This is a genomic window from Streptomyces sp. NPDC018693 (assembly GCF_044391385.1).
Lineage (GTDB): Bacteria > Actinomycetota > Actinomycetes > Streptomycetales > Streptomycetaceae > Streptomyces.
Map to the genome: position 1 here is coordinate 410546 of NZ_JBIRZZ010000004.1, position 56497 is coordinate 467042.

Consider the following 56497-nt stretch of genomic DNA (forward strand, 5'->3'; position numbering starts at 1 on the left):
TAGGTGGTGTTGATGGGCAGGGCGCCCGGCACGGGGTGGATGACCAGCCGGTCGGCGGCCTCCGGTCTGTCGTCGGCGGCCGAGGCCGTCCCGGCGGCCGTGCCGATCAGGGTGTAGGCGGCAGCGGCGGCACCCGCGGCCTGGATGACGGTGCGCCGGGACATGCCGGTGCTCTGGGTGTCGTTCATGGAGAAATTCCTTAGCGGGAAGGGGATTTGACTAATGGTCACTTGAGACCGGTGGTGGACATCCCGGCGACGAAACCGCGCTGGGCGACGAGGAAGATCAGCAGGATCGGGACGACGTACATCACGGAACCGGCGGCGAGCAGGTTGTTCACGGGCAGGCCGCCCGGGGTGACGTAGGAGGTCATGATGGCGACGGAGAGCGTGGTGCGGTCGCTGGACAGCAGCAGCATCGGGGCGATGAAGTCGCCCCAGCTCCAGGTGAAGGCGATCACGAAGCTCGCGGCGAGGACCGGCCAGGACTGCGGCAGGAAGATCCGCCAGAAGATCCCGGTGTAGCCGCAGCCGTCGACGATCGCGGCCTCCTCCAGCTCCCGGGGCATCCCGGCGAAGAACTGCCGGAAGAGGAAGACCAGATAGGGCGCGCCCGCCAGACCCCACAGCACCCAGGGCCAGTAGGTGTCGACCATGCCGAGCTTGGCGAAGATGAGGTACGTCGGGAAGAGCGTGATCATCTGCGGCAGCATCATGGAGCCGAGCAACACCCCGAACAGAGCTTTCTTGCCAGGGGCGTTGAGCCGGGCGAAGCCGAAGCCGACCCAGGCGGAGCTGAGGGTGACGAGGGTGGCGTAGAGCAGAGAGATGATGAGGGAGTTGCGGGCGTGGCCGAGGAAGTCGATCTGGGTGAAGGCGTCGGCGAAGTTGTGCCACTGGGCCGTGTCGGGCAGCCAGTGCACCGGGGACGCGGCGAGTTCCGGGGTGGTCTTCAGGCCCGTGATGACGAGCCAGCCGAAGGGGCCGAGCATCAGGCCGGTGACGGTGACCAGGACGGTGTAGAGGACGAGGCGGGAGGTGCGCACCCGCACCCGGGCTCCGGAGTCGGGGGACTTGGGGGACGCGGTCGTGGCGGTCACTTCTTCGCCTCCGGGTCGACGTTGTAGAACACCACACCGGACGTGAACTTGAAGATCAGGCCGGTCACGATGAGGATCAGGACGAAGAGCACCCACAGGAGCGCGGAGGCGTAGCCGTAGCGGCCGAGCGCGAAGTACTCGGCGAACACATGCATCATGTACATGTAGTTGGTCTGCGGGATCGCGGTGACGCCGGCGGGGGTGGGGTTGGGTGCGATCAGCAGCGGCAGGATCGTCTGCACCGAGGCGATCATCCCGGTCACTGCCTGGAAGAGCAGGACCGGCGAGAGCAGCGGCACGGTGATGCTGCGGAAGGTCCGCCAGGCGCTCGCACCGTCGATCCGGGCCGCCTCATGGAGCTCGCGGGGCACGTCCTGGAGCCCGGCCAGGGAGATGATCATGACGTTGCCGGCGCCCCACAGCACCGCCATGAGGATCACATAGCGGGCGTACGGGTCGTCCAGCCAGGCGACGGCGTCGATGCCGAAGATGTTCAGCACGCCGTTGGTGGCACCCGAGTCGCGGTTGAAGAGCTGCTTGAAGATGAGGCCCGCGCCCACCGGCGGTACCACGGCCGGCAGATAGAGCAGGGTGCGCCACAGGCCGCGCGCCTTGAGCGGGCGGTTGACCAGGACCGCCAACGCGAGCCCCGCGATGATCGACAGCGGTACCGAGGTGAGGGCGAACACGCCCGCACGGCTCAGCGAGTCCCATGTCACCGGGTCGGACAGCAGCTCACGGTAGTTGTCGAACCCGACGAAGCTCCAGTTGGGGGAGATGCCGTCGAACGTGGTGAAGCTCAGCCACAGCGCGTACGCCATCGGCCCGACGGTCAGCAGCAGGAAGCCGACGATCCAGGGCGAGGTGAACAGATAGAACGCCCGTTGCCGGCGGGCCGTCATGGAGGTCCGGGGCAGGTCGCCGGAGCGGGCGGCACCGGTGGGAGCGGCGGATCGGGGCCGCTCCACGACTTCCGGGATCTGACCGACTGTCATCCCACCTGCTCCTTACCGCGCTTCAGCTGCTCATTGACCGACGAGTTGAGGCGTCCCGCGAGGGCGTCGACGGAGATCCGGCCCTTCATCGCGGCCGGCATGGCCTGGTTGAGGAGGGCTTCGAGCGCGTCCCACTTGACGTAGGGGGTGAACGGGGTCACCGAGAAGTGCTTCAACTCGGCCTCCTGCACCCTGAGGACGCGTTGTTGGTAGTCCTCCTTCTGCGGCATCAGCGGACGCAGCGACTTCAGGGGCGGGATTCCCCAGCCGCCCCCCGCCCGGGCCTTGGCCGGCCCCTCGCCGAAGAACCACTCGAAGACCCGCCAGGCGGCGTCCTTGTTCCGCGCCTTCTTCGGCATCCACATGCCCGTGCCGGCCTGGCAGGAGCTGAGCCGCGGGCCGCCCTCGAAGACGGGGGCGGGGGCGAGGCGGGACACCTCCGCGATCTTCGGCTCCGCGTTGATCATGCCGCCCAGCCAGTAGCCGCTGCCCGACATGGCCATCCGGTTCGCCATGTAGGTGGGGCCGTCCCAGGCATCGGGGTTGGGCTGGATGAGGCTCGGCCCGACCTTGGCCTTGGCGTAGTCGAGGTACCAGGTCAGGGCCCTGCGGGCCTCGGGGGTCGTGAAGTCGACCCGGCTGAAGTCCGCGGAGAAGAGGCTTCCGCCGGCGGCGGCGATCAGGTTCGTCAGGAGGATGACGATGTTCACGCCGTTGTAGCTGCCGCCGTAGACGGTGGTCTGGCCGTTCTTGCGCTGGACCAGCCGCTTGGCGTTCTCCAGCCACTCCTCGTAGGTGATCGGCTCGGTCTCGGAGGGGTGGTCCACGCCCGCCTTGTCGAAGTGCGAGGTGTTGTACCAGTACATGGAGTCCTGGGAGAAGTCCTTCACCATGCCGTAGCGAGGGCCCTTGCCCTGGGTCTTCCCGTCGAACCGCCACAGGTCGTTGGCCGGCTCCAGGTCCTCGGGCCTGAGGACGGTGGACTTGGCGAAGTACGGGTCCAGGTTCTCGGCCACGCCGCGGGCGACCAAGTACGGCGTGTCCAGGGCGCCGATACCGCGAACCAGGTCCGGCGGGTTGCCGTTGGTGAGCATCGCGATCAGCCGGGTGATGTCGTCCTGCACCACGGTGATCCTGATGCCGAGTTCCTTCTGGGCCTGCTGGATCAGCTCCGGGGAGACGTCGTCGAGCTTGACCATCATCGTGACGCTCTCGCCACCGCCGGACGCGGCACCGGCGACCTGCAGGGCGCAACCGCTCAGCGCCGCCGCGCCGGCCGCGGCGCCGCCCGCCGACAGGGCGAGGAACCGGCGGCGGCTCGGGTGAGCACCGGCCTGGGTGTGCATGAACTACCCACTCTCTTCACTGAGGTGACGGGCGCACGTAGGCCACAGGGATGACGGATGCGTTACGTGCGCATTTTCAGCAACCGGTTTCTACAGGCGGTGCTGGGAGCTTCATCCCGTAAGCACCGCACGTCAAGAGGCACGACGAACTTTCGAAAACTGCGATGCCCCTGGGCGGGGGGTGCACGAGCGCCTACGCTCCCGGTGATCACAGCAACCGGTTTCCGCAGAGTTGCCGCACCGCACCCGCCAGCTCCGCCTCTGTCGGGGTGGCTTGAACGGCCCCTTACGAGGAGCTCGAGATGTCACTCGCCTTCCGCGATCCGCCGCACGGCGGCGCCACCGACCCGACCGTGATCCGCCACCGCACGACCGGCGAGTGGTGGATGTACTACACACAGCGGCGGGCGGGCCTGCACCGCGCGGGCGTCGAGTGGGTGCACGGTACGGACATCGGCACCGTGCGCGGACGACCGCTGACCGTCGACCGCCCACAGCACACGGACGACCACCACCTGTCGACCGCCCACCACCCACCGTCGACCACAGGCCAACCCGCTCCTCGATCACGCCAGAAACCCCGGTAACCGATTTCGCCCCCACCCCCCATCAAGGCAGAAACCCGGCACGCAAGTTCGCCCCACCAACAGAACGCCCAACCGATTGACCGGCCCTTCCCCGCAGATCTACGGTAGAAGGCGCTTTCTGAAACTGTTTCCACCCTCACCCCGTGTGTCAGGAGAGTCATGCCCAGCCCCCAGCCACCGAGGGCCGTGTTCGCGATGGATCCGGTGCACCTCCCCCAGCTCTTCCCCCCGCCGCTGATGGCCCGGCTGCGGCAGACGACCGCCATCGACCCCGAGTTCGTCGTACGGGACTTCACCGACCCCGCCGCGAAGGAGGCGCTGGCCGAGGCCGAGGTGCTGATCACCGGCTGGGGCTGCCCCCACCTGGACGCCGACGTCCTGACCGCCGCGCCCCGGCTGCGCACCGTGCTGCACGCCGCGGGCTCGGTCCGCTCCCTCGTCGGCGAGGCGCTGTGGAAGCACGGCGTCGCCGTCTCCAGCGCGGTGACCGGCAACGCGCTGCCGGTCGCGGAGTACACCCTCGCCATGATCCTGCTCGCCGGGAAGGACACCTTCACCCACCGCGAACGCTTCCGCGTCACCCACGCCTACCCGACCACCGCCGAGACCGCCCTCACGGGCAACGTCGGCCGCCGCGTCGGCGTCATCGGCGCCTCCCGGGTGGGCCGACGGCTGCTCGAACTGCTGCGCCCCTTCGACTTCACGGTGCTGCTGCACGACCCCTACGTCGCCCCCGTCGAGGCCGTCGCACTCGGTGCCGAACTGGTGTCGCTGGAGGACCTCCTCACGCGGAGCGACATCGTCAGCCTGCACGCCCCCGACATCCCCGAGACGTACCGCATGCTCGACGGCGAGCGGCTGGCCCTCATCCGCGACGGCGGTGTCCTGATCAACACCTCGCGCGGCGCCCTGATCGATCCGGAGGCGCTCACCGCCGAGCTGGTCTCCGGCCGGCTGCACGCGGTCCTGGACGTCACCGAGCCCGAGCCGCTGCCCGCCGACTCCCCGCTCTACACGCTCCCCAACGTCTTCCTCACGCCCCACATCGCGGGCTCGCTCGGCAACGAGCTGGAGCGCCTTGGTCGAATCGTCGTGGAGGAGGCGGAACACCTGGCGACGGGCGCGCCGCTGGCCCATGAGGTGCGCCACGCGGACCTGGCCCGGGTGGCGTGACGGTGACGCGCCCGCGTGCAGGAAGCTGTCGGCCGTACACAGTCCGACGTGTGCCGTACTCGGTCCGCCGCGCGCCGCATACAGCCCACCGCAGGTTGCATACAGTCCACCGCCGCTCGTCCACAGCCCACGCCACCGCCCACAGCACGTCGTGCACCGCCCACAGGCCATCCCACCTGGAGGACTCATGGGATACGGTTTCCGCACTGGTGAGAGCCCGGAACCGGTTCGTCCGGATCGGGCCGCGACGGCGAAGGAGCCTCCACGGTGAGTGAGCGCAAGGCGGCCGGTGACACCGTCGGACGGGCGACCATCCGTGACGTCGCGGAGCGCGCCGGCGTCTCCGTCGCCAGCGTCTCGCGGGTGCTCTCCGGCAACTACCCGGTCTCCGAGGAGCTGCGCCGCCGGGTGATGAAGGTGGTGCGCGACCTGGACTACGTCACCAACGCGCACGCCCGCTCCCTGGCCGGCGGCGGCACACCGACGGTCGCGATCCTCATCAACAACATCACCGGGGCGGCGTTCGCCCATGTGGCCCGTGGTGTCGAGGGCGCGGCCACACTGCGTGGCTGGCTGTCGCTGGTGGGCACGACCGGCGACGACCCGGAACGCGAGCTGGCGCTGGTCAATCTGATGCGCCAGCAGGGCGTCGCCGCGGTGGTGCTGCTCGGCGGCGCCTACGACTACGACGAGTACCAGCTGCGCATGGCCCGCTTCGCCCGTTCCCTGGACTCGGTCGGCTCCCATCTGGTGCTGGTCGGCAGGCCGCCCCTGGAGGGTGACGTACCGGCCACCACGGTCGACTACGACAACGAGTCCGGCGCCTACGCCATGGCCAGCCATCTGCTGTCGGCCGGGCACCGCGAGATCCTGGTGCTGCCGGGACCGGCCGAGCTCACCACCGCCCAGGGCCGGTTGACGGGTGCCCGTCGGGCGTTCGAGACGTACGGGGTGCCGTTCGAGAGGGCCGTGGTGCGGCACGGTCCGTACGACGACGAGCACGGTTACCGGGCCGTCGAGGCGGCGCTGCGTGAGGGGGCGACCTTCACTGCGGTGCTCGCCGGGACCGATGTCGTCGCGGCGGGCGCCCTGCAGGCGTTGCGCGCGGCGGGCCTGAGGGTGCCCGAGGACGTGTCGATCGTCGGCTACGACGACATCCCCCTGGCCTCTCAGCTCACCCCCCAACTGACCACCGTGCACGTCCCGTACGAGGAGATGGGCCGGGTCGCGCTGCGTGCGGTGGCCGATCGGCGTGAGGCCGGTGCGGCGCGCCGCAGGGGCGGCGACGGTGAGCATCTGGTGCTGGGCACCCATGTCGTCGTACGCGACTCCGTCCGGCCGCCTGCCAAGCGACGCGGGTAGCGGTCCGGGTGGTGCCGGTGATGCGGTCTCCAGCGCTCTTCGAGCCGGTGCGCATGATCTCGTTACGAAACCGTTTTCCGGCTACTTGACCGCCCTCACCGCCCCCTCCCCGAGAGGTTCCGGGCGCACTCGTCGGTCACGCCGCTCCGCCCTCTGACCTGCGGTTACGTCCTCGTCGTAGGGCACGTGGCGGCGCCCTCCGCCGGTCACGCCGCGGACAAACCGTCGTCACAAATTTTCCGTCGACCTCTTGCCTGAACAGGCCGGTCGTCCTACCGTCTCAGCAACCGGTTTCTACCGCTTCCGCCTTGGCCGATCCCCCGCAACCGCGAGCCGACTCCCCGGCCGCCGTTTTCTGGCCAGCACCGAGCCGCCGTCCTCTCGTTCTGAGAACGCCTGATTTCGAAGGAACACGGTCAGATGAACTTCACCAACCCCCGGAGAAGATTCGCGTCCGCCGCCGTGGCGGGAATCGCACTGACGGGTCTGCTCTCCGCCTGCGGCGGGTCGGACTCCTCCGACTCCGACGCCGACTCCGGGTCCAAGTCCGCCGGTCCGGTAACCCTCGACTTCTGGGGCTGGGCCAACGGCCAGGAGGCCGTCGTCAAGGCGTTCAACGACACGCACAAGGACGTCCAGCTCAAGTACACGAAGGTCACCGACCAGCTGACCATGCAGAAGAACCTGGCCAACGCGGTCAAGGCGGGCAACGCGCCCTGTCTGCTGCAGAACACCGCCGAGTACGTGACCAGCTGGGTGTCGCAGGACGCGCTCGCCGACATCACCGAGTACGTCGAGGGCAGCAAGGACAAGTTCAATGCCGGCTCCTGGTCCGCCGGCACCGTCCAGGGCAAGGTCTACGGCGTGCCCACCGCCTCGGCGCCGGCCTTCACCATCTACCGCACCGACGTCTTCTCGAAGTACGGTCTGCAGCCGCCCGCGACCTGGGACGACTTCATCGCCGCGGGCAAGGAGCTGAAGAAGCACGGCGTCAAGATCACCAACTACGCCGGTGAGGACCCGAGCACCCTGGAGGTGCTGGCCATGCAGGCCGGTGCCCACTGGTACTCGATCGACGGCGACGCCTGGAAGGTGGACTTCCAGGACGAGGGCACCCTCAAGGCCGCCAAGGTGATCCAGGAGATCATCGACAACGACCTGAACTCCACCCTGTCCTTCGCCGACTACGCGGCCGTGCAGCGCAACTACGACAACGGCGGCACCGCCACCCGGCAGATCTCCACCTGGCAGATGTCCGGCATGGTGAACAACTTCACCAAGTCCTTCGGCCAGTGGGCGCTCTCCCCGTGGCCGACGTTCAAGGGCGAGGCCCCCAAGACCCCGGCCGGGACGAACCAGAGCGGCAACCTGACGCTGGTGTCCAAGGGGTGCAAGCACCAGAAGCAGGCCGCCGAGACCGCGCTGTGGATGTCCACCGACCCCACCGCGGTCCAGACCATGGCCAGCCCGGAGACCGGCAGCGGCGTGATGCCCGCGCTCACCGACTCCAGCGCCTACATCGACCAGGCGATCTCCGAGAAGCTGCTCGGCAAGAACTACGAGCCCGCCAAGAAGGTCGTGGCGGACAGCATGAACACCGTCACCGACGACTGGGTCTTCGGCCCGAACTGGACCGCGATGTTCACGGAGCTGCAGAGCGGCTGGGGCAAGGTCGTCAGCAAGGAGATGAAGGTCACCGACCTGCTGGCCCACATGCAGAAGTGGACGGTCGACGACCTGAAGTCCCGCGGCATCAGCGTCAAGGGCTGAGGCAGACTCGATGATTCGCTCCCAGCGCTGGAAGGGTGCCGCGTTCACGGTGCCCTTCCAGCTTGGCTTCGTGTTCCTCTACCTGCTGCCGATCGGCTACGCCGTCTACCAGTCGCTGTTCCTGGTGCAGCAGTCCGGTCTCGGCCTGGGCGGGGCGACGGAGGAGTTCGTCGGCCTGGACAACTACCAGCGCGGTCTGACCGACTCGGCGTTCATGGGGTCCATCCTGCGGGTGTTCCTCTTCGCCTGTGTGCAGATCCCGCTGATGCTCGGCATCAGCCTGGTGCTCGCCCTGCTCCTGGACGCGGTCACCGCACGGGCGGCCGGCCGGTTCCGGATCCTGCTGCTGGTGCCGTACATGATCCCCGGTGTGGTCGCCGCCATCATCTGGGTCAATGTGTACAGCCCGCTGGTGGGGCCGCTGACACCGATCGGCGAGTTCTTCGGGTTCGACTGGGACTTCTTCGCGCCGTCGATGGTCTGGCCGTCCATCGGCAATCTGCTCACCTGGCACGGCATCGGCTACAACATGGTGATCATCTACGCGGCCCTGCAGGGTGTGCCCCGTGAGCTGTTCGAGGCGGCGCGGCTGGACGGCGCGACCGAGCTGCGGATCGCGCTGAGCATCAAGATCCCGCATGTCCGCGGGGCGCTGGTGCTGACCGGTCTGCTGTCCATCATCCAGATGCTGCAGATCTTCAACGAGCCCGCGCTGTTCCGGAACGTCACCCCGCAGACGGTGACCGACAGCTTCACCCCGATCATGATCATCTACAACCAGGCGTTCAGCGCCAACAACTACCACTACGCCGCGGCCCTGTCGGTGCTGCTCGCCCTCATCCTCGGCGTCGCCTCCTTCCTCTTCTACCGACTCACTTCGAGGGAGGTCGACTGATGACGCTCACCGAGAACCAGTCCGAGAACCGAACCGGGAAGCCCGCGCCGCCGGCCGTCCGCCGACGCACCCGACCGGACCCGGCCGGCGGCTCACGCGGCGGACAGCGCTTCTTGCTGCTCGGGCTGGTCCTGGCCAGTGTCTACAGCCTGTTCCCGGTGTGGTGGCTGATCGTCGCCGCCACCAAGGACCGGGTCGCGCTGTACCAGACGAACGGCATGTGGTTCTCCGGCTGGCACCTGTGGGAGAACGTGGAGCAGGTTTTCACCTACGACGGCGGCATCTTCCTGCGCTGGACCGCCAACTCCTTCCTCTACGCGGGGGTCGGCTCGCTCGGCGGCACGCTCGTCGCCCTGGCCACCGGGTACGGACTGGCGCGCTTCGACTTCCCCGGGCGCGGGGTGGTGTTCGCGTGCGTGGTGGGTTCGTTCCTGATCCCGCTGGCCCTGCTGACGCTGCCGCTGTACCTGCTCTTCTCGGAGATCGGGCTGGTCGACACGCCCTGGGCGATGCTGATCCCCTGTCTGATCAACCCGTTCAGCGTGTACCTCGCGAAGGTGTACACAGAATCCACCATCCCGTACGAACTCCTGGAGGCGGCCCGTCTCGACGGCGCCGGCGAACTGCGGATCTTCTTCAGCATCGTGCTCCGGATGATGACGACGGGCGGCGCCACGGTCTTCCTGCTCGCTTTCGTCAACACCTGGAACGCCTTCTTCCTCCCGCTGACGGTGCTGCGCGGCCAGGAGAACTGGACCCTCAACCTGGGTCTGTACAACTGGACCGGCAAGAAGATGGAGTCCGGCGTCGACGTGACCAGCCTGGTGCTCACCGGTGCCCTGCTCTCCATCATCCCGATGGCGATCATGATGGTCGCGATGCGCCGCTACTGGCGCACCGGCGTCACGCTGGGGGCGCTGAAGTGAGTACCAGGGACAGCCGACTGCATACCGCCGGCACCGGACCGACGGCCGACCGCATACAGACGACGGCCGGCACCGGACCGACAGCCGACCGTACACAGACAACCGCCGACACCGGACCGACAGCCGACCGCCCACAGACAACCGTCGCCCACAACCCGGTCATCCGCGGCTTCGCCCCCGACCCGTCCCTGGTCCGTGTGGACGACTGGTACTACATGGCGACCAGCACCTTCGAGTGGTTCCCCACGATCCCGATCCACCGCTCACACGACCTCGCCCACTGGGAGTACGCGGGCCACGTCGACACCGCCGCCCCCGGCGGCTCGCTGGTCGGCGTCCCCGACTCGGGCGGCGTCTGGGCGCCGTCGCTGAGCTGGGACGGCGAACGCTTCTGGGTGGTCTACGCGATCGTACGGTCCGTCGGCACGCCGTACTTCGACCTGGACACCTACGTCTGTACGGCGCCCGACGCGGCCGGCCCGTGGACCGCCCCGCGCCGGATCGCGAGCCACGGCTTCGACCCCGCCCTCTACCACGAGGGCGGCCGGTTGTGGCTGCTCAACCTCCAGAACGACCACCGCCCGGGCGGCAACCGCTTCTCCGGCATCGTCCTGACCGAGCTGGACCGCGACTCGCTCGAGCCGATCGGCGACACCCGTCTGCTCCTGCAGCATCAACGGCTCATCGAGGGGCCGAAGTTGCTGAGGCGGGACGGCTGGTACCACCTCGTCCTCGCCGAGGGCGGCACCGGTTTCGAGCACGGCGTGCTGACCGCGCGCAGCCGCGACCTGACCGGGCCGTACGACCTCGACGACCGTCCGCTGCTCACCTCCCGGGACAACCCGGAGCTGCCGCTGCAGAAGGCGGGGCACGCGGAGTTGGTCCAGACCCCGGACGGCGAGTGGTTCCTCTCCCACCTGACCGCCCGCCCCCTGCACACGCCCGACGGCCCGCGCTGCACGCTCGGCCGGGAGACCGCGATCCAGGCGGTGACCTGGGACGCGGACGGCCGGCCGCGACTGCGGCAGGGCGGCTGGCATCCGGAGGTCGAGGTGGAGGTACCCACCGAGGCAACGGACGGGGTACCAGCGCGTCCCCGCCCGAAGCCCCGACAGCCGCAGACGCAGACCCCGTTGGGCTGGCCCTGGAGCACCCTGCGTGAGCCGCCCGCCCCCTCCTGGTCCGACACCGAGGCCCGCCCCGGCTGGATCCGGCTGCGCGGCCGCCAGGGACCCGAGTCCCGGTGGGCGCAGAGCCTTCTGGCCCAGCGCATCACGGAACACTGGGCGGTCATCCAAGTCACCGTCGACGCCCGCCCGTTCACCTTCACCCAGGCGGCCGGACTGATCCTGCGCTACGACGCCGAGGCGTATCTGAGTCTGGATCTGACATGGGCGGAGCCGGAGGGCGAGCGGCAGCGCGGACAGCAGTGGCAGGGGAGCGGCGGGCGGACCGTACTGAGCCTGATCGAGCGCGACGAACAGGGGCCGCGCCAGGCGGCCGTGGTCGAGGTCGACGCGAGCGTGCCGCTCACGCTCGGGGTGACGGTCGACGGGGCCGAGGCACGTTTCTGGTACGTCCGCGACGGCGCGCGCACCCCGGTCGGGCCGCCGTTGGACTTCAGCCGGCTCTCCGACGACCACGGTGACCGGTTGCGCTTCACCGGGGCGATGGCGGGTATCCATGCCCGGGATCTCGTCGACGCTTCCTTCTCGGCGGACTTCCGGGACTTCCGGCTGGTGTGCACGCCCGTCTGAGGCCGGCTCCGCCTGTTCGAGGTTTCGAAAGCTCAGGCGCTCAAGATCCTGCGATTCCCGGCGTCTTCCCGCCACGCTGACGCACACTTAGGATAGCAAGCGCTTTCTGCCGACCGGTCGGGCACGCCCGGCGGCGGAAACAGCGCTGGTCGAGCTTTCGCTGGCCCTCGGGCGGGCCGGAGAGGTGGTTTCCCGATGGGCCGCACGGGGAGTACGAGCGCGACGGCCGGACCGACCCTGGCGGTCGTCGCCCGCGAGGCCGGGGTGTCCGTACCGACCGCGTCCAAGGTGGTCAACGGCCGCGAGGACGTGGCCCCGGAGACCCGACGCCGGGTCACGGAGGCGCTGGACCGGCTCGGTTACGTCCGCCGGCCACGCTTCGACGCGTCGAAGCCGCCCCGCCTGGTGGACCTCGTCGTCCACTCACTGGACACCTCCTGGTCGGGCGCGGTGCTCCAGGGCGTGGAGGAGGCGGCGCACGACGCGGGCCTGGACGTGGTGGTCTCGGCGGGCCTCGCCCGCGCCAAGGCCGACCGGCCGCGACGCGGCTGGCTCGACAAAATCACCACCCGCGGCTCGGCCGGGGTGCTGTTCAACCTGGCGGAGCTGTCGGAGTCCCAGTACGCCTGGCTGGAGCAGCACCGCATCCCCTACGTGATGATCGACCCCGCGGTGGAACCCCCGGCCGGCGTGGTCTCCGTGGGCGCGGCCAACTGGCAGGGCGGGGTCACCGCGACCGAGCACCTGATCGCGCTCGGCCACGAGCGGATCGCCGTGATCGCCGGCCTGCGACGCCGGATGTGCAGCGGCGCCCGGATCGCCGGCTACCGCTCCGCGCTGGCCGCGGCGGGCCTGGCCCACCGCCCCGACCACATCCGCTACGGCGCCTTCGACGAGGGCGTCGCCCGCCTGCGCATGCGCGAACTGCTCGACCTGCCCGAACCGCCCACGGCCGTCTTCGTCTGCTCCGACCGGATGGCCCTCGGGGTGTACCAGGCCCTCGCCGAGCGTGGTCTGCGCGTCCCCCACGACGTCAGTGTGGTCGGCTTCGACGACCTGCCCGAGTCCCGCTGGGCGACCCCGCCCCTGACGACCGTACGGCAGCCGCTGTCCGAGATGGCGGCCACGGCCCTGCGGCTGCTGCTACGGATGATGGACGGGGAGCACCCGGAGGGCACCCGGACGGAACTGTCGACACGCCTGGTGGAACGGTCCAGCACGGCGCCGCCCCCTCCTCACGGCACCCCTGCCTGAGCGTGCGGTGACGAAATCCGGCCGTGCGGGTCGTATGCGGTCAGTTGGGCAGGCATCAGGAGAGAGCATCCGCCCCGAGGCCATCCCCACCATGGCCGGCCTGGTCATCGCGGCAGGCACGGGTCTGAGCCCCGGCCTGTGGCGCCGACAGTGCGGAGACTGGACCGAAGCGGAGATGAACGCCCTGGAGGCCACTGCCTTCCTGCGCGCGGAGCGCATCAACCGGCTCACCGACGACCACGACGTCGCCACCCGCGTGATCACCGAAGCGCTGTCCCGCGCGGAGCGGGGCTGACACCGCCGCCGGTGGCACACGCCGCCGCGGCCGGCTGTCCGCCGGCTCAGGCCCTGCCCGTCGCCCAATCGATCCCGCCCCGCAAGTGGGCGAGGAAGTCGGGGTCCTCGTACGCCTCCGAGGCGTGACCGAGGGCGGTGTAGAAGACGCGGCCCGCGCCCTGGGTCCTGCACCAGGCGAGCGGGTGGTCCTTGCCCATGCCGCCACCCTCGTACGACGTCTCGTCGGCGGCGAGGAGGACCCGGACCGCCTGGCGCGGGTTGCTGCGGAAGTCGTACCACTCGTCGGTGAAGGCCCAGGCGGTGGGCAGGTGACGGGTGGCGGGGTGGTCGTGGTCCTCGACCAGCGCCTTGCCCGGCTGGTACTCGGGGTGCCGGTCGAAGCGGGCGCCGAGCAGGTCGCCGTAGTAGGGCCAGTCGTACTCCGTGCAGGCCGCCGCGTGCACCCCGACGAAGGCGCCGCCCGCCTCCACATACCCCGCGAGCCGCTCCCGCCCGGCCGGGGTGAGTACCTCTCCGCTGGTGGAGAGGAAGACCACGGCCGCGTATCCGCCCAGGGGGGCTTCCAGCGCGGCCGGGTCCTCGGTGTGGTGGACGTCGTACTCCCCCAGCGTGCGCAGGGCGGCGACGCCGGCGGGGATGGAGTCGTGTCGGTAGGCGGTGGTACGGGTGTACACGAGCAGTGGTGCGGTCATACGACCGACCCTACGACCGCGCCCGCCCCGTCCCCCATGCCCAGCTCAGGGCGAAAATTTCGGCCCGGACGGGTCCGTTCCGCCAGCTGCTCCAGGGCGTCCGCAGGGTGATCCGCGTCACGCGCTGTCACAGCCGCCGTCGGCCCGGTGTCTTGAGGCCGGAGACACCTTGGGGACGGCGGAGGAGAGCACATCATGGACAGACGGACGACGGGCACACAGCGCACCCTCACGTTCCTCAAGGTCGGGCTCGCCGCGCAGACCCTGACCCTCTTCTTCCAGGCGGCCACCGCCGGAGTGCTCCTGACGTCGTCCCGTGGGTATCTGCTGCACGACATCGGTTCGAGGGTGATGTACGCCGCCGCCATGCTGTACCTGCTCGCCGCGGTCCTGGCGTGGCGCCCGGGCGGCGGATCGCCCCGCCCCGTCCTCTACGCCACCGGATTCCTCCTCCTCGCCTCCGCGCAGGTCGCGCTCGGCGTCGCCCACATACCCTCGCTCCATGTCCCGCTGGGCGTGGTGATGTTCGCGCTGAGCAGCCTGGCCCTGCTCCAGGCGCTCTCCCCGCGCTTGCTGCCCCGCCCTGCCGCCCGGTCGTAGTCGACGTACCCGAGAGGCCGGATCAACCACCCACGTTCACATCATTGTCGGGCGCCCCGTCCCCCACCGGCGGAAGATCACCCCGTTCCACCGGCTCACCGCCCTGCGCGGCCGGCGGCAGGAGGGTGTTGAGTTCTTCGGCGGTGGGGCGGTGGACGTTGTCGGCGGCGGTGCGCAGGGCGTCGCTGGGGGTGCCCCCCTCTCCGGTGATGCGGATGATGTGGCCCTGCTTCGGCAGGAGGTACGCGGTCCCTTCGCCGGTGCCTCGGGACCAGGTGTCGCCGGTGCGGGTGCAGGGGGTCCTGGTGGCGGAGGCGTCGGCGGCCGGCCAGGTGGGGCAGTTCTCGGCGGTGAGGGTGCCGCGGTCGACGGAGAGGTGGAGCTGGGCGCCGGTCTCGCGTGAGACGTACGTGGCGGAGAAGCCGTCGCCTCCGTAGACGCCCACGGACTGCTGGGCGAGGGTGTAGCCGGGCGCGTCGGTGGTGTAGACGTGCTCGGGGGCTATGCCCAACGCCGTGGCGCGCGCGCTCAGTTCGGCGGGATCGGCGGTCCGCGCTTCGGAGTTCGAGCCCGAGGCCCGGTCGTCGGACTTCTCGGTGCCGCAGGCGACGGTCAGCGCGGGGATCAGCAGAAGCGCCGGGAGGGCGCGTGCGGGACGGATCATGGGCCCCATCCTGCCGTACAAGTGTTCCAGGGGGAGCGACGGTGGGGAGCGTGCGCGCGCTACCGCGCCCGCATCCGGACCTGCCGCGATGAGCCCCTACTTGGCGACTCCAGACGCGCTGAGGGTCGCGTGCCGCAGGAGGCGGAGCTGTCCGATCTCGGCGACGTTCTTCATCAGTTCGGCGTTCACCCAGGCGAGCAGGTCGGCGACCGTGTGGGCGGGGTCGTCCGGCCAGGGGAAGGGCGCGGTGCGGTCGAGGTCGGCGTCGCAGAGGTCCGCGACGGCGGACGTCCACTCCTCACGCAGGTCACGCAGCCAGGCGACGGCCGGGGCGCCCGGACCCGGCCAGCGGATGTCGGCGCGCTCGCGCGGGGTACGGCCCCGCACATGGTCGGCGGCCACGCTCAGCCACCAGCCGAGGTGCCAGCTCACCCAGCCCAGGGTGGGCACGGGGACGGGGTCGGGCTCCGTGTCGGCCCAGTCGGGCACCCAGCCACCACCGTCGGCGTCCGGGTGGAGGGTCCAGCAGTGGGGTGCCGGCTCCCAGAGGAAGTCCTCCGGCTCCATGCGTTCCAGGTGGTACTCGAAGAGGGCCCAGGTCAGATCGAACTGCCGGCGCAGGAGGTCTTGGCGGGAGGTGCTCATGAGGACACGGTGCCATGGCCTGGTCCGAGGTACGGAAGCGTTTTCCGCTCCGGCCGTCCGCCCGCCGCCGCATGTCCGTTTCCTTCAAGACCGGCCGGGCGGCCGCCGCCTACGGTCGCCGTATGACTCCACGTTTCGATGCCGTCTGCCTGGTCGTCTCCGACATGGCCGCCTCCGTCGCCTTCTACCGTCGTCTCGGTTTCGCCTTTCCCGAGGGTGCCGAGGAAGGGCCGCACGCCGAAGCGGAACTGCCCGGTGGGGTACGGCTGTTGCTGGACACCGAGGAAAGTGTGCGGTCCTTCCTTCCGGGGTGGCGGGCGCCGTCCGGGGGCGGACGGGCCTCGCTCGCCTTGCGGTGCGACGGGCCCGAAGAGGTCGACCGGGTGTACGAGGAGCTGGTGGGCGCCGGTCATGAAGGTGAGCTCAAGCCCTGGGACGCCGTCTGGGGGCAGCGGTACGCCGTCGTGCAGGACCCGGACGGAAACGGGGTCGACCTGTTCGCGCCGTTGGCGCCGTGACCGGGGTCTGTGACCACCCCGCGTCAGCGTGGCGGCAGCAGGTCCCTCGGTGTCCGACCGGTCAACTGCCGCACCTCACGCGTGAGGTGGGCCTGGTCGGCGTAGCCGGAGCGGGTCGCGGTCTCGGCCAAGGGGACGCCTGCGTGGGCCAGGGTGAGGGCGCGTTGGAGGCGGAGAATGCGGGTGAGGGTCTTGGGACCGTAGCCGAAGGCGGTGCGGGAGCGGCGGTGCAAGTGGCGGGCGCTGTAGCCGAGTTCGTCGGCGATGCGGGCGACCGGGCGGCCTGCGGCGAGCGCGGTGACCAGGTGGCGCAGGGCAGGGTCGGGCGGGCCGGCGCGCTCCAGGGCCAGGGATTCCAGGGCGGACGCCGGGTGGGGGGCGGCCGCGACTCGGGCGTTCAGGCGGCGGACCTCGGCTGTCGGCCAGAGGTCGGCCAGGTCCACGCGGCGGTTGAGCAGTTCGTGCGCCGGCACCCCGAGGAAATCGGGGGCGGTACCCGGGAAGAAGCGGATGCCGGACCATGCCGCGGGCGGGCCGTCGGGGACGTACGCGCGGGTGTCCGGGCCGGCGACCCGGAGGCGGCCCTCGTGCCAGAGGAGGTCCATGCAGCCGTCGGGCAGCACGGGGTGCCGGTCGGCCACCGAGGGTTCGTTGACCCAGACCACCGCGCCGGGGAGTCGGGAGGGGCGCTCCTTGTACACACGCAGAGGTTATCTCCGTACCCGAGCGCACCCCGCCGCTCGCCGGCCGCACCCCGAGCACGTCACCCGGCGGGCAGGGTGAGTGTCAGCTTGCCCGTGGCGCGGCCGTCGAGGAGGTGCCGGACGGCTGCGGCGGTCTCGGCGAGCGGGTAGACACGGTCCATGACCGGGCTGAGTGTGCCCGCGTCGATGAGGGCGGTCAGGTCCCGCAGCCCGTCGGCGTGCTCGGAGGAGATGAAGGTGCCCAGGTGCTGGCCGATGAAGGGTGACAGCATCTGCGCGCGGAGCTGCCGGTCGGTGCCGCCGAGCCAGCGGCCGTTGGTCTCGCCGCCGGTGATGATCAGCCTGCCGCGGGGTGTGAGGGCGCGGCGCAGATCCCGCAGGCCGCGGTTGCCGGCGATGTCGATGATGGCGTCGTAGCGTCGCGGGCCGGCGAGGAAGTCCTCGCGGGTGTAGTCGATCACGCGGTCGGCGCCCAGCGCTCGTACGGCGTCGAGCTTGGCAGTGCTCGCGACGGCCGTGACCTGGGCACCGTAGGCGTGGGCGAGTTGGACGGCGAAGGTGCCCACGCCGCCGGCTGCTCCTGTGATCAGGACCTGCCGGCCTTCCTGGACCTTGCCCTGGTCGCGCACCGCCTGGAGTGCGGTGAGCGCGCTGACGGGCAGCGCCGCCGCCTCCTCGAAGGTGAGTCCGGTCGGCTTGGGAGCGATCCTGTCGGGACGGGCGGCGGCGTATTCGGCGAACGCGGCGGGTGCCGTGCCGTAGACCTCGTCGCCGCGCGCGAATCCTGTCACGTCGGTGCCGACCGCCTCGACGACACCGGCGAGGTTGCGGCCGGGGTTGGCGAGCTTGGGCCCGCGCAGCCCGCTCACGGGCCGGACGGCGTACGGCAGACCGGCCATCATGTGCCAGGTGCCCCGGTCCACGCTGGAGGCGCGCACCCGTACCAGTACCTCGCCCGACCCGATGCCGGGTCGGGCGACCCGCGCCGTGCGCAGCACGGCTTCCGGTTCGGCGCCGTAGCGTTCCTGCACGACGGCCGTCATCGTTCTGGTTCCCCCGGCCGCTGCGGTCCCTCTGTTGTTCCGCATCGTCACTTCTCCCGAATCGGGTCCAGCCACTGGTGTGCACTTACAGCGTAAGCACGTACTTACGGCGTAAGTACAGCACTTACGGCGTAAGCTCGTCAATGGCGGCAGACCACGAGAGGAAGCGACTGTCCACAGTGACCCGACGTACGACCCCTCAGCCGACCCGCGAGACGCTCACCCGGCAGCGGGTGCTGCGCGCTGCCGTCGAGCTCGCCGACACCGGCGGCCTGGAGACGCTCAGCATGCGCAAGCTCGGCGAGGCCGTCGGAGTCGAGGCGATGTCCCTGTACAACCACGTGGCCAACAAGGAGGACCTGCTCGACGGCATGGTCGACCTGGTCTTCGGCGAGGTCGAACTCCCCGCGCCGGGCGACGACTGGCGACAGGCGATGCGGCAGCGGGCCCTCTCCATGCGCCAGGTGCTGTCCCGCCACCGCTGGGCGATCGGGCTGATGGAGTCACGGTCCACTCCGGGCCCCGCCACCCTGCGTCACCACGACGCCGTTCTCGGCTGCCTGCGTCAGGGCGGGTTCTCCCTCACGCTGACCGCGCATGCCGTCTCGGTCCTGGACAGCTACATCTACGGGTTCGCCCTGCAGGAGAAGACCTTGCCCTTCGACACCCCGGAGCAGACCACCGAGCTGGCGGAGTCCATCGTGAGCGGTTTCGGCGACGGCGAGTACCCCTACCTGACCGAGATCGCGACCGCTCACGTGATGCGTCCCGGGTACGCCTACGGCGACGAGTTCGTCTTCGGACTGGACCTCATCCTCGACGGCCTCCGGCAAGCGGCGGGCTGACCGGCCGGCGGCGTGCCCGCGCGGCTACTTCTCCCCCCGCGCCTCGTCCTCGCCCTGCCCCTTCGGGGAGGTCTTGGCCGTCGTCCGCAACCGGCCCGTGACGTCCTCCGGTGGCAGGAAGCGGGACCAGCGCTCGGGGAACTCGGACGGCATGTCGGGGTCGTCGGGGTCCTCGTCCTCGTGGGAGCGGGCGGCGGCCATGCGGGCGACGTACTCGGCGGCCTCCTCCTGCCGCAGCCGCTCGTTGGCGGCACGGGCGGCGGCGGTCGCGGCGGCCGGCCAGACGCGGTCGATCGCGGCGTTGACGGCGGCCCCGACCAGCACGGCGAACGCGGACACACCGATCCACAGCAGGACGGCGACGGCGGCGGCCAGCGAGCCGTAGATCGTGGCGCCCTCGACGGTGTTGCGGAGGTAGATGCGGAGCAGGAAGCTGCCCAGCACCCACATGCCGAGGGCGACCAACGCGCCCGGCACGTCCTCGATCCACGGGGAGCGCACCGGTACGGAGACGTGGTAGAGGGTCGTGAGGAAGGCGACCGACAGCACGAGGACGACCGGCCAGTACAGGACCTGGACGAGGGTCGCCGACCACGGCACGATCCGCACCACGGCGTCCGGTCCGGCCACCATCAGCGGCAGCGCGACGGAGCCGATCAGCAGCGCGGCGATGAAGAGGAGGAAGGCGACCAGGCGGGTCTTGACGATGCCGCGGACGCCGTCGAGGCCGTACATGACGGTGATGGTGTCGATGAAGACGTTGACGGCGCGCGAGCCGGACCACAGGGCGAACAGGAACCCTATGGAGATGACGTCGGGCCGGCCGCCCTTCATCACGTCGTCGAGGATGGGTTGCGCGATCTGCTGGACGCCCTTGTCGGACAGGACCGTGCGGGACGCCTCCAGGAGGTTGTTCTCCAGGCTGGTGATGGTGTCGGTGCCGGTCCAGTCGTCGACGTAGCCGAGCAGTCCGATGAGGCTGAGCAGCAGGGGCGGCACCGACAGCAGGGTGAAGAACGCGGCCTCGGCGGCCAGGCCGAGGATGCGGTACTCGATACAGGAGTTGACGGTGTCCTTCAGAAGCAGCCAGGCGGTCCGCCGCTTGGAGACGTTGCGGTAGAGGGCACGCGCCCGGTGGAGACGCCCGGAGGGGCTCCCCGGTTGCTCGGGTGACTGACTTGCTGGCTGCACGCCATAAAGGTATCCGCCGTACGAGGGTGCGCTCATCCCCGGCGGGGACGGCGGCGAGGTAGGTTCGCGGTATGGCAGGCAGCACGCACACCGTGACCAACCAGCCCCCTCCCCTCGTCGGACACGACGTGTACGGTGCCGACCGCGCCCTGGTCGCGGCGGTCGAGCGGCATCTCGACCCGGCGCTGCTGGACGAGGCGCACGGCGAGCTGTCGGCGCTGGGCCGGGCCGCCGGGTCGGCGCAGCTCCAGGAGTGGGCGGTGCAGGCCGAGCAGTGTCCGCCGCGGCTGCGCACCCACGACCGCTACGGGCGGCGGGTCGACGAGGTGGAGTTCCATCCGGCCTGGCACCGGCTGCTCGGCAAGGGGGTCGGGGCGGGGCTGACGGCGGCCTGGGCGCGGCCCGGGGGGCAGGTGCGGCGGGCCGCCGGGTTCCTGGTGTGGACGCAGGTGGAGGCGGGGACCTGCTGTCCGCTGTCGATGACGCACGCGGCCGTGCCGGCCCTGCGCGCGGAGCCGGAGCTGGCCGCCGAGTGGGAGCCCCGGCTGACGTCGACGCTGTACGAGCGGCAGCTGCGGCCCGCCCGGCAGAAGGCCGGGGCGCTGTTCGGGATGGGTATGACGGAGAAGCAGGGCGGCAGCGACGTCCGGGCGAACACGACGACGGCGCGGCCGCTCGCTGAGGACGGGGCGTATGTGCTGACCGGGCACAAGTGGTTCTGCTCGGCGCCGATGTCGGACGGCTTCCTGGTGCTGGCCCGGGCCCCGGAGGGGCTGACCTGTTTTCTGGTGCCGCGGGTGCTGGACGACGGTACGCGCAACCCGTTCCTGCTGCAGCGGCTGAAGGACAAGCTGGGCAACCGGTCGAACGCCTCAGCGGAGGTGGAGTTCGACGGGACGTGGGCGCGCCGGGTCGGTGCGGAGGGGCGCGGGGTGCGGACCATCATCGGCATGGTCGCGGCCACCCGGCTGGACTGTGTGCTCGGCTCGGCGGGGTTGATGCGGCAGGCGGTCACCCAGGCCGTGCACCACTGCGCGTACCGGGAGGCGTTCGGCGGGAAGCTGCTCGACAAGCCGCTGATGCGTAACGTTCTGGCCGATCTGGCGCTGGAGTCGGAGGCGGCCACCACCCTGGCCATGCGGCTCGCGGCGGCCTGTGACGACGGGGGCGAGCAGGAGCGTGCGCTGCTGCGGATCGCGGTGCCGGCGGCGAAGTACTGGGTGACCAAGCGAAGTGCGCCGCTGGTGGTGGAGGCCGCGGAGTGTCTGGGCGGAAACGGTTATGTGGAGGAGTCGGGGCTGCCCCGGCTGGTGCGTGAGTCGCCGCTGAACTCGATCTGGGAGGGCGCCGGCAACGTCCAGGCGTTGGATGTGCTGCGGGCGCTGCGGCGTGAGCCCGAGGCGCTGGACGCGTATCTGCGGGAGGTCGGGCAGGCGCGCGGCGCCGATCACCGGCTGGACGCGGCGATCAAGGACCTGCTGACGGAACTGGCCGATCTGGACGGCGCCGAGGCGCGGGCGCGGCGGCTGGCGGAGCGGTTCGCGCTGGTCCTGCAGGGGGCGCTGCTGGTGCGGTTCGCGCCCCCGGAGGTCGCCGACGCGTTCTGCGCGGGCCGGCTGGGCGGGGATGCGGGGGCTGCCTTCGGGACCTTGCCGCACACCTTGGACCTGGCGTCGGTGGTGGACCGTGCGCGACCGGTGGACTGACCGGGGGCGACCCGCTGTGATCTGCGTGGACAGGGTGCGGGGGTGGTGCTGCGCCGACACGGCACCACCCCCGCGGGATTGGCCCTGCGAGGCCAGGAACGCCGCTCGGGACGGCGTGGGTCAAGTTTCAATCACCGCGGGCATGTTCACCAGGGTTGCAGAGGGTTGCAACTTGTTGTCGGTGTGACCGGACTGTGTCCCTCCGTCCGGCGGGGACGGCAGTATGTGACGCACCAGCGCGACCGGAAAGCGTCGGCCGAGCGGCTTGACATCCGGCTGCCCCTCTGCTTGACCACTGCTGTTCGACCGCTTCATCCTCCCCGGGAGGCCCTTGTGGCGAAGTCGCCCGTGAACATGGCGCACCTCGCGGCCGTCGACGCCGCGCGGGCGGCGCGGACGCTCAGCGAGGTCCGCGACGCCAGACTCGCCGGGCAGCGGACGCGTGTGGCGCCCCGCCCGGTGATCGAGCAGTCGTGGGAGCGCATGCTGCGCCAGGGCATCGACCCCGAGCACGGCCGCCGGTCGGGGCTGCTCAGCTCCGACGAGGTGCGCCGGCGCCGGGAGGCGTCACCGCTGAAGGACGTGCTCCCGGTGCTCCGCGAGGGCCTGCTGTCGGTGGCGGACGCGGCCCACCACATCATGGTGGTCGCCGACGACGACGGCCGGGTGCTGTGGCGGGAAGGCTGCACCCCGGTGCTGCGCCGGGCGGACGGGCTCGGTTTCGAGCTCGGCGCGGACTGGGGTGAGGACGCCGTGGGCACCAACGGCATCGGCACCCCGGCGGTGGTCCGCAAACCCGTCCAGGTGTTCGCCTCCGAGCACTTCGTGCGCTCGCAAACCACGTGGACCTGCGCGGGCGCCCCGATCACCGATCCGCGGGACGGCCGGCTGCTCGGGGTGGTCGATGTCAGCGGGCCGCTGGAGACGATGCACCCGGCCACGCTCGCCTGGGTCGACTCGGTGGCCAAGCTGGCCGAGGCCCGGCTGCGTGAGCGGCATCTGGGCGCGCTGGAGCGGCTGCGGGCGGTGGCGGCGCCGGTGCTGGCGCGGCTCGGCGGGCGGGCCGCGGTGGTGGACCGGGACGGCTGGACGGCCGCCGTCAGCGGGATGCCGTACACGAACCGGATCGCGCTGCCCAAGCCGCCGATGCCGGGCCGCCGGTGGCTGCCGGCGCTGGGGATGTGCTCGGTGGAGCCGATGGACGGGGGCTGGCTGATCCGGGCCGTCGACGAGCCGCCGGCGCCCGGCGCCACCCGGATCGTGCTGGATCTGACCCGGCCGCGCCGCTGGTCGGTGACGGTGTCGGGGACCGCCGGATCCTGGTCGCACGAACTGAGCCCGCGGCACGCGGAGTTGCTCTATCTTCTGGCGGTGCACGGGGACGGCCGCAGCGCGGCCGACCTGGCCGGGGAGGTGTTCGGCGACCCGGCCCGGACGGTGACGGTGCGGGCCGAGATGTCGCGGGTGCGGCGGTATCTCGGGGGTCTGCTGGAGCACAGGCCGTATCGTTTCAGCGAGGACACGGAGGTGGAGGTGCTGCTCCCCGACGATCCGCGCGACCTGCTGCCGCACTCGTCGGCGCCGACGGTGACCGGGAGCCGCGCGTCCGACTGACGGTCCCGGGGAGCTTTCTCCCGACAAGAGCTCCCTCCTGACAAGGGCTTCCTCTATCGCATTGCGAGCCCCGCCGGAACGTCTTCCGTATATCTGCGCAGTCTTCGTCCGAAGCACGTGTCACCTGCCGTAGCATCCCTTTACGGGCCACCCCACCTGTTCCTGAGTCAACGTACGGACCACCAGGCGCAGTTGGCTCGCCTCGGGAGGACGAATGAAGCATCGGGGCCGACACCGCCGGCAGAGGCGCGGCAGGGCGTTGCGCGCGTTCCTGGCCGGAACCGCTCTCGCGCTGACCGGCGCCGCCACCATGATCAGCGCGTCCCAGGCCACGGTGACGGACGATCCCGGGGCCCTCAAGCCGCTCTCCGCGGCCGCCGCCGACAAGGCGCGGCTGACGGAGGAGCCGGTGCCGTCCGCGGCTCTCGACCGGCTGGCCGCGGCCATGGGCCGCCCGGTCGGCGTCGGGGCCGTGCTGGCCGACACCGACCGCACCCTGCGCTCCGCCGACGACTGCGCGCCGGCCGAGCGTGCGGCGCTGCCCGCGGCGCCGACGGCCACCCGCGCGTACTGCTGGGACCCCGACGACACCCAGGGCTGGCAGCCGGGCGCGGTCACCACCTCCGGGGACGCCGACGACGACGGCCGCTGGGGCGCGAACCGGGTGATCCTCTCCGGCTGGTCGACCGCCGACCGCACCGCGGGCGCGGACCGGCTGGCCCGCATCGCCTTCGTCGACGCGGGCGACCCGGACCGGCTCGCCTACGCCTGGGTGCTGCTGGTCGTCCCCGTGGAGGGCGGCCAGGACTACCGGCCGCTCGGCTCGCATGTCTCGGGGATGGTCTGGTACCAGGACAAGCTGCTGGTCACCGCGGACGACGGGGACCGGGCGGCGTTGTACGTGTACGACCTGAACCGTGTCCAGCGCGCCACGGTGCTCGGCGCCGCGGTGGGCCGGGTGCCCGGCGGCTGGTCGGCGCACGGCGAGCGGTACGTTCTGCCCGCGGTCGCCGCCTACCGGCCGGCCGGCGGCACGGACGCCCCGTACGCCGCCTCCGTCTCGCTCGACCGCAGCACCACCCCGCACAGCCTGGTCGCCGGCGAGTGGACCCTCCCGGACGGTGACGAGCGGGCCCGGCTGTGGCGCTACTCCTTCAGCACCCTGACGGAGCGGTCCGGGCTGCTCGCCACGGACGCCGCGGGGCGCGCGGTGCCGACCGAGGCGTACGAGACGAAGGCGACCGGGGTGCGCGGGGTGCTGGCCCGCGGTGACGCCTGGTACGTGACGCGCGCGGCCGGTGCCAAGGAGCGGCACGGCACGCTGTGGCGGCAGGACGAGGAGGGGGCGCGGTCCCCGACGTGCGAGCCCGGCGGTTCGGACGGGCACCGCTGCTGGAGCGGGCGCACGGAGTCGCTGTCCTACTGGGAGGAGACCGGGGAGGTGTGGTCGCAGTCGGGCCGGATGCTGTTCGCGCTGGAGCTGGCGGCGATCGACAGATCGGCGGAATAGATGATTCCCTGGCCGGCATGGCAAACATCCCCGTGACCACCTGGTCCCTGGAGCAGACCGACCCGACCGACCTGCTGCCGGCCGCCGCACCCGACGGCGACGTCGTCATCACGCGTGCCGAGGTGCCCTCCCCCGAGTTCAGCCGGTTCCTGTACGCGTCCGTGGGCGGTGACGTCCGCTGGATCGACCGGCTGAGCTGGACGTACGAGCAGTGGCAGGAGCATCTGGCGCGTCCGGGGGTCGAGACCTGGGTGGCCTACGACCGGGGCACGCCCGCGGGGTACGTGGAGCTGACCCCCCGGGACGACGGGGTCGTGGAGATCGAGTACTTCGGGCTGATCCCGGCCTTCCGGGGCCGCCGCATCGGCGGGCATCTGCTGTCGTACGGCACCGCCCGCGCCTGGGACCTCGCGGACCGCTGGCCGGGACTGCCTCGGACCAAGCGGGTGTGGCTGCACACCTGCAGCCTGGACGGTGAGCACGCCATGGCGAACTACCAGCGGCGGGGCTTCCGGCTGTTCGACACCAAGGTGGAGGAGCAGCGGGAGGTGGCCGCTCCCGGCCCCTGGCCCGGCGCCCATCCTGCCTGACCATGGCGTCCACCCTGCTCGACCGCACCTACCCTGGCTGACCAGCACAGACAAGCCCCAGGTACGCCATGTGACCGACACCACCCTTGTCCCGCATGCCGGGACAAGGGTGTCCACATTTTGGACAAAGCTGGACTGTGTCCAGATCGCCGTGACACGCTTCCGTCATGCCTGGAACTGGAATTGCCTTGGTGAGTCGGCGGCACGTCGACCTCGGCCGCATGTCCAGCGCCATCTGTCCGGCGAGCTGACGCCCACAGCACCGCCGCACCCCCCGTCTTCGCCTCCCTGTGCGCGACGATGCGCACGGAACGCACCCGTGCGCCCGTATGCGCAGGTCAGAGCCGCTTTCCGACTGTTCACCAAGTCCTGACAGTCCCGACAGTCCCGAAGGACGTATTCACCATGGCCGCCACCCCGCAGAATCCTGCCGCCTCCGCGCCCCGCCGCAAGGTGAGCCGTCATCGCGGTGAGGGTCAGTGGGCAATGGGCCACTTCACCCCGCTCAACGGCAACGAGCAGTTCAAGAAGGACGACGACGGTCTCAATGTGCGGACACGCATTGAGACGATCTACTCCCAGCGCGGCTTCGACTCCATCGACCCCAACGACCTGCGCGGCCGGATGCGCTGGTGGGGCCTGTACACCCAGCGGCGCCCCGGCATCGACGGCGGCAAGACCGCCGTACTGGAGCCGGAGGAGCTGGACGACGAGTACTTCATGCTGCGCGTCCGCATCGACGGCGGCCGGCTCACCACCGAGCAGCTGCGGGTGATCGGCGAGATCTCGCAGGAGTTCGCGCGCGGCACCGCCGACATCACCGACCGGCAGAACGTCCAGTACCACTGGATCCGGATCGAGGACGTGCCCGAGATCTGGAACCGCCTGGAGGCGGTCGGCCTGTCCACCACCGAGGCGTGCGGTGACACGCCCCGCGTGATCATCGGCTCGCCGGTGGCCGGTATCGCCGAGGACGAGATCATCGACGGAACCCCGGCCATCGAGGAGATCCACCGCCGGATCATCGGCAACCAGGAGTTCTCCAACCTCCCCCGCAAGTTCAAGTCCGCGGTCTCCGGCTCGCCGCTGCTCGACGTGGCGCACGAGATCAACGACATCGCGTTCGTCGGCGTGAACCACCCCGAGCACGGCCCCGGCTTCGACCTCTGGGTCGGTGGCGGACTGTCCACCAACCCCAAGATCGGCGTCCGGCTCGGCGCCTGGGTGCCGCTGGACCAGGTGCCCGAGGTCTACGAGGGCGTCATCTCGATCTTCCGTGACTACGGCTACCGGCGGCTGCGCACCCGCGCCCGGCTGAAGTTCCTGGTCGCCGACTGGGGCGCGGAGAAGTTCCGTCAGGTCCTGGAGGACGAGTACCTGCGGCGCAAGCTGGTCGACGGCCCGGCGCCCGACCAGCCGGTCGCCCGCTGGCGCGACCACGTCGGTGTGCACCGGCAGAAGGACGGCCGGTTCTACGTCGGTTTCGCCCCGCGTGTCGGCCGCGTCGACGGCGCCACCCTCACCAAGATCGCCGAGCTGGCGGAGGCGCACGGCTCGGGCCGGGTCCGTACCACCGTCGAGCAGAAGATGATCATCCTCGATGTCGAGGAGGGCCAGGTCGACTCGCTCGTCGAGGGCCTTGAGGCGCTGGACCTCACCGCCAAGCCCTCCTCGTTCCGGCGCGGCACCATGGCCTGCACCGGCATCGAGTACTGCAAGCTCGCCATCGTCGAGACCAAGGCGCGCGGCGCCTCGCTGATCGACGAACTGGAGCGCCGCATCCCGGACTTCGACGAGCCGCTCACCATCAACATCAACGGCTGCCCGAACGCCTGCGCCCGTATCCAGGTCGCGGACATCGGTCTCAAGGGCCAGCTGGTCCTCGACGACAAGGGCGAGCAGGTCGAGGGCTACCAGGTGCACCTGGGCGGCGCGCTCGGCCTGGAGGCCGGCTTCGGCCGCAAGGTGCGCGGCCTGAAGGTGACGTCGGAGGAGCTGCCGGACTACATCGAGCGCGTGCTCAAGCGGTTCCAGGCCGAGCGCGAGGACGGCGAGCGGTTCGCCGCCTGGGTGGCCCGGGCCGGCGAGGAGTCGCTGTCGTGAGCGAGCGCGCGGCCCCCTTCTACTGCCCCTACTGCGGCGACGAGGACCTGCGACCCAGTGAACAGGGCCATGGCGCCTGGGAGTGCGCGGCCTGCAACCGCGCCTTCCAGCTGAAGTTCCTCGGGCTGCTCGCCCGGGGGCTGCGGCGAGCCGACAACGGAGTGGACCAGACATGACGACGGCTCAGAAAGAGCGTACCGACGACGAGTTGAAGGAGCTCGCCGAGCAGGCGGGCCGGGACCTGGAGGACGCCTCCGCGCTGGAGATCCTCCAGTGGGCGGTGGACACCTTCGGGACGTCCTTCTGTGTGACGTCCTCCATGGAGGACGCGGTGGTCGCCCACCTCGCCTCGCGCGTCCTGAAGGGCGTGGACGTGGTGTTCCTGGACACCGGCTACCACTTCCCCGAGACCATCGGCACCCGCGACGCGGTCGAGGCCGTGATGGACGTCAACGTCATCACCCTCACCCCACGCCGGACGGTCGCCGAACAGGACGCCGAGTACGGGCCGAAGCTGCACGACCGCGACCCCGACCTGTGCTGCTTCCTGCGCAAGGTCAAGCCCCTTCAGGAGGGCCTCGCCGGCTACCAGGCGTGGGCGACCGGGCTGCGCCGCGACGAGTCCCCGACCCGGGCGAACACCCCGGTCGTCGGCTGGGACGAGAAGCGGCGGAAGGTCAAGATCTCGCCGATCGCCCGCTGGACGCAGGACGACGTGGACGCGTACGTCGCCGAGCACGGTGTGCTGACCAACCCGCTGCTGATGGACGGCTACGCCTCCGTCGGCTGCGCCCCCTGCACCCGCCGGGTCCTTCAGGGCGAGGACGCGCGCGCCGGCCGCTGGGCGGGCCGGGCGAAGACCGAGTGCGGGCTGCACTGATGACGACCACTGACACTCATCTGGAGACTCACGTGACGAGCGGAGCCACCGTCTGGCTCACGGGTCTGCCGAGCGCCGGCAAGACCACCATCGCGTACGAGCTGGCCGGCCGGCTGCGCGCGGAGGGCCACCGCGTCGAGGTCCTCGACGGCGACGAGATCCGCGAGTTCATCTCGGCGGGCCTCGGCTTCAGCCGCGAGGACCGGCACACCAATGTGCAGCGCATCGGCTACCTCGCCGAACTGCTCGCCCGTAACGGCGTGAAGGCGCTCGTCCCGGTGATCGCGCCCTACGCGGACAGTCGTGACGCGGTGCGCAAGCGCCACCAGGAGGGCGGCACCGCCTACCTGGAGGTGCACGTGGCCACGCCGGTCGAGGTGTGCTCCGTACGCGATGTGAAGGGCCTGTACGCCAAGCAGGCGGCGGGCGAGCTCACCGGGCTCACCGGGGTCGACGACCCGTACGAGGAGCCCGAGACGCCCGATCTGCGCATCGAGTCGCAGAACCAGACCGTGCAGGAGTCCGCGGCGTCGCTCTTTGCGCTGCTCACCGAGAGGGGACTGGCATGACGACCGTCGCGACCGTCGACGAGGGCACGGACAGCCCGTACGCCCTGTCGCACCTGGACGCGCTGGAGTCCGAGGCGGTGCACATCTTCCGTGAGGTGGCGGGCGAGTTCGAGAAGCCGGTGATCCTGTTCTCCGGCGGCAAGGACTCCATCGTGATGCTGCACCTGGCGCTGAAGGCGTTCACGCCGGCGCCGGTGCCCTTCGCGCTGCTGCACGTCGACACCGGGCACAACTTCCCCGAGGTCATCGACTACCGCGACCGCGCGGTGGCGAAGCACGGGCTGCGGCTGCATGTCGCGTCCGTGCAGGACTACATCGACCGGGGGGTGCTCAAGGAGCGCCCCGACGGCACCCGCAACCCTCTGCAGACACTGCCGCTGACCGAGAAGATCCAGGCGGAGAAGTTCGACGCCGTCTTCGGCGGCGGGCGGCGCGACGAGGAGAAGGCGCGCGCCAAGGAGCGGGTGTTCTCGCTGCGCGACGAGTTCTCGCAGTGGGACCCGCGCAGACAGCGCCCCGAGCTGTGGAACCTCTACAACGGCCGGCACGCGCCCGGTGAGCACGTGCGCGTGTTCCCGCTCAGCAACTGGACCGAGCTGGACGTCTGGCAGTACATCGCCCGTGAGGGCATCGAACTGCCGGAGATCTACTTCGCGCACGAGCGTGACGTGTTCCGGCGCAACGGCATGTGGCTGACCGCCGGCGAGTGGGGCGGACCCCGCGAGAGCGAGGTCGTCGAGAAGCGGCTCATCCGCTACCGGACCGTCGGTGACATGTCCTGCACGGGTGCCGTCGACTCCGACGCGACCACGCTGGACGCCGTGATCGCCGAGATCGCCGCCTCCCGGCTCACCGAGCGCGGCGCCACCCGCGCCGACGACAAGCTCTCCGAGGCCGCGATGGAAGACCGCAAGCGCGAGGGGTACTTCTAGTCATGAGCACGATCACCGCCGAGGAGCTCTCGGCCACGACCCTGCTGCGGTTCGCCACCGCGGGCTCCGTCGACGACGGCAAGTCCACCCTGGTCGGCCGGCTGCTGCACGACTCCAAGTCGGTCCTCGCCGACCAGCTGGAGGCCGTGGAGCACGCCTCCCGCAACCGCGGCCAGGAGGCCCCCGACCTCGCACTGCTCACCGACGGCCTGCGCGCCGAGCGGGAGCAGGGCATCACCATCGACGTGGCCTACCGCTACTTCGCCACGCCCCGCCGCCGGTTCATCCTGGCCGACACCCCGGGGCATGTGCAGTACACGCGGAACATGGTCACCGGCGCGTCGACGGCCGAGCTGACGGTGATCCTGGTCGACGCCCGCAACGGTGTCGTCGAGCAGACCCGCCGGCACGCCGCGATCGCCGCGCTGCTGCGCGTCCCGCATGTCGTCCTGGCCGTCAACAAGATGGACCTCGTCGACTACCAGGAGTCCGTCTTCGCCGCGATCGCCGAGGAGTTCACGGCGTACGCGACCGAGCTGGGAGTCCCCGAGGTCACCGCGATCCCGATCTCGGCGCTGGAGGGCGACAACGTGGTGGAGCCGTCCTCCCACATGGACTGGTACGGCGGTCCGACCGTCCTGGAGCACCTGGAGACCGTCCCGGTCAGCCACGACCTGGCGCACTGCCACGCGCGGCTGCCCGTGCAGTACGTGATCCGGCCGCAGACCGCCGAGCACCCCGACTACCGGGGGTACGCGGGGCAGATCGCCGCGGGTACGCTCCGTGTCGGCGAGGACGTGACGATCCTGCCGTCGGGCCGGACCACGAAGATCACCGGGATCGATCTGCTGGGCAAGCCGGTCGACGTCGCCTGGACCACGCAGTCGGTGACGGTGCTGCTGGCGGACGACATCGACGTCTCGCGGGGCGATCTGATCGTGCCCAGCAAGGACGCGCCCGCGACCACCCAGGACGTCGAGGCCACGGTCTGCCATGTCGCCGACGCCCCGCTGACCGTCGGCCACCGGGTGCTGCTCAAGCACGGCACCCGCACGGTCAAGGCGATCGTCAAGGACATCCCGTCCCGGCTCACCCTCGACGACCTCTCCCTGCACCCGCACCCGGGGCGGCTCGTCGCCAACGACATCGGCCGGGTGAAGATCCGCACCGCCGAGCCGCTGCCGGTCGACTCCTACGCCGACTCCCGCCGCACCGGCTCGTTCATCCTGATCGACCCCGCCGACGGCACCACGCTCACCGCCGGCATGGTCGGCGAGTCCTTCGCCTCCCCCGAGCCCGTCAAGGACGCGGCCGAGGACGACGGTTGGGACTTCTGAGATGAGGTCGGGCGACTACTACTCGACGTTCGCGAAGGAGGGGGGCCGCGTCGGCAGCGGCGTCCTGGGAAGCGGGCAGGGCGGAGTGACGCGATGTGCGCGATGACGTACGACCGCTGCTCCCGCCATCGCCGAAAACGCCCCGCCGACCTCCCGGCCACGGCCTGAAGCCGTGACCGCCGGGCCACCGAGAGGAACCCCTCCCGTGCCTGCCACACCCGTCCTGCGCCGAACGCTCGCGGTCCTCGCCGTGCTCCCGCTGCTCGCCCTCGCCGCGTGCGGTTACGGCTCCCAGGCCGCCGACAGTTCCGCGCGGCAGCAGGTCGTCGCGGGGGCGGCGAGGATCGACGGACTCGACTCCGTGAAGATCGGCTACTTCGGCAACCTCACCCACGGGACGGCGCTGGTCGCGCACCACCAGGGCTTCTTCCAGAAGGCGCTCGGCGGCACCGAGGCCAAGTACCAGGTGTTCAACGCGGGTCCCTCCGAGATCGAGGCCCTCAACTCGGGCTCCATCGACATCGGCTGGATCGGTCCGTCCCCGGCGATCAACGGCTACACCCGGTCCGAGGGCAGGAACCTGCGGATCATCGGCGGTTCGGCGTCCGGCGGGGTGAAGCTGGTGGTGAACCCGGAGAAGATCAGGTCCGTCGCGGACGTCAGGGGCAGGAAGATCGCCACCCCGCAGCTCGGCAACACCCAGGACGTGGCGTTCCTCCACTGGATCGCCGAGCAGGGCTGGAACGTCGACCCGCAGAGCGGCAAGGGCGACGTGTCGGTGGTCCGCACCGACAACAAGATCACGCCCGACGCCTACAGGTCCGGTTCCATCGACGGCGCCTGGGTGCCCGAGCCGACCGCGTCGAAGCTGGTCGCCGAGGGCGCGAAGGTGCTGCTGGACGAGTCCGACCTGTGGCCCGACAAGAAGTTCGTGATCACGAACATCATCGTGTCGCAGAAGTTCCTCAAGGAGCACCCGAAGGCCGTCGAGGCGGTGCTGAAGGCGTCCGTCGAGACCAACCGGTGGATCAACGCCCACCCGGACGAGGCGAAGGCCGCGGCGAACGCGCAGATCGAGGCGGACGCGGGCAAGGCACTGCCGGCCGACGTCCTCGACCCGGCGTGGGAGTCCATCCTGTTCACCGACGATCCGCTGGCCGCGACGCTCAGGACCCAGGCGGGCCACGCCGTGCAGGCGGGTCTGCTGGAGGCCCCTGAGCTGGCCGGCATCTACGACCTCGCTCTTCTCAACCAGGTCCTGAACGCGGCGGGCGAGCCCGCCGTCGACGACGCCGGCCTCGGTGTCCGGTAAGCCCCCGATTCCCGAACGTTTCCAGGAGGTGACGACCATGGCCACCGCGACCATCCAGGCCGAGGGCGCCGCGGCAGTCGAGTACGCCGCCCGTATCGACCACGTCTCGAAGTCCTTCACCGGGCCCGCCGGGCAGCAGCTCGTCCTCGACGACATCTCCCTGGATGTCGCGCCGGGCGAGTTCGTCACCCTGCTGGGGGCCTCCGGCTGCGGCAAGTCGACGCTGCTCAACCTGGTGGCGGGCCTCGACAAGCCGTCCCTGGGGAACATCACGACCGACGGCCGGCCGGCGCTGATGTTCCAGGAGCACGCCCTGTTCCCGTGGCTGACCGCGGGCAAGAACATCGAACTCGCCCTGAAGCTCAGGGGGGTCGCGAAGGGCGAGCGGCGCGGCCGCGCCGAGGAGCTGCTGGAACTGGTCCGGCTGAAGGGCTCGTACGGCAAGCGGGTGCACGAGCTGTCCGGCGGAATGCGCCAGCGTGTTGCGATGGCCCGGGCGCTCGCCCAGGACAGCAACCTGCTGCTGATGGACGAGCCGTTCGCGGCGCTGGACGCGATCACCCGGGACGTGCTGCACGACGAGCTGACCCGGATCTGGGCGGAGACCGGACTGTCGGTGCTGTTCGTCACGCACAACGTGCGGGAGGCGGTGCGGCTGGCGCAGCGCGTGGTGCTGCTGTCCTCGCGGCCGGGCCGGGTGGCCCGCGAGTGGCGGGTGGACATCCCGCAGCCGCGCCGCATCGAGGACGCGCCGGTGGCCGAACTGTCCCGAGAGATCACCGAAGTACTGCGTGGGGAGATCCGCCGTCATGGCCAGCACTGAGACCACCGACCCGACGGCTGCCGGGAAGGACAGCGCCGAGCTGGGCGGTCTGGAGGCGGGCCTGGACGCCCTGGAGACGTCGGCGACGAGCAGCCGTACGCCGTTCCGGAAGACCTTCGTCGACAAGATCCTTCCGCCGGTCGTCGCCGTCGCGGTCGTCCTGGTGGTCTGGCAGGCGCTGATCTCCTTCCGGATCGTCGACGACCCGACCAAGCTGCCGTCGCCGGCCGACGTCGGCGCGGAGTTCCGCGAGGCGTGGCTGCAGGGCACGCTCCACGAGTACATCTGGACCAGCGTCTCGCGGGGTCTGCTGGGCTTCCTGCTGGCGCTGGCCATCGGCACCCCGCTGGGGCTGCTGGTGGCGCGGGTGAAGTTCGTGCGCGCGGCGATCGGGCCGATCCTGTCCGGTCTGCAGTCGCTGCCGTCGGTGGCGTGGGTGCCGCCGGCGGTGATCTGGCTGGGCCTGAACAACTCGATGATGTACGCGGTGATCCTGCTCGGCGCGGTGCCGTCCATCGCCAACGGCCTGGTGTCCGGCATCGACCAGGTGCCGCCGCTGTTCCTGCGGGCGGGCCGCACGATGGGCGCGACCGGGCTGAAGGGTGCCTGGCACATCGTCATGCCGGCCGCGCTGCCCGGCTACCTGGGCGGGCTGAAACAGGGCTGGGCGTTCTCCTGGCGGTCCTTGATGGCGGCGGAGATCATCGCCTCCTCCCCCGACCTCGGCATCGGCCTGGGCGCGCTGCTGGAGAACGGGCGCAACGCCAGCTCGATGGCGATGGTGTTCGAGGCGATCATCATGATCCTGTTCGTCGGTATCGCGATCGACCTGCTGATCTTCAGCCCGCTGGAGCGGTGGGTGCTGCGCAGCCGCGGTCTGCTGGCGAGGAGCTGAACGCCCATGCACGGACAGCCGGTCCTTCTCGTCATCGCGCACGGCAGCCGCGACCCGCGGCACGCCGCGACCGTGCACGCCCTGGTGGAGCGGGTCCGCGCGCAGCGGCCCGGCCTGCGCGTGGAGACCGGCTTCCTCGACTTCAACGTCCCTTCCGTGCAGGGCGTGCTGGAGTCGCTGGCGGCCGAGGGCGTCCAGGACGTCGTGGCACTCCCCCTGCTGCTGACGCGCGCGTTCCACGCCAAGGCGGACATCCCGGCGGTGCTGCGGGAGGCGCCGGTGCGGCTGCGGATCCGGCAGGCCGAGGTGCTCGGCCCGTCGCCGCTGCTGCTGTCCGCGCTCGAACGCCGCCTGTACGAGGCCGGGTTGAGCCCGGCCGACAAGTCCTCGACCGGGGTCGCACTGGCCTCGGCGGGGTCCACCGACCCGGAGGCGATCGCGGTGATCGCAGCAATCGCGCGGGAGTGGCGGCACACCGGTTGGTGCGCCGTGCGACCCGCGTTCGCCTCCGCGTCCCTGCCCCGCACCGAGGACGCCGTACGCGAGCTGCGCGACCTCGGCTGCGAGCGGGTCGCGGTCGCGCCGTACGTCCTGGCGCCCGGTTTTCTCCCGGACCGTATCGCGCGCGGCGCGGCCGACGCCGATGTCCTGGCCGACGTCCTGGGCCCCGCCCCGGAGGTCGCGCGGCTGCTGCTGCGCCGCTACGACTCGGCGTGCGTACCGCTGGCGGCGGCGGTGGGCGCCTGACGACACAGCGCGGTGGCGGGGGGAGCCGACGACCCTCATGTGAAGGTCAGGCTCCCGGTCCGTGTCCGCTTCAGTTCGAAGAAGTCGGGGTGTACGGCCAGCACCCGGAAGGCGTCGAAGAGTTCGGCCGCCCGCTCACCGCGCGGAACGGCCCGCAGCACCGGCCCGAACCACACGGTGCCGTCGACATGGATCGTCGGCGTGCCGACGTAGCCGCCCGACTCCGGTTCCACGCCCGCGTCGTGGCTGCGGCGCAGGACTGCGTCGTACGACGTGTCGTGCGCGGCGGCGATCAGGTCGGCGGACAGGCCGAGTTCGGCGAGGGACTCGGTGATCACCGCGTCGAAGTCCTTGATGCCCCGTTCGTGGATGCGAGTGCCGAACGCGGTGTAGAGATCGCGCAGCACCTTCTCGCCGTACCGCTCCGCCGCGGCCGCCGCCACCCGCGCCGGGCCGACCGACCTGTCGACCAGGTCGCGGTACCAGTCGGGGAGTTCGTTGCCGAGGTTGTGCAGGTACAGACTCATGGCGTGGAAGCGGAGGTCGAGCGGCCGGTGCCGTTCGACCTCCAGCAGCCAGCGTGAGGTGATCCAGGCGAAGGGGCAGGCGGCGTCGAACCAGAAGTCGACCCGAGCGGGCTCTGCGGTGTGCGTCATGCCGTCCACGTTAGGCCGGGATCGGGTCCGTCCCACGGCCCAATCATGGACTGTTTCAGTGGCCCACTCATGCTTGCGGTCGTGGGTCCCTGCCGCTCTGCGCCAGTGCTCGCTCGAACGTGGTGGCGTCCTCCCAGACCGCCGGGTCCGCCCAGGCCGCGACCGCGCGGTCCAGCTGGGCGGCGTACGCCTCGGCTGAAGAAACGCGACACCACGCCAGGGGCTCAGCCCGCTGCGTCGGCGAGCCGCACCAGCTCCGCCACCGGCATCTCCCCCGGCCGGCGCCGCTCGCGCGCGAACGCGTTGGCGAGCCGCTGCAGCAGTTCGTTCAGCGGGGTGGGTACGCCGTGCAGCCGGCCCAGCAGGACGATCTCGCCGTTGAGGTGGTCCGCCTCGATGGTGCCGGTGCCGCGGCTGAGCGACTGCCACGAGGAGCCGCCGCCGCGCGGCGCACCCTCCAGCGGCACCAGGGTCACCTTGTCGCCGCGGACCCGCCGCTGTTCCTCGGCGCTCGCGTACGGGATCCCGGCCGCGTCGAGGACCCGCTCGCCCTCGGCCCGCAGCCGGGCGTACAGCGCCCGCGCGTCGTCGCTGTCCACGGGTCCGGTCACCGCCTCCAGGGCGTTGCCGAGGTTGCTCAGCAGCTTGGCGTACTGCCAGCGCGCCACGTCCGCGACCACAGGCGCCTCGAAGGGTGCCTTCTCCAGGTCGGCGGCGATTCGGCGGGCGGTGTCGTCCACGCCGTGCGGATGGCGGCCGAGGTGGAGGACGCCGGTCAGGGGCGCGCCGGCGGCGGAGACGACTCCGGGTTCGACATGGGTGCAGGGCAGCCAGACGCAGACGGCGTAGACGTGCCGGAAGCGGCGCAGGGCGAGGCGCTGGCTCTCCACGCCGTTCTGCGCGCACACCAGCGGCAGCAGCTCGGCGGCCGTGCCGCCGCCGGCGACCGGCACGGGGGCCCACGCCCGCAGCGCCGCCTCGCTGTCCTGTGTCTTCACCGCCAGGACGATGACGTCGTCCCGGCGCAGCTCACCGAGGCCGTCCGGCCCCTCGACCACGGGCAGCCGGTACGTCAGCTCGCCCTCGGGGACCCTGAGGCGCAGCCCGCCGTCCCGCAGGGCCGCGTGGTGCGCGCCGCGCGCGACGAGCACGACCTCCTGCCCGGCCCCCGCCAGCCGCCCGCCGACGGTGCCGCCGACCGCTCCCGCTCCGATGATGATGTAACGCATGGGGGAACCCTCGCACAGCTTGACCTTGCCCCTGGGGCAGGCCCGAGGGTCGACGCCATGGACGACCACTACCTGAAGCAGACGCCGTACAGCGACCCGGGCGACCTCGACGTCACCGGTCTGCCCCGTGACCCACGTCGACTCGCCGACGCCGTACGAGGGCTGATGTTCCATCGGATGGAGGGGGACCGGCTCGGGCACACCGTCCCCGAGGAGCGGCTCCACCACGACGCCGAGTCCCGGTACGTCAGGGAGATCCTGCGGATCCTGAGTGAGCGCGGGGACGGTCCGCTGACCGAACCGCGGCCGTACGACGAGCGGTTCGTCGGGACGTGCCGGGACTTCTCGCTCCTGCTGTGCTCCCTGCTGCGGGCCACCGGAACGCCGGCCCGGCTGCGGGGCGGCTTCGGCACGTACTTCGTCGAGGGCTTCCACGACGATCACTGGGTGACGGAATATCAGCTGCCCGACGGGGGCCAGCGGTTGGCCGACGCGCAGGTGAACGCCGGTTTCTACGACGTGCCCTTCGACCCGCTGGACGTGCCGCGCGACCGGTTCGTGGTGGCGGGGCAGGCGTGGCGGGCGTGCCGGGCCGGGGAGGCGGATCCGGAGTCGTTCGGGGTGTGGGTGCGACCGGAGCTGCGGGGCATGCCGCTCGTCCTGCGCAGCGTCGTGCTGGACCTGGCGGCCTGCAACGGCACCGAGCCGCTGCCCTGGGACGGCTGGGGCCTGGCCGGTCTGAGCCAGGGCGCGCCGACCGAGGACGACATCGCCCTGATCGACGCCGTGGCCGCCGCGACCGACGAGGAGGCCGCGCGCCTCCATGCCGACCCGCGGCTCGCCGTACCCGGGGAGATCCTCTCCCTGGCGCCCTACCTCGGTCTGCGGAAGGTCACGCTTCCGCGGGGCTGAACGGCGTCGCCTGGTGGAAGTACAGCCGCCAGGTGCCGTCCTCCTCCGTGCGCCGCCACAGGGAGCTGCGGTGCGCGTGCCGGCCGTTGTACTCGGTGTCGAAGGTGAGGTGCACCAGGCCGGGTGCCAGCTCGACGCCGGTCATCCGGCGGGCGGTGATCGGGCGCTCGTCGTCGGCGGCGGCGTCGGCCATGGACGCGACGATCGAGGCGCGGTCCCAGCGCCGCCCGGAGGCGCCGAACTCCAGGAAGTCGGGGTGCAGCAGCTGCTCGGTCAGGTCGCGTGAGCGACGTACGGCCGGGTCGAGGAGCCGCAGCTCACTCTCGACCGCGGCCGCCACGGCCAGGGTGCGCTCAGTCATCGGTCATCTCCACGAGCTTGACGACGGTGTTCCAGTTGCGGGTGGTGGCGATCAGCCCCTGGGTCAGGCGGGGGCGGGAGAGGGCGTCGGCGAGTTGGGAGCGGCCGAGGCCCTCGGGGACGTACAGGTAGAGGGCGCGGTCGCCGAGCCGGTAGTCCTCGGGGGCGTACGCGGCCGGGTCGACCGAGGCGAAGCGGGCGGCGTCGACGGGCGCGGAGAAGTAGGTGACGTGCAGCTGTTTCGGTTCCAGGTCGGCGGCCGGGAACGGACAGGCGTCGGCGACCGTCTTCAGATACGCGTGGTCGCGGACGATCACGTCGACGGAGAAGCCGAAGTGTTCCTCGATCGCCTGTGCCAGCTCCGCGGCGAGGGAGTCCTCGTCGCCGTGGTCGGCGGTGAAGACGGCCTGGCCGCTCTGCAGATAGGTGCGGACCCCGACATGCCCGAGGTCCTCCATCAGGGTGCGCAGGGCGGCCATCGGCAGTTTCCTGTTGCCGCCCACGTTGATGCCGCGCAGGAGTGCCGCGTAGGTGGTCGTCATGTGATCACTCTAGGCGACCGTCCGGCCCTGATCGCGGTCCCCGAGTTCCCCCGATAGATGTAAGGGGCCGTTGTCCTACCCAGCGGTGAGACGGCGGACTCCGAGGGGAGGACCCGGGCGCCCACCGGTTCACCGGACAGTACGACGAGATGCTTTTATCCGCCCCATACCTTCGATTCAACAGTGGCGGCAGGGGGCCGCCACAGCAGACGAGGGGGCAAGCCCGTCATGGGGAACCAGGAAACGCGGGTGCGGGGTTTCGCCGCCCGGGCCGGCGGCTGGAGCGCGCGGCACCGATGGGCGGCCGTCGGCATCTGGGTGCTGTTCGTCGTCCTGGCGATGGGGCTCGGTTCGGCGGCGGGCCGGGTCGACGTCAAGGACAGCGACCAGCTCAAGGGCGAGACGCACACCGCCGCGAAGATCATCGAGGACGCCGGGATCGACGAGCCGGCCAGTGAGACGGTCCTCATCCAGGCCAAGGGGAAACTGAAGGCCACGGACGCCGAGTTCCGGCAGGCCGTCGACGCGGTCATGAAGGCCGTCGACGCGACCGGCCGGGTCGCCGACGTGACCTCGCCGTACGACGCGCAGACCATCTCCGAGGACGGGCGCAGCGCGCTGGTGCAGTTCGACATGCGCGGTGAGTCGGACACCGCCGGGGAGCGGGTCGAGCCGGTCCTGAAGGCGGTCGAGGGGGTGCAGAAGGAGTACGCCGACACGCTGCGGATCGAGGAGATCGGCGGCGCCAGCATGATGAAGACGTTCGACGACGCGTTCGGGGACGACTTCCAGAAGGCCGAGTACTCCGCGGTGCCGGTCGCCCTCGGCATTCTGCTCATCGCCTTCGGCGCCCTGGTGGCGGCGCTGCTGCCGGTCCTGCTGGCGATCACCGCGATCATGGCCACGATGGGTCTGATGGGCGTCGTCAGCCATGTGATGCCGATGAGCGACACCGCCAACTCGGTGATGCTGCTGGTCGGTCTGGCCGTCGGCGTCGACTACTGCCTGTTCTATCTGCGCCGCGAGCGTGAGGAGCGGGCGGCCGGCCGGGACGCGCAGACCGCTCTGCGGATCGCCGCGGCGACCAGTGGCCGCGCGATCGTCGTCTCGGGTGTCACGGTGTGTGTGGCGATGGCGGGCATGCTGTTCACCGGGCTCGCCGAGTTCGAGGCGATGGGCCTGGCGTCGCTGATGGTCGTCGCCGTCGCCATGGTCGGCTCGGTGACCGTGCTGCCGGCGCTGCTGTCGCTGCTGGGCGAGCGGGTGGAGAAGGGGCGCCTGCCGTTCCTGAAGCGGCGGGCCGGCAAGGGCGAGAGCGGCAGCCGGTTCTGGTCGGCCGTGCTGAAGGGCGTGCTCGCCCGGCCGGTCGCCTCGGTCGTCGTCGCGGCCGGCACGCTGCTGGCGATCGCCGCGCCCGCGCTCGGCATGAAGACCCAGAACCTCACGCTGGACCAGGAGTTCGGCGACTCGCTGCCCATCGTGCAGACGTACAACCGGGTCAACGAGGCGTTCCCCGGCGGCTCGGAGCCGGCCGAGGTGATCGTCAAGGCGAAGGACATCAACGCGCCGGAGGTGCGGTCCGCCCTCGCCGGCTTCCGTGAGCGGGCGGTCAGTTCGGGCGCCTCACGCGGCCCGGTCGAGATCAAGCTGCACGACGCGCAGAACATCGCCTTCGTCTATGTGCCGCTGGTCGGCGGCTCGGACCTGGACAAGGCGGGCGAGAGCCTGGAGAAGCTGCGCGACGAGGTGCGGCCGGCCACGCTCGGCAAGGTCGACGGTGTCGAGGCGCCGATCACCGGTCAGGTCGCCGGTTCGAAGGACTTCAACGACCAGCTGGTCGGCTCCGTCGTCCCGGTGTTCGTGTTCGTGGTCGTCTTCGCCTTCGTGCTGATGCTGCTGTCCTTCCGGTCGCTGACCGTCGCGCTCACCTCGATCGTGCTGAACCTGCTGTCGGTGGGCGCCGCGTACGGCATCCTCGTGGCGGTCTTCCAGCACGGCTGGGGCGCCTCGCTGGTGGGCGCGGAGGGTGTCGGCGCGATCGTCACCTGGCTGCCGCTGTTCCTCTTCGTGATCCTGTTCGGCCTGTCGATGGACTACCACGTGTTCGTGGTCTCGCGGATCCGCGAGGCGCGGCTGCGGGGCCGTACGACGAAGGACGCGATCGCCCATGGTGTGGTCACCACGGCCGGGGTGGTCACCAGCGCCGCCGTCATCATGGTCGCCGTGTTCGCGATCTTCGGCACGCTGTCGATGCAGTCGATGAAGCAGATGGGCGTCGGCCTCGCGGCCGCGGTGCTGATCGACGCGACCGTGATCCGGGGTGTGCTGCTCCCGGCGGTGATGGCGCTGCTGGGCGAGCGCAACTGGTACCTGCCGAAGTGGCTGCACCGGCTGCCGGACCTCACGCACGACGAGGCGCCGGAGGCCGTGACGGACGGGAGCGACCGGGCGCGGGACGACGAGGGTGAGCGGGTCGGCGTCTGAGGCGTCACCCGAAGAGGTTCAGGGCCCGTTGGCGACCGGGGAGCCAACGGGCCCTGGACCGTCCCTAGCGGCTGGGCAGTTCGCCCTCGATGAGGTCGGCGGCGCGGCGGGTGCCGCCCTCCTGGGCCATCTCCGCCCGGATGCCGTCCAGTCGGCGGGCGACCTCGGGGTCGTCCACGAGGGCGAGGGCCGCGGTGCGCAGGGCCTCGGCGGTGGCCTCCTCGGTGGGGAGGTGCCGGGCGACGCCGAGGGCCTCAAGCATGTCCGCGTTGCCGAACTGGTCCACGGCCTGCGGTACGGCGATCATCGGGGTGGCCGTGGCCAGCCCCTCCTGGCTGCCGCCGGCGCCGGCGTGCGTGACGAACAGGTCGGCCTCCCTGAGGACGGCGAGCTGCGGGACCCAGTCCCGTACCTCGGCGTTCGGCGGTACGTCGCCCAGCTCGGCGGGGTCGACATGCCGGCCGATCTGGAGCACCAGGTGCCAGCCGGGCAGGTCGCCGAACGCCTTCACGCACTCCCGGTAGAACTCCGGCTGCTTGGTGAAGGACGAGCCGAGCGAGACGAGCACCACCTTCTCGGCGTCGGCGGGCCGCTGCCAGGCGCCCTCCGCGGCGCGGTCGCCCTGGCAGGCGCCGACGAAGGTGTACACGCTGTCGTCGACACGGTCGGCGTTCGGCTGCAGCGCCCTCGGGATGAGGACGAGGGAGCGGTCGGGGCGGCCGACGAAGTCGTCGTGGTGCAGGGTGATGCCGTTCTCCGTCAGCCACCCGTGGAAGCGGTCGAAGTAGCGCCGGCCGCGCTCGGAGGTGCGGGCCTCGGCCCACAGCCCGGCGGCCACCTCCTCCTCGTAGCCCTCCCAGGCGACGAGGTTCGGCGAGAGGGAGATCGCCGGGACGCCCCAGCGGTGGGCGAGGACGCGGGCCGGATAGGCGGTGATGTCGTGCAGGACGAGGTCGGGTTCGTCGCCCTCGTACGCCTCGACGAGCTGGGGCAGCGCCTGGATCGCGTCCTCCATGAACGGCTCCACGTTGTCCAGGAGGGTGCTGCCCCACGCCTCCGGGTCGGCGTCGGGGCCGGGCAGCGTCGAGTACCACGGCTTCGGCTCCGCCCCGGTCCCGGCGACCTTCTCCGCGAACAGCGGCGGAATGGCGTACGTGACCCGGTGCCCGCGCGCCACCAGCTCGCGGATCACCTCCAGGCTGGGGTTCACGTGGCCGTGGGCGGCGATGGAGAACATGGCGATGTGAGCGGGACTGGTCATGCCGTCGACAGTAAACGAGACGATACGTCTCGTGCAATGTCGTTTTCTGACGTCGGGCCACAGACCCTTCTCACCTGGTCTCACCTGGGCGAATGCGAAACTGGCCGTCGCTGGACGGGCCGGGTGACGACGACAGGGAGGCGGGCGATGGACGAGGCGCGGGCGCGGGAGGTTCTGGCCGGGGCGGGGGTGTTGCCGGGGGCGGTCGGGGACGTGCGGCTGCTCGCCCTCGGGGAGAACGCGGTGTTCGCGGCCGGGGATCTGGTCGTGAAGGTGGGTCGGGACGCCGAGTTGCTGCAGCGGGCGCGGCGGGAGCTGGCGGTCGCGCGGTGGCTGGCCGAGGCGGGCGTGCCCGCGGTTCGCGCGGCCGGTGAGGAGCCGCTGCTGGTGGCGGGGCACCCGGTGACGGTGTGGCACCGGCTGCCCGATCCGGTACGGCCCGCCGAGCCACGGGATCTGGCCGGACTGCTGCGGGCGGTGCACGCCCTGCCCGCGCCGCCCTTCGGGCTGCCGCCGCGCGATCTGCTCGCCGGGGTGGAGCGCTGGCTGCGGCTCGCGGGTGAGGCGATCGACCGGGCGGACGCGGCGTATCTGCGGGAGCGCCGGGACGGCTTCGCGGCGGCGGCCGCCGCGCTCACGCCGCGCCTGCCGGCCGGGCCGATCCATGGCGACGCCCTGCCGCGCAATGTGCACATCGGGCCCGACGGGCCGGTCCTGGTCGACCTGGAGACGTTCTCCTGCGACCTGCGCGAGCACGACCTCGTGGTGATGGCCCTCTCCCACGACCGCTACGGGCTGCCGACCGAGGCGTACGAGTCCTTCACGAAGACGTACGGCTGGGACGTGCGGGAGTGGGAGGGCTGTGCGGTGCTGCGCGGCGCCCGGGAGACGGCCAGCTGCGCCTGGGTGGCCCAGCACGCGCCGAGCAGTCCGAAGGCGCGGGCCGAGTTCGAGCGCAGGGTGGCGTCACTGCGGGAGGGCGACGAGCGGGTGCGGTGGTATCCGTTCTGAGCGGTGCGCCGTAGCGGCCGAGGCGGCAGGTGGGCGGACCGGATGATCCTGACAGCCGCCGCCGACATCGCGGACCCCGCCCCCGCACCCCTTACACCACTTCGTCCGCCAACTCCCGCACCGGCCACACCCCGTCGACCACCGCTTCCGCGTTCCCCTTGCGGCGCAGGAAGTTCTGGAAGTCCGCCGCCCACTCGGCGTACCACTCGATCTGCCGACGGTGCAGCTCCGCCGGGCCGAGCGCGGCGACCTTGGGATGGCGGGCGGCTATCGCGCCGGCGAGGCGGGCCGCGGCGAGGGCGTCGGCGCAGGCGTCGTGGGCGGAGTCCAGGGCGATGCCGTATTCGGCGCAGACGGCTTCCAGGTTGCGCTTGCCGCGGCGGTAGCGGTCGGCCCAGCGGTCGATGGTGTACGGGTCGACGACGGGCGCGGGGTCGAGGCCGCCGAGGCGCTCACGCAGGGACGGCAGGCCGTGCCGGTGGAGCTCGGCGGAGAGCAGGGTGAGGTCGAAGGTGGCGTTGTACGCGACGACCGGTACGCCCGTCTTCCAGTAGCCCACGAGGACGTCGGCGACGGCGTCGGCGACCTCGTCGGCCGGGCGGCCCTCGGCGGCCGCGCGCTCGTTGCTGATGCCGTGCACCGCGACGGCGTCCGCCGGGATCTCCACTCCCGGATCTGCCAGCCACTCCCCGTGGCCGAGCACCTGCCCGTCCCTGACCTCGATCACGGCCGCCGTCACGATGCGCGCCTCACGCGGATCGGTGCCGGTCGTCTCCAGGTCGAAGCCGATCAGCAGCTCCCGGTGCCAGGCCATGGTGGCCCCCCTTCTTGGTGGTGCTTCCCCCAGTGGCCTCCACCTTCGCATGCGCCACTGACAATCAGAGGATCGCCTTCCGCTTGTACCCCCGATCGGAGGGACGTTCAGGACACCGGTCGCGAATCCACCCAACCCAGCTCGAACTCCTCGCGATATGCCGCGAAGAGCCCCCCTTCGTCCACCTCGTCCGACTTGACCACCCGGTTGCCGTTGCGCAGGACCAGCACGGGCGCCTCCATCCCGCGCATGCGCCGCAGATAGGACTGCACCACCCCGACGCCGTCCGAGCCGTCGCCGTCGACGAGATAAGCGGCGAAGCGGGGCGTCTCGTCGTACACCTGGATCTGGAAGGCACCCGGGTCGCGCAGCCGGGAGCGGACCCGGCGCATGTGCAGGATGTTCATCTCCACCGCCCGGCTCAGCTCGCCCCGCTTGATGCCGAGCTCGCGCTCACGCCGCTTGACGGCACTGGAGGCGGGGTTGAGGAACAGCAGCCGCACCCGGCAGCCGGCGTCGGCGAGGCGGACCAGGCGGCGGCCGGAGAAGTTCTGCACGAGCAGGTTGAGGCCGATGCCGATGGCGTCGATGCGGCGGGCCCCGTCGAAGATGTCCTCGGCGGGGAACTGCCGCAGCAGCCGCACCCGGTCGGGGTGGACGGCGACCACGTCCGCGTACCGGTCCCCGACGAGGTCCTCCACGGCGTCGACCGGCATCCGGCGCGCGGACGGCACGTCACCGCCGGTGCCGAGCATCTCCAGCAGCCGCGCGGAGGCCCGCTCGGCCTGGTTCAGCACGGCCTCGGACAGCGCCCGGTTGCGGGAGACCACATTGCGGGTGACCTCCAGTTCGTCCAGGGCGAGTTCGAGGTCACGGCGGTCGTCGAAGTACGGCTGGAAGCAGGGCCAGTGCTGCACCATCAGTTCGCGCAGCTGAGGCAGGGTCAGGAAGGAGATGACATTGTCGTCGGCAGGGTCGAGCAAGTAGCCCTTGCGGCGGCTGACTTCACGGACGGCGACGGCGCGCTGCACCCACTCCTGTCCGGCGGGTCCGGCCGCGGCGACCACCCAGTCGTCGCTGTGGACGGGTTCGTAGACCGGTCGCAGAACAGCCGCCACGACGGCACGCAGCCGCTGTTCGACGAGGTTGAGCCAGATGTAGGCCCGGCCGGCCCGCTGTGCGCGGGTGCGCACCTCTCGCCATGCCTGGGCGTCCCAGTCCAACTCCGGTCCGATGGCCCCCGTCTCCATCGGCCGGGCCAGGGACACCGTCCCGGGCGGGACGTCTGCGGAGCCCCCCTCGTGACCCTCGTCACCAGGGGGCAGCTCCAGCCCTCCCGAGCCCACCCAAGCACCGCCTTCCGCTCCCCCGAGCCGTCCCCGTCTCAACGATCAAGGAAGGGTACTCCGCGAGCGGTGGGCGGTGCAGCCGGATGCACAGGGTCGTTGCTCAACTACTCGAGATCCACCTGGCCGTTCTGTCCGGCGAGGGCGGGAGGAGTGAGCGGATTCATAGCGGTGAGGTCACGCGGGGCGATGGCGAAGCCCTGCCAGTGGACCGGCATGGGCTGCTGGTCCTCGTCGCGCGCGATGTGGTGGAAGCCGACGTTCACCCAGACCACGGGGTGGGTCAGGGTCTGCCCGTCGACCCACTTGTCGACGGAGTTGCCGTGTCCCGGCCCGCAGTTGAGGGGGTTGTTGTTGGCGTACTGCTCGCACTTGTCGTACTGGGTGAAGTAGACGTCGTGCCGGGTGAAGGGACGCCCCGGGTACTTGGCGGAGACGCCGGGGACGATCTCGTACGAGCGCGGGTGGCCGTCCTTGTTCTTGCCGGCCGCGCTGACCACGCGCCACCAGCGCATGTTCTTGGCGTCACCGGCGAGTTCCTTGGTGACGGGGGTGCGGGTGGTCTTCGCGGTGGGCCCCTGCTCACCGGAGGCGGGCGGGCTGACCACCGAGTCGTACTGCTCGACCTTCGTCCGGGAGGAGCCGTCGAGGCCGAAGTCGAGCCGCCAGAAGACGTTGTGGCTGTGGCTGGTGGCGTAGGACTTGGCGCCCTTGCCGATGGGCCAGCCGCGGCCGTCGCCGGCGTCGTAGTCGAAGGGCGAGAGGCTGCCGGTGGCGCCGACGTTCATGTTGACCATGCCGTCGTCGGAGAAGCGCCACTCGGTGATGTACTCGTACCAGCCGACCTTGTTGACGGTGTAGACGAGCAGGTCCTTGCCCTGCGCCTGGTACGCCCTGTCGCCGGTGTCGGCCTGCATGCGGTACGCGTGGCCGCGGGTACGGGTCGTGGTGCACAGGCCCTTGACGTTCGGGTGGTCGGGGTCGAACGCCTCGGGGACCTTCACCGTTCTGATGGTGCCGCCGGGGCACTCGGCGGGGGCCAGGTTCACCAGGCCGGAGCCGAAGTTGTAGTCGGTGATGTCGTTGTACTCGTTCGAGCCGTCGTCGTACGGCACGTGGATCTGGGCCAGTTTGGCGCTGTTGAGGACCTTGATCGGGCGGACGCCGGGCGGCTGGTAGGTGACGTTGTGCAGGATCAGCCCGGACTTCGCCTCGTAGCGCCAGCACATCCGCCAGGTGGTGCCGGAGGTGAGTTTCTGCTCGATGCGGTACTGGGTGCCGCAGCCCCAGACGATCGGGTTGGGCGCCGCCTTCGGCTGGGCGCCGGCCGGTCCCGCACCGGCCGTCAGCGCGGCCAGCGACAGGGCCACGGCCGCTCCCCGGCGGGCGCGGCTGATGGTGTTCACGCGCATGAGGACATGACTCCTTGGCAGGAGAGGGGTCGGAAAAGTGGATGGATGGCGGAGTGGGTCATCCCGTGAGCCGGACGACCTTGCGGGCGCTGAGGTCGATCACCAGGGACCGGGCGTCGATCCAGGGACCGTTCTTCACCTTCGGCAGCAGGCGCGCGCAGCGGTGCTCGCCGCACTTGTCGAGCGCGGCCGGCTGGGCGCCGGGCACGCCCCGGTAGACCATGCTGGCGAGCAGCAGCTGGTCCGGTGAGGTGAGAGCGGTGCCGGTCGCGTCCTTGTAGTCCGCCTTCAGGCCCGCGCCGAGCGGGTCGGCGATCAGCAGCCGGGCCGCCTCGGTCTGCTCCTCGCGGCTCAGCGGCGGCTGGACGCCCTTCTGGGTCGCGGTCGACTCGACCTTGCCGGTGTCGAGGTTGACCGTCTTGGTGACGAGCGTGTCGCTCTTGTAGTCGTAGAAGCTCACGTCCGCGCGGCGCGGCGCGTCCGGGTCGTCGACCTCTCCTGCCTCGGGCGCGGCCAGCTCGACTCCGAGGCTCTGCGGGCCGCGGTCCCCCTCGACGTCCTCACCGCCGACGAGCAGCCGCCGGTCGAGCGCTATCCGCTCGACCCGCTCCGACTCGCCGTCGGTCAGCGGGTCGCCGCCGTCACCCCGCGCGCCCTCGTCGGGTGCCGGTGCGACGACGCCCGGCGCGACCGCCGCGCCCTGCTCCCCTCCGGCCGCCTGTGGCGCGGCGCTGCCCGCGCCGCGTTTGTCCCCCGGCTCGTCGTCCGCCCCCGCCGTGCCCGGGAGGGTGATCCCGACCATCAGAGCCGTACCGGCCACCGCAATGGCCGTACCCGCCACCACCTTTCCCAGGTGGCGGCGCACCGTTTTGCGCACCATGTCCCCCTACTCCCCCTTAGTCCCCGGGAGTATGTGTCTGCCCCACTGGTTCGGCACATGCCGTACGACGGCCTGCGCACTGGTCGCTCGGTAAGAGGGGTGACAGCCGGGGGTGGTTCCCTCACTTTCGGGGAGACTCGGGGTCAAGGCGCCCCCGGTGGCGCGGGACACCTGAAAGAGTCGTATCCATGCAGGTCTGGCCAGGAGAGGCGTATCCCCTCGGCGCCACGTACGACGGCGCCGGCACGAACTTCGCGGTCTTCACGGAGGCCGCGGACCGAGTAGAGCTGTGTCTGCTGCACGACGACGGCTCGGAGACGGCGGTGGAACTGCGCGAGAGCGACGCGTTCGTCCGGCACGCGTACCTGCCGGGCATCATGCCCGGGCAGCGCTACGGCTACCGGGTGCACGGCCCCTACGACCCCGGCCGCGGGCTGCGCTGCAACTCGGCGAAGCTGCTCCTCGACCCGTACGCGAAGGCGATCAGCGGCTCCGTCCGGTGGGGCGAGGAGGTCTACGGCTACCACTTCGACGCCCCCGACCGGCGCAACGACCTCGACTCGGCGCCGCACACCATGACCTCGGTCGTGGTCAACCCGTACTTCGACTGGGGTGACGACCGGCCGCCACGCATCGACTACCACCACACGGTGATCTACGAGGCGCATGTGAAGGGCCTGACGATGCGCCATCCGGGGCTCCCGGAGGAACTGCGCGGCACGTACGCGGCCCTCGCCCACCCGGCGATCATCGAACATCTGACGGAGCTCGGGGTGACGGCTCTGGAGCTGATGCCCGTACACCAGTTCGTCAATGATCATCGGCTCGTGGACATGGGGCTGAGCAACTACTGGGGCTACAACACCATCGGGTTCTTCGCCCCGCACAACGCGTACGCCTCCTGGGGCGACCGCGGGCAGCAGGTGCTGGAGTTCAAGTCGGCGGTGCGGGCGCTGCACGAGGCGGGCATCGAGGTCATCCTCGACGTGGTCTACAACCACACCGCCGAGGGCAACCACCTGGGCCCGACGCTGTCCTTCCGGGGCATCGACAACCCGCGCTACTACCGGCTCACCGACGACCGGCGCTACTACATGGACACCACGGGCACCGGGAACTCCCTGCTCATGCGGTCCCCGCACGTCCTGCAGATGATCATGGACTCGCTGCGGTACTGGGTCCTGGAGATGCATGTCGACGGCTTCCGCTTCGACCTCGCGGCGACCCTGGCGCGGCAGTTCCACGAGGTGGACCGGCTGTCGTCGTTCTTCGACCTGGTGCAGCAGGACCCGGTCGTCTCCCAGGTGAAGCTGATCGCCGAACCGTGGGACGTCGGCGAGGGCGGCTACCAGGTGGGCAACTTCCCGCCCCTGTGGACCGAATGGAACGGCAAGTACCGCGACACCGTGCGCGACCTGTGGCGGGGCGAGCCGCGCACCCTCGCGGAGTTCGCGTCGCGGCTGACCGGGTCCTCCGACCTCTACCAGGACGACGGGCGGCGCCCGCTGGCCTCCATCAACTTCGTGACCTGCCACGACGGGTTCACGCTGCACGACCTGGTCTCCTACAACGAGAAGCACAACCACGCGAACGGGGAGGACAACCGGGACGGGGAGAGCCACAACCGGTCGTGGAACTGCGGGGCCGAGGGCGAGACCGACGATCCCGGCGTGCTGTCGCTGCGCGCCCGTCAGATGCGGAACTTCGTCGCCACCCTGATGCTGTCCCAGGGGGTGCCGATGATCAGCCACGGGGATGAGTTCGGGCGCACCCAGAAGGGCAACAACAACGCGTACTGCCAGGACAGCGAGCTGGCGTGGGTGGAGTGGCCGGAGGGCGGCAGCGAGCTGCTGGACTTCACGCGCGCGCTGGTGTGGCTGCGCAAGGAGCATCCCGTCCTGCGGCGGCGGCGGTTCTTCCACGGGCGGCCCGTGGAGGGGACCCATGACGATCTGTCCGACATCGCCTGGTTCACCCCGCAGGGGCGGGAGATGACCCAGCGGGACTGGGACTCGGCTCCGGCGTCGGCGCTGACGGTGTTCCTCAACGGCAACGCGATCTCCGAGCCGGGGGCTCGGGGGGAGCGGGTGGTCGACGACTCGTTTCTGCTGATGTTCAACGCGTCGCCGAGGGAGTTGGACTTCGTGGTGCCGGTGGATCATGGGCGGCTTTGGCATGTCGTGGTGGACACGGAGGCTCCGCGGGTGCTGGAGGAGGGCGTGAAGGTGGAGGCCGGGGACCGGTTGACGTTGGTCGATCGGAGTCTGGTGGTGTTGCGGAGGCCGGCGTAGCACCGCCGTCGGGGGTGCGGGGTGTCGGCCGACTGCGGGCCGTTTGCGGCTGGCCGCGCCCCTGCGGTGGCTGCCGGGTAGGTAGGTTGGTATGAACCGTGCGATTTCGCTCTCTGCCCTGCCCACTTCCACCTATCGGCTTCAGCTTCAGCCCGCCTTCCCGTTCGCCGCCGCTGTCGCCGCCGTGCCGTACATCGCCTCGCTCGGGGTCTCGCACCTGCATCTCTCCCCGGTCCTGGAGGCCGTGCCAGGGTCTCTTCACGGGTACGACGTCGTCGATCACGCGCGCGTGCGGGAGGAGCTGGGGGGTGAGGCGGGGCTGCGGGAGCTGGGGCGGGTGGCGCGGGAGCACGGGGTCGGGGTCGTCGTGGACATCGTGCCGAATCACATGGCGATGGCACCGCGGCACAATCGCGCCCTGTGGGAGGTGCTGCGGGAGGGGCCTCGGTCGCTGCACGCGCGGTGGTTCGACATCGACTGGGAGGTGCAGGGCGGGCAGGTGCTGCTGCCGCTGCTCGGGGGGCCGCTCGGGGACGAGATGGGGCGGCTGAAGGTCGACGGGGACGTGCTGCGCTACTACGACCATGTGCTGCCCTTGCGCGAGGGCACCGAGGAGCTGCCGCTGCCGCAGCTGCTGGACGCCCAGTGGTACCGCCCGGTGTGGTGGCGGCTGGCGCGTACGGAGCTGAACTACCGGCGTTTCTTCAGCATCTCGGAGCTGATCGGGGTGCGGGTGGAGGATCCGGCGGTCTTCGAGGCCACGCACAGCACGATCCTGCGGCTGCTGCACGAGGGTGTGATCGACGGGCTGCGCGTCGATCACCCGGACGGACTCGCCGATCCCGACGGCTATCTGGCGCGGCTGCACGAGGCGAGCGGGGGCCGCTGGACGGTCGTGGAGAAGATCCTGTCGGAGCGGGAGCGGCTGCCGGCCTCCTGGCCCGTCGCGGGGACCACCGGCTACGACGCCCTGCGGCATGTCGACGGGCTGTTCGCCGACCCGGCGGGTGCCGAGGAGCTGCTCGGGCTCTACCGGCGCTTCGCGGCCCCGCAGACGGACCGGGGCGGCGACTGGGCGGCGACCGCTCGGCGGGCCGCGTACGCGGTGCTGACGCACGAGCTGGCCACCGAGCTGGACCGGCTCACCCGGGCGGCCGTACGGGTGTGTGCCGCGTCGCCGGACGCCTCCCTGCGGGACCGGGCGCCCTGGGCGCTGCGCACGGCGCTGGAGGAGCTGCTGGTGCGGCTGGAGGTGTACCGGCCGTACGCCTCGGGTGACGCGGCCGAGGTCGTCACCGAGGAGGCCGCCGAGGAGGCCCGGGGGGCCTACGTGGTGCCCGAGGAGGCGGGCGCGGTCGATGTCGTACGGGATCTGGTGGTCGGGCGGCGCGGCGGGGAGGGTCCGGAGGTGCGGGAGTTCCGGACGCGGTTCGCGCAGACGGCGTCCGCGTTGCGCGCGAAGTCGGTGGAGGACACGGCGTTCTACCGGTACGTGCCGCTGCTGTCGGCGACCGAGGTGGGCGGGAATCCGAGCGCGCCGGCCGTCCGCGCGGACGACTTCCACGCGTACTGCGCGCGCGTGCAGCGCGACTGGCCGGGCACCGGGACCGTGGTCTCCACGCACGACACCAAGCGCAGCGCCGATGTGCGCGCGGCGCTCGCGGTGCTCACCGAGTGCCCCGGGCGGTGGGCCGGTGTCCTGGCCGATGTGACCCGCCCGGAGGACGTGGCGGCGGACGGTCAGCTGGCCTGGGCCGCCTGGCAGACGGTGTTCGGGCTGGGCCCGGCGGCGCCGGAGCGGGTGCGGCAGGCGCTGCTGAAGCATGTGCGTGAGGCCGGCCTCTACACCAGCTGGACGGAGCAGGAGCCGCCGTACGAGGACGCGGTGGCCGCCTTCGTCACGGCGGGGCCGTGCGGGGTGCCCGGTGAGCGTGTGGCCGCCCTGCGCGCCGATCTGGAGCCGCACATCCGGGCCAACGTCCTGGGCACGGCGCTGGTGCATCTGACCATGCCGGGCGTGCCGGACGTCTACCAGGGCACGGAGCACGAGTACCGGGCGCTGGTGGACCCCGACAACCGGCGGCCGGTGTCCTTCCCGGCAGGGGGCCTGGGGGAGCCCGACGACGCGAAGGCCGCGGTGACCGTGGCCGCGCTCCGGCTGCGCCGACGGCGACCGGAGGTCTTCGGTGCCTCGGCGACGTACGCGCCGCTGCCCGCCGAGGGTCCGGCGGCGGACCACTGCCTGGCCTTCGCGCGCTCCGGTGCGGTGATCACGGCGGTGACCCGGCTGTCGCTGCGGCTCGCCGAGGCGGGCGGCTGGCGGGACACCTCGCTGGCGCTGCCGCCGGGCCGGTGGGTCGACGTACTGGCGCCCGAGCGGGAGTTCACGGGACACGCGCCCGTGGGGGAGCTTTTCGCGCGGCTGCCGGTGGTGCTGCTGGAGCGGGCGGGGTGACCGGCCGGAGGGCGGGCCTCACACCGGCCTGACACCGGCCGGACGGCGGATCCGGGCCCTCACACCGGCCGGAACCGGTCCGTGGCCGCCAGCACGGCCTCGGTCGTGGCGTCCCCGGACAGTCCGTGCCCCTCCTCGCCGATCAGCACGAGTTCCGCGTCCGGCCACACCTGGGCCAGCCGCCAGGCGATGTCCGGCGGGCCGCTGATGTCCATCCGGCCGTGGATCATCACCCCCGGGATGCCGGCGAGCTTCCCGGCGTCGCGCAGCAGCGCGCCGTCCTCCAGGAAGGCGGCGTGCCGCCAGTAGTGCGTGACGAGGCGGGCGAAGCGGAGCCGGAAGCGCGGGTCCTCGAAGCGGGGGTCGGGCCGGTGGCCCGGGTGGGTGGAGACGTGCACGTCCTCCCAGCGGCACCACTCCCGCGCGGCCCGCTCCCGGACCTCCGGATCGGGGTCGGCGAGCATCCGGGCGTAGGCGTCGACCAGGCTGCCGTCGCGCTCCGGCTCCGGTACGGCGTCGCGGAACCGGGCCCACTCCTCGGGGAAGATCCGCCCCATGTCCCGGGTGACCCACTCCACCTCACGGCGGGTGGTGCTGGTGACGCTGAACAGCACCAGCTCGGACACGCGCGCGGGGTGCTGCTCGGCGTACGCGAGCGCGAGGGTCACACCCCAGGAGCCGCCCATGACGAGCCACTCCTCGATGCCGAGGCGCCGGCGCAGCAGCTCGATGTCGGCGATCAGATGCGCGGTGGTGTTGGCGGCGAGCGAGGTCCGCGGGTCGGCGGCGTCCGGGGTGCTCCGGCCGCATCCGCGCTGGTCGAGGAGCACGACGCGGTACGCCGCCGGATCGAACAGCCGGCGCCAGAACGGGCCCGCTCCGGACCCCGGCCCGCCGTGCAGGACGAGTGCGGGCTTGCCCGTGGGGTTCCCGCACGTCTCCCAGTACACGCGGTTGCCGTCACCGACGTCGAGCATGCCGTGCTCGTACGGCTCGATGGCGGGATGGAGCTCGGCCATGGGGACGCACCCTCCTGAAACCCTCGGACCCGACAGCACTTCACGTTAGAGCGCCACGGCGAAGATCCCCCGCCGAAGCCCGGACGGCGTCCGCGCCCAGTGCCCCCGCCCCGGCCACCGCCGCCGCACGCCTCCGGCCCCCCCTGGAGCCTCCCCCAGCCTGTTCTTGACACCGCTCGGCGGCCGTGGGGTACCGCGGAGAGCGAGCCGGGCCGGATGGTTGACGGGGGTGAGTGTCCTGCCGGAGCCGCGCTATCCCACGCTGGCCGAACTTACCTCTTCCGCAGAGGCGTTGGCCGCATCCAGGCCAGGTCTGTGCGCGCTGCGGCAGGTGGGCCGATCGCGGGCGGGACGACCTCTGCTTCTGCTGTCGGTCGGGCATGCCCGGCGGGGGGTGCTGGTGGTCGCGGGCGCCCACGCCAACGAGCCGACCGGCGGCCCGACACTGCTCGCCCTGGCCGAACGGGTACTGCGGGAACGGCGGTTGCGCGACGGCACGTCCTGGCACTTCCTGCTGTGCGCGGACCCGGACGGGGCGAGCCTGCATGTGACGCCGGCGCCGCGCAGCCTGCTGGAGTACCACCTGGGCTTCTACCGCCCGGCCGGCCCGGAGCAGCCCGAGTGGTCGCCGGCCCTGCTGCCCCCGGACCGGCTGCCGCCGGAGACCCGCGCGCTGATCCGGGTCATCGACGAACTGCGGCCCTACCTCCAGGTGACCCTGCACGGCACCGAACTGGGCGGCAGCTGGGTGCAGTTGACCAGGGACGTGCCGGGGCTCGCGGAGCCGTTCGCCAAGTCGGCGGCGGAGCTGCACATCCCGGTGGAGACGGGCGCCTCGGACGCGGCCGGCTGGCCGGCCAGCGGGCCCGGGGTGCGGGTGATGCCCGGCCCGGGGGCGGGCGCGGCGTACCCGAGCATGCCGGACGACGCCCGGCACAGCACCTGGTACCACGTCCACCGCTACGGCGGTCTCACCGCGGTCGTCGAGGTGCCGATGTGGGCGAGCGACCTCGTGGACGACACGGCACCGCACCCCGCCCCGGCCGCCGCGATCCGCCGCCTCGCCCGCCGGCTGCTGCGGGACGGCCGGGAGGTGGAGCGGGCCCTCACGGACGCCCTGCCCCGACTGGAGGGCGCCGACGGGCCGCTGCTGCGGGCCGCCCGCTGGGCGCTGGACCTCCTCCCCGGGCTGGCCGACGACTGGACCAACACCCCGCCCGCCGACACGACGATGGCGTACGTCGGCAGCGTGGACGCCTTCGGCCGCCGGCTGCCGCTGCGCGCGGCCGCGATGCTCCTGCGCGTCCTGCGCGAACGCGACGACGACGCCGCACCCCGCATGGAACACCTCGTCACCACCTGGAGCGACGCCTTCGCCGCACGCTTCCACGCCCGCTGGGTCCCCCTGGAACACCAGATAGAGCACCAGACCCGGACGGTGCTCGCGGCGGCCCTGCAGGCCCGTGAGGTGAAGGGGGCGCCGTACGGTCGATGAGCGAGGTGGCGGCACGCGCGCGCGTGAGGGGCCGTTTCCCCGTTTTCTGGACACCCGCGTTGCGCTGACCGACAATCACCTGCGTGACGTCGTCTTTCGAGTTCAACACGTACCCCGCGCGGCTGTCCGACGCGGAGCGCGACAAAGCGCTGCAGGTGCTCCGGGACGGCGTCGCCATGGGCCGTCTGTCGCACGACACGTTCATCCGGCGGATGGAACTGGCGCTCGCCGCCCGGCGGTCCGACGAACTCGCCGCGCTGACCGCCGACCTGCCCAAGGAGAACCGCTTCGCGCGCGTGGTCTTCGGGACGGTGGAGGCCGTCTCGGGCTTCACCGTACGGCTGCGCAGCGCGTGGCGGGCCGAGCGGCTGCCCAAGCTGCTGCTGCCGCATCCCGCCGGCGGGCATCCCCTGCGCATCGGGCGCGACCCCGCCAACGGGCTGCGGCTGAGCCATGAGTCCGTCTCGCGTGTGCACGCCGAACTGAGCCTGCAGGGCGGCCTGTGGGTGCTGCGCGACCTGGGTTCGACCAACGGCACGACCGTCAACGGGCGCCGGGTGATCGGCGCGGCCGTCGTCCGTGAGGGCGACCAGGTGGCCTTCGGCCGGATGGCGTTCCGGCTGTCGGCGAGCTGACGCCCCCTCAACCCCGCGTGTCCGAAAACCACCCTCCTCCGCGGTGTTGACGTACCCCCCTGCCATGACCCACTGTGATGACCCCCTGTGCGCGCACCGCGACACCGGGTGAAGCACGTGCAGTACCGGCACCGCACTTGGGAGGTGTGTCCTGTCGCCTCTCCTGCGCTATCCGACCGTCGACGAACTCGCCGCGCGGGCCGCCGCGCTCGTCGCCCGCCACCCCCGGGACGCGCGGCTGCGCCGCGTCGGCACGTCCCGGGCGGGCACCCCGATGTGGCTGCTTTCCGTCGGTCACGGCGACCGCCAGGCGC

The 56497-nt window shown here is 71.3% G+C and carries 53 protein-coding genes and 2 pseudogenes (2 of these 55 cut by a window edge); 35 read left to right on the forward strand and 20 right to left on the reverse strand.

Annotated elements, in window-relative coordinates; genetic code table 11:
* The 4 genes in view from ACH5AC_RS13775 to ACH5AC_RS13790 are tightly spaced (at most 38 nt apart) and all read right to left on the reverse strand, a layout consistent with a single transcriptional unit that may run on beyond the window.
* Positions 1-188 carry the 5' end (the start) of a putative Ig domain-containing protein gene (locus ACH5AC_RS13775; protein ID WP_398861949.1) on the reverse strand. 1594 nt of this gene lie to the left of the window's left edge, so only the first 188 of its 1782 coding nucleotides appear in the window; its start codon is at positions 186-188; its stop codon lies off the left edge, out of view.
* Between the two features lie 38 nt (positions 189-226).
* Positions 227-1099: a carbohydrate ABC transporter permease gene (locus tag ACH5AC_RS13780; RefSeq protein WP_398861950.1), complete on the reverse strand. Its 873-nt coding sequence runs from the start codon at positions 1097-1099 to the stop codon at positions 227-229.
* Complete coding sequence (locus ACH5AC_RS13785) at positions 1096-2094, reverse strand: carbohydrate ABC transporter permease (RefSeq protein WP_398861951.1); 999 nt, start codon at positions 2092-2094, stop codon at positions 1096-1098. Before ACH5AC_RS13785 ends, ACH5AC_RS13780 begins: the two co-directional genes overlap by 4 nt.
* Entirely contained in the window at positions 2091-3440 is a 1350-nt protein-coding gene (locus ACH5AC_RS13790) for an extracellular solute-binding protein (RefSeq protein ID WP_398861952.1), read from the reverse strand. The genes ACH5AC_RS13785 and ACH5AC_RS13790 overlap by 4 nt, the downstream gene beginning before the upstream one ends.
* Positions 3441-3742: 302 nt before the next feature.
* On the opposite strand from ACH5AC_RS13790, the gene ACH5AC_RS13795 reads away from it, so the two are divergent.
* The 9 genes and pseudogenes from ACH5AC_RS13795 to ACH5AC_RS13835 form a co-directional block, all read left to right on the forward strand.
* Complete coding sequence (locus ACH5AC_RS13795) at positions 3743-4027, forward strand: hypothetical protein (protein WP_398861953.1); 285 nt, start codon at positions 3743-3745, stop codon at positions 4025-4027.
* Positions 4028-4186: 159 nt separating this feature from the next.
* On the forward strand, positions 4187-5200 hold the full coding sequence (locus ACH5AC_RS13800; RefSeq protein ID WP_398861954.1) for a hydroxyacid dehydrogenase: 1014 nt from the start codon (positions 4187-4189) through the stop codon (positions 5198-5200).
* A gap of 267 nt (positions 5201-5467) precedes the next feature.
* Positions 5468-6562: a LacI family DNA-binding transcriptional regulator gene (locus ACH5AC_RS13805; protein ID WP_398861955.1), complete on the forward strand. Its 1095-nt coding sequence runs from the start codon at positions 5468-5470 to the stop codon at positions 6560-6562.
* Positions 6563-6982: 420 nt separating this feature from the next.
* Positions 6983-8332, forward strand: a complete 1350-nt coding sequence (locus tag ACH5AC_RS13810) for an ABC transporter substrate-binding protein (protein WP_398861956.1) — start codon at positions 6983-6985, stop codon at positions 8330-8332.
* A gap of 10 nt (positions 8333-8342) precedes the next feature.
* Positions 8343-9227: a carbohydrate ABC transporter permease gene (locus ACH5AC_RS13815; protein WP_398861957.1), complete on the forward strand. Its 885-nt coding sequence runs from the start codon at positions 8343-8345 to the stop codon at positions 9225-9227.
* Complete coding sequence (locus ACH5AC_RS13820) at positions 9227-10153, forward strand: carbohydrate ABC transporter permease (protein WP_398861958.1); 927 nt, start codon at positions 9227-9229, stop codon at positions 10151-10153. The genes ACH5AC_RS13815 and ACH5AC_RS13820 overlap by 1 nt, the downstream gene beginning before the upstream one ends.
* A gap of 161 nt (positions 10154-10314) precedes the next feature.
* Complete coding sequence (locus ACH5AC_RS13825; RefSeq protein WP_398862216.1) at positions 10315-11910, forward strand: family 43 glycosylhydrolase; 1596 nt, start codon at positions 10315-10317, stop codon at positions 11908-11910.
* 195 nt (positions 11911-12105) lie between these two features.
* On the forward strand, positions 12106-13164 hold the full coding sequence (locus ACH5AC_RS13830) for a LacI family DNA-binding transcriptional regulator (RefSeq protein WP_398861959.1): 1059 nt from the start codon (positions 12106-12108) through the stop codon (positions 13162-13164).
* Positions 13165-13228: 64 nt separating this feature from the next.
* Positions 13229-13459, forward strand: a pseudogene (locus tag ACH5AC_RS13835) (hypothetical protein); the annotation flags it as partial.
* Between the two features lie 46 nt (positions 13460-13505).
* On the opposite strand, the gene ACH5AC_RS13840 reads toward ACH5AC_RS13835, so the two are convergent.
* Positions 13506-14153, reverse strand: a complete 648-nt coding sequence (locus tag ACH5AC_RS13840; protein WP_398861960.1) for a ThuA domain-containing protein — start codon at positions 14151-14153, stop codon at positions 13506-13508.
* Positions 14154-14348: 195 nt separating this feature from the next.
* Between ACH5AC_RS13840 and ACH5AC_RS13845 the strand changes: the two genes are divergently transcribed.
* Complete coding sequence (locus ACH5AC_RS13845) at positions 14349-14753, forward strand: hypothetical protein (protein ID WP_398861961.1); 405 nt, start codon at positions 14349-14351, stop codon at positions 14751-14753.
* 22 nt (positions 14754-14775) lie between these two features.
* Here the strand turns inward: ACH5AC_RS13845 and ACH5AC_RS13850 are convergent, their stop codons facing one another.
* Together ACH5AC_RS13850 and ACH5AC_RS13855 are read right to left on the reverse strand one after the other, a co-directional pair.
* Positions 14776-15417, reverse strand: coding sequence for a hypothetical protein (locus ACH5AC_RS13850; protein ID WP_398861962.1), 642 nt, complete (start codon positions 15415-15417; stop codon positions 14776-14778).
* A 96-nt stretch (positions 15418-15513) separates the two neighbouring features.
* Positions 15514-16062, reverse strand: a complete 549-nt coding sequence (locus ACH5AC_RS13855; RefSeq protein WP_398861963.1) for a DinB family protein — start codon at positions 16060-16062, stop codon at positions 15514-15516.
* A 122-nt stretch (positions 16063-16184) separates the two neighbouring features.
* On the opposite strand from ACH5AC_RS13855, the gene ACH5AC_RS13860 reads away from it, so the two are divergent.
* A complete protein-coding gene (locus ACH5AC_RS13860; protein WP_398861964.1) occupies positions 16185-16580 on the forward strand; it encodes a VOC family protein in 396 nt (131 codons plus the stop codon).
* A 23-nt stretch (positions 16581-16603) separates the two neighbouring features.
* On the opposite strand, the gene ACH5AC_RS13865 is transcribed toward ACH5AC_RS13860, so the two are convergent.
* A complete protein-coding gene (locus tag ACH5AC_RS13865; RefSeq protein WP_398861965.1) occupies positions 16604-17281 on the reverse strand; it encodes a helix-turn-helix domain-containing protein in 678 nt (225 codons plus the stop codon).
* Between the two features lie 62 nt (positions 17282-17343).
* Positions 17344-18327, reverse strand: a complete 984-nt coding sequence (locus ACH5AC_RS13870; RefSeq protein ID WP_398861966.1) for an NAD(P)-dependent alcohol dehydrogenase — start codon at positions 18325-18327, stop codon at positions 17344-17346.
* Positions 18328-18506: 179 nt separating this feature from the next.
* Between ACH5AC_RS13870 and ACH5AC_RS13875 the strand changes: the two genes are divergently transcribed.
* Positions 18507-19172 (forward strand): TetR/AcrR family transcriptional regulator, encoded by a 666-nt coding sequence (locus tag ACH5AC_RS13875; protein ID WP_398861967.1) that lies wholly within the window; start codon positions 18507-18509, stop codon positions 19170-19172.
* Positions 19173-19196: 24 nt separating this feature from the next.
* Here ACH5AC_RS13875 and ACH5AC_RS13880 read toward each other — a convergent pair whose 3' ends face one another.
* Positions 19197-20363, reverse strand: coding sequence for a YihY/virulence factor BrkB family protein (locus tag ACH5AC_RS13880; RefSeq protein WP_398861968.1), 1167 nt, complete (start codon positions 20361-20363; stop codon positions 19197-19199).
* Positions 20364-20434: 71 nt separating this feature from the next.
* Here ACH5AC_RS13880 and ACH5AC_RS13885 point away from each other — a divergent pair, with 71 nt between their 5' ends.
* The 15 genes from ACH5AC_RS13885 to ACH5AC_RS13955 all read left to right on the forward strand — a co-directional run bounded on the left by ACH5AC_RS13885 (position 20435) and on the right by ACH5AC_RS13955 (position 35381).
* On the forward strand, positions 20435-22069 hold the full coding sequence (locus ACH5AC_RS13885; RefSeq protein WP_398861969.1) for an acyl-CoA dehydrogenase family protein: 1635 nt from the start codon (positions 20435-20437) through the stop codon (positions 22067-22069).
* 354 nt (positions 22070-22423) lie between these two features.
* Positions 22424-23683: a GAF domain-containing protein gene (locus ACH5AC_RS13890; protein ID WP_398862218.1), complete on the forward strand. Its 1260-nt coding sequence runs from the start codon at positions 22424-22426 to the stop codon at positions 23681-23683.
* Positions 23684-23897: 214 nt separating this feature from the next.
* On the forward strand, positions 23898-25193 hold the full coding sequence (locus tag ACH5AC_RS13895; RefSeq protein WP_398861970.1) for a hypothetical protein: 1296 nt from the start codon (positions 23898-23900) through the stop codon (positions 25191-25193).
* A 17-nt stretch (positions 25194-25210) separates the two neighbouring features.
* A complete protein-coding gene (locus tag ACH5AC_RS13900) occupies positions 25211-25783 on the forward strand; it encodes a GNAT family N-acetyltransferase (RefSeq protein ID WP_398861971.1) in 573 nt (190 codons plus the stop codon).
* A 167-nt stretch (positions 25784-25950) separates the two neighbouring features.
* Entirely contained in the window at positions 25951-26034 is an 84-nt protein-coding gene (locus ACH5AC_RS13905) for a putative leader peptide (RefSeq protein ID WP_310739661.1), read from the forward strand.
* A gap of 154 nt (positions 26035-26188) precedes the next feature.
* Positions 26189-27886 carry a nitrite/sulfite reductase gene (locus ACH5AC_RS13910; protein ID WP_398861972.1) on the forward strand — a complete coding sequence of 566 codons (1698 nt, stop codon included), beginning with the start codon at positions 26189-26191 and terminating at the stop codon, positions 27884-27886.
* A complete protein-coding gene (locus tag ACH5AC_RS13915; protein WP_398861973.1) occupies positions 27883-28062 on the forward strand; it encodes a hypothetical protein in 180 nt (59 codons plus the stop codon). Before ACH5AC_RS13910 ends, ACH5AC_RS13915 begins: the two co-directional genes overlap by 4 nt.
* The gene (locus tag ACH5AC_RS13920) at positions 28059-28766 is read left to right on the forward strand and encodes a phosphoadenylyl-sulfate reductase (protein WP_398861974.1); all 708 of its coding nucleotides are present in this window, start codon (positions 28059-28061) and stop codon (positions 28764-28766) included. The genes ACH5AC_RS13915 and ACH5AC_RS13920 overlap by 4 nt, the downstream gene beginning before the upstream one ends.
* Before the next feature lie 32 nt (positions 28767-28798).
* Entirely contained in the window at positions 28799-29335 is a 537-nt protein-coding gene (cysC, locus tag ACH5AC_RS13925; protein ID WP_398861975.1) for an adenylyl-sulfate kinase, read from the forward strand.
* Positions 29332-30267 (forward strand): sulfate adenylyltransferase subunit CysD, encoded by a 936-nt coding sequence (cysD, locus tag ACH5AC_RS13930; protein WP_398861976.1) that lies wholly within the window; start codon positions 29332-29334, stop codon positions 30265-30267. The genes cysC and cysD overlap by 4 nt, the downstream gene beginning before the upstream one ends.
* Before the next feature lie 2 nt (positions 30268-30269).
* The gene (locus tag ACH5AC_RS13935) at positions 30270-31604 is read left to right on the forward strand and encodes a sulfate adenylyltransferase subunit 1 (protein ID WP_398861977.1); all 1335 of its coding nucleotides are present in this window, start codon (positions 30270-30272) and stop codon (positions 31602-31604) included.
* Between the two features lie 205 nt (positions 31605-31809).
* Positions 31810-32916 carry an ABC transporter substrate-binding protein gene (locus tag ACH5AC_RS13940; RefSeq protein WP_398861978.1) on the forward strand — a complete coding sequence of 369 codons (1107 nt, stop codon included), beginning with the start codon at positions 31810-31812 and terminating at the stop codon, positions 32914-32916.
* A 37-nt stretch (positions 32917-32953) separates the two neighbouring features.
* Complete coding sequence (locus tag ACH5AC_RS13945) at positions 32954-33739, forward strand: ABC transporter ATP-binding protein (RefSeq protein WP_398861979.1); 786 nt, start codon at positions 32954-32956, stop codon at positions 33737-33739.
* The gene (locus ACH5AC_RS13950; RefSeq protein WP_398861980.1) at positions 33726-34634 is read left to right on the forward strand and encodes an ABC transporter permease; all 909 of its coding nucleotides are present in this window, start codon (positions 33726-33728) and stop codon (positions 34632-34634) included. Before ACH5AC_RS13945 ends, ACH5AC_RS13950 begins: the two co-directional genes overlap by 14 nt.
* Positions 34635-34640: 6 nt before the next feature.
* Positions 34641-35381 carry a sirohydrochlorin chelatase gene (locus tag ACH5AC_RS13955; protein WP_398861981.1) on the forward strand — a complete coding sequence of 247 codons (741 nt, stop codon included), beginning with the start codon at positions 34641-34643 and terminating at the stop codon, positions 35379-35381.
* Positions 35382-35416: 35 nt separating this feature from the next.
* Here the strand turns inward: ACH5AC_RS13955 and ACH5AC_RS13960 are convergent, their stop codons facing one another.
* The gene (locus tag ACH5AC_RS13960; protein ID WP_398861982.1) at positions 35417-36037 is read right to left on the reverse strand and encodes a DsbA family protein; all 621 of its coding nucleotides are present in this window, start codon (positions 36035-36037) and stop codon (positions 35417-35419) included.
* A 224-nt stretch (positions 36038-36261) separates the two neighbouring features.
* On the reverse strand, positions 36262-37266 hold the full coding sequence (locus ACH5AC_RS13965) for a ketopantoate reductase family protein (RefSeq protein WP_398861983.1): 1005 nt from the start codon (positions 37264-37266) through the stop codon (positions 36262-36264).
* Between the two features lie 57 nt (positions 37267-37323).
* On the opposite strand from ACH5AC_RS13965, the gene ACH5AC_RS13970 reads away from it, so the two are divergent.
* Complete coding sequence (locus tag ACH5AC_RS13970) at positions 37324-38178, forward strand: transglutaminase-like domain-containing protein (protein WP_398861984.1); 855 nt, start codon at positions 37324-37326, stop codon at positions 38176-38178.
* Here ACH5AC_RS13970 and ACH5AC_RS13975 read toward each other — a convergent pair.
* On the reverse strand, positions 38159-38539 hold the full coding sequence (locus ACH5AC_RS13975) for a DUF4440 domain-containing protein (protein ID WP_398861985.1): 381 nt from the start codon (positions 38537-38539) through the stop codon (positions 38159-38161). The two genes, ACH5AC_RS13970 and ACH5AC_RS13975, sit on opposite strands and share 20 nt — an antisense overlap.
* Positions 38532-39080: a DUF1697 domain-containing protein gene (locus ACH5AC_RS13980; RefSeq protein ID WP_398861986.1), complete on the reverse strand. Its 549-nt coding sequence runs from the start codon at positions 39078-39080 to the stop codon at positions 38532-38534. Before ACH5AC_RS13980 ends, ACH5AC_RS13975 begins: the two co-directional genes overlap by 8 nt.
* A 228-nt stretch (positions 39081-39308) precedes the next feature.
* Between ACH5AC_RS13980 and ACH5AC_RS13985 the strand changes: the two genes are divergently transcribed.
* Positions 39309-41564, forward strand: coding sequence for an MMPL family transporter (locus tag ACH5AC_RS13985; protein WP_398861987.1), 2256 nt, complete (start codon positions 39309-39311; stop codon positions 41562-41564).
* Between the two features lie 64 nt (positions 41565-41628).
* Here the strand turns inward: ACH5AC_RS13985 and mgt are convergent.
* Positions 41629-42886 (reverse strand): annotated as a pseudogene (gene mgt / locus ACH5AC_RS13990) (macrolide-inactivating glycosyltransferase).
* An 86-nt stretch (positions 42887-42972) separates the two neighbouring features.
* On the opposite strand from mgt, the gene ACH5AC_RS13995 reads away from it, so the two are divergent.
* Positions 42973-43836 carry a phosphotransferase enzyme family protein gene (locus ACH5AC_RS13995; protein WP_398861988.1) on the forward strand — a complete coding sequence of 288 codons (864 nt, stop codon included), beginning with the start codon at positions 42973-42975 and terminating at the stop codon, positions 43834-43836.
* Between the two features lie 91 nt (positions 43837-43927).
* On the opposite strand, the gene ACH5AC_RS14000 is transcribed toward ACH5AC_RS13995, so the two are convergent.
* The 4 genes from ACH5AC_RS14000 to ACH5AC_RS14015 all read right to left on the reverse strand — a co-directional run bounded on the left by ACH5AC_RS14000 (position 43928) and on the right by ACH5AC_RS14015 (position 48285).
* Positions 43928-44650, reverse strand: coding sequence for a 3'-5' exonuclease (locus ACH5AC_RS14000; RefSeq protein WP_398861989.1), 723 nt, complete (start codon positions 44648-44650; stop codon positions 43928-43930).
* Between the two features lie 107 nt (positions 44651-44757).
* On the reverse strand, positions 44758-45996 hold the full coding sequence (locus ACH5AC_RS14005; RefSeq protein WP_398861990.1) for an SAV2148 family HEPN domain-containing protein: 1239 nt from the start codon (positions 45994-45996) through the stop codon (positions 44758-44760).
* 107 nt (positions 45997-46103) lie between these two features.
* The gene (locus tag ACH5AC_RS14010; RefSeq protein WP_398861991.1) at positions 46104-47408 is read right to left on the reverse strand and encodes a copper amine oxidase; all 1305 of its coding nucleotides are present in this window, start codon (positions 47406-47408) and stop codon (positions 46104-46106) included.
* A gap of 58 nt (positions 47409-47466) precedes the next feature.
* The gene (locus ACH5AC_RS14015) at positions 47467-48285 is read right to left on the reverse strand and encodes a Tat pathway signal sequence domain protein (protein ID WP_398862219.1); all 819 of its coding nucleotides are present in this window, start codon (positions 48283-48285) and stop codon (positions 47467-47469) included.
* A gap of 191 nt (positions 48286-48476) precedes the next feature.
* Between ACH5AC_RS14015 and glgX the strand changes: the two genes are divergently transcribed.
* Positions 48477-50579: a glycogen debranching protein GlgX gene (gene glgX / locus ACH5AC_RS14020; RefSeq protein WP_398861992.1), complete on the forward strand. Its 2103-nt coding sequence runs from the start codon at positions 48477-48479 to the stop codon at positions 50577-50579.
* Positions 50580-50670: 91 nt separating this feature from the next.
* Positions 50671-53034, forward strand: coding sequence for a malto-oligosyltrehalose synthase (treY, locus tag ACH5AC_RS14025; RefSeq protein WP_398861993.1), 2364 nt, complete (start codon positions 50671-50673; stop codon positions 53032-53034).
* Between the two features lie 59 nt (positions 53035-53093).
* On the opposite strand, the gene pip is transcribed toward treY, so the two are convergent.
* On the reverse strand, positions 53094-54053 hold the full coding sequence (gene pip, locus ACH5AC_RS14030) for a prolyl aminopeptidase (RefSeq protein ID WP_398861994.1): 960 nt from the start codon (positions 54051-54053) through the stop codon (positions 53094-53096).
* 229 nt (positions 54054-54282) lie between these two features.
* On the opposite strand from pip, the gene ACH5AC_RS14035 reads away from it, so the two are divergent.
* The 3 genes from ACH5AC_RS14035 to ACH5AC_RS14045 all read left to right on the forward strand — a co-directional run.
* The gene (locus ACH5AC_RS14035) at positions 54283-55548 is read left to right on the forward strand and encodes a M14 family zinc carboxypeptidase (RefSeq protein ID WP_398861995.1); all 1266 of its coding nucleotides are present in this window, start codon (positions 54283-54285) and stop codon (positions 55546-55548) included.
* Positions 55549-55631: 83 nt separating this feature from the next.
* Positions 55632-56183 carry an FHA domain-containing protein gene (locus ACH5AC_RS14040; RefSeq protein WP_398861996.1) on the forward strand — a complete coding sequence of 184 codons (552 nt, stop codon included), beginning with the start codon at positions 55632-55634 and terminating at the stop codon, positions 56181-56183.
* 151 nt (positions 56184-56334) lie between these two features.
* Positions 56335-56497, forward strand: partial view of a M14 family zinc carboxypeptidase gene (locus tag ACH5AC_RS14045; RefSeq protein ID WP_398862220.1) — the 5' portion only. 1187 nt of this gene lie beyond the right edge of the window; only the first 163 of its 1350 coding nucleotides appear in the window; its start codon is at positions 56335-56337; the stop codon falls past the right edge of the window.

Coding starts and splice junctions, on each gene's coding strand:
- ACH5AC_RS14010 (WP_398861991.1), bottom strand. CDS start 47,408: ATGCGCGTGAACACCATCAGCCGCGCCCGCCGGGGAGCGGCCGTGGCC.
- ACH5AC_RS13905 (WP_310739661.1), top strand. CDS start 25,951: ATGCCTGGAACTGGAATTGCCTTGGTGAGTCGGCGGCACGTCGACCTC.
- ACH5AC_RS13945 (WP_398861979.1), top strand. CDS start 32,954: ATGGCCACCGCGACCATCCAGGCCGAGGGCGCCGCGGCAGTCGAGTAC.
- ACH5AC_RS13965 (WP_398861983.1), bottom strand. CDS start 37,266: ATGCGTTACATCATCATCGGAGCGGGAGCGGTCGGCGGCACCGTCGGC.
- ACH5AC_RS13850 (WP_398861962.1), bottom strand. CDS start 15,417: ATGATCCGTCCCGCACGCGCCCTCCCGGCGCTTCTGCTGATCCCCGCG.
- ACH5AC_RS13955 (WP_398861981.1), top strand. CDS start 34,641: ATGCACGGACAGCCGGTCCTTCTCGTCATCGCGCACGGCAGCCGCGAC.
- ACH5AC_RS13960 (WP_398861982.1), bottom strand. CDS start 36,037: ATGACGCACACCGCAGAGCCCGCTCGGGTCGACTTCTGGTTCGACGCC.
- ACH5AC_RS13950 (WP_398861980.1), top strand. CDS start 33,726: ATGGCCAGCACTGAGACCACCGACCCGACGGCTGCCGGGAAGGACAGC.
- ACH5AC_RS13975 (WP_398861985.1), bottom strand. CDS start 38,539: ATGACTGAGCGCACCCTGGCCGTGGCGGCCGCGGTCGAGAGTGAGCTG.
- ACH5AC_RS13935 (WP_398861977.1), top strand. CDS start 30,270: ATGAGCACGATCACCGCCGAGGAGCTCTCGGCCACGACCCTGCTGCGG.
- ACH5AC_RS13885 (WP_398861969.1), top strand. CDS start 20,435: ATGGCAGGCAGCACGCACACCGTGACCAACCAGCCCCCTCCCCTCGTC.
- ACH5AC_RS13815 (WP_398861957.1), top strand. CDS start 8,343: ATGATTCGCTCCCAGCGCTGGAAGGGTGCCGCGTTCACGGTGCCCTTC.
- ACH5AC_RS13855 (WP_398861963.1), bottom strand. CDS start 16,062: ATGAGCACCTCCCGCCAAGACCTCCTGCGCCGGCAGTTCGATCTGACC.
- ACH5AC_RS14000 (WP_398861989.1), bottom strand. CDS start 44,650: ATGGCCTGGCACCGGGAGCTGCTGATCGGCTTCGACCTGGAGACGACC.
- ACH5AC_RS13985 (WP_398861987.1), top strand. CDS start 39,309: ATGGGGAACCAGGAAACGCGGGTGCGGGGTTTCGCCGCCCGGGCCGGC.
- ACH5AC_RS13800 (WP_398861954.1), top strand. CDS start 4,187: ATGCCCAGCCCCCAGCCACCGAGGGCCGTGTTCGCGATGGATCCGGTG.
- glgX (WP_398861992.1), top strand. CDS start 48,477: ATGCAGGTCTGGCCAGGAGAGGCGTATCCCCTCGGCGCCACGTACGAC.
- ACH5AC_RS13845 (WP_398861961.1), top strand. CDS start 14,349: ATGGACAGACGGACGACGGGCACACAGCGCACCCTCACGTTCCTCAAG.
- ACH5AC_RS13970 (WP_398861984.1), top strand. CDS start 37,324: ATGGACGACCACTACCTGAAGCAGACGCCGTACAGCGACCCGGGCGAC.
- ACH5AC_RS13790 (WP_398861952.1), bottom strand. CDS start 3,440: ATGCACACCCAGGCCGGTGCTCACCCGAGCCGCCGCCGGTTCCTCGCC.
- ACH5AC_RS13895 (WP_398861970.1), top strand. CDS start 23,898: ATGAAGCATCGGGGCCGACACCGCCGGCAGAGGCGCGGCAGGGCGTTG.
- ACH5AC_RS13900 (WP_398861971.1), top strand. CDS start 25,211: ATGGCAAACATCCCCGTGACCACCTGGTCCCTGGAGCAGACCGACCCG.
- ACH5AC_RS13840 (WP_398861960.1), bottom strand. CDS start 14,153: ATGACCGCACCACTGCTCGTGTACACCCGTACCACCGCCTACCGACAC.
- ACH5AC_RS13820 (WP_398861958.1), top strand. CDS start 9,227: ATGACGCTCACCGAGAACCAGTCCGAGAACCGAACCGGGAAGCCCGCG.
- ACH5AC_RS13980 (WP_398861986.1), bottom strand. CDS start 39,080: ATGACGACCACCTACGCGGCACTCCTGCGCGGCATCAACGTGGGCGGC.
- ACH5AC_RS13830 (WP_398861959.1), top strand. CDS start 12,106: ATGGGCCGCACGGGGAGTACGAGCGCGACGGCCGGACCGACCCTGGCG.
- ACH5AC_RS13890 (WP_398862218.1), top strand. CDS start 22,424: ATGGCGCACCTCGCGGCCGTCGACGCCGCGCGGGCGGCGCGGACGCTC.
- pip (WP_398861994.1), bottom strand. CDS start 54,053: ATGGCCGAGCTCCATCCCGCCATCGAGCCGTACGAGCACGGCATGCTC.
- ACH5AC_RS13795 (WP_398861953.1), top strand. CDS start 3,743: ATGTCACTCGCCTTCCGCGATCCGCCGCACGGCGGCGCCACCGACCCG.
- cysD (WP_398861976.1), top strand. CDS start 29,332: ATGACGACCGTCGCGACCGTCGACGAGGGCACGGACAGCCCGTACGCC.
- ACH5AC_RS13860 (WP_398861964.1), top strand. CDS start 16,185: ATGACTCCACGTTTCGATGCCGTCTGCCTGGTCGTCTCCGACATGGCC.
- ACH5AC_RS13910 (WP_398861972.1), top strand. CDS start 26,189: ATGGCCGCCACCCCGCAGAATCCTGCCGCCTCCGCGCCCCGCCGCAAG.
- ACH5AC_RS13785 (WP_398861951.1), bottom strand. CDS start 2,094: ATGACAGTCGGTCAGATCCCGGAAGTCGTGGAGCGGCCCCGATCCGCC.
- ACH5AC_RS13810 (WP_398861956.1), top strand. CDS start 6,983: ATGAACTTCACCAACCCCCGGAGAAGATTCGCGTCCGCCGCCGTGGCG.
- ACH5AC_RS13995 (WP_398861988.1), top strand. CDS start 42,973: ATGGACGAGGCGCGGGCGCGGGAGGTTCTGGCCGGGGCGGGGGTGTTG.
- ACH5AC_RS13920 (WP_398861974.1), top strand. CDS start 28,059: ATGACGACGGCTCAGAAAGAGCGTACCGACGACGAGTTGAAGGAGCTC.
- treY (WP_398861993.1), top strand. CDS start 50,671: ATGAACCGTGCGATTTCGCTCTCTGCCCTGCCCACTTCCACCTATCGG.
- ACH5AC_RS13870 (WP_398861966.1), bottom strand. CDS start 18,327: ATGACGGCCGTCGTGCAGGAACGCTACGGCGCCGAACCGGAAGCCGTG.